The 57,671-nt window shown below is 46.1% G+C and carries 47 protein-coding genes, 4 tRNA genes and 1 pseudogene (1 of these 52 running past the window's edge); 18 read left to right on the top strand and 34 right to left on the bottom strand.

The features are described 5' to 3' along the window. Positions 1–179: 179 nt before the first annotated feature. Positions 180–603: pseudogene (tnpA, locus tag ABUE20_RS15900) on the top strand (IS200/IS605 family transposase). Here tnpA and ABUE20_RS15905 read toward each other — a convergent pair. From ABUE20_RS15905 to ABUE20_RS15950, 10 genes are all read right to left on the bottom strand, one after another. Further along, positions 586–1,188, bottom strand: coding sequence for a 4Fe-4S single cluster domain-containing protein (locus ABUE20_RS15905; RefSeq protein ID WP_408620939.1), 603 nt, complete (start codon positions 1,186–1,188; stop codon positions 586–588). The pseudogene tnpA and the gene ABUE20_RS15905 sit on opposite strands and share 18 nt — an antisense overlap. Positions 1,189–1,190: 2 nt before the next feature. After that, a complete protein-coding gene (locus ABUE20_RS15910) occupies positions 1,191–1,697 on the bottom strand; it encodes a hypothetical protein (RefSeq protein WP_408620940.1) in 507 nt (168 codons plus the stop codon). Then, on the bottom strand, positions 1,697–1,906 hold the full coding sequence (locus tag ABUE20_RS15915; RefSeq protein ID WP_408620941.1) for a DUF2997 domain-containing protein: 210 nt from the start codon (positions 1,904–1,906) through the stop codon (positions 1,697–1,699). The genes ABUE20_RS15910 and ABUE20_RS15915 overlap by 1 nt, the downstream gene beginning before the upstream one ends. Beyond that, positions 1,899–4,250 (bottom strand): hypothetical protein, encoded by a 2,352-nt coding sequence (locus tag ABUE20_RS15920; RefSeq protein ID WP_408620942.1) that lies wholly within the window; start codon positions 4,248–4,250, stop codon positions 1,899–1,901. The genes ABUE20_RS15915 and ABUE20_RS15920 overlap by 8 nt, the downstream gene beginning before the upstream one ends. Beyond that, entirely contained in the window at positions 4,250–5,959 is a 1,710-nt protein-coding gene (locus ABUE20_RS15925) for a hypothetical protein (RefSeq protein ID WP_408620943.1), read from the bottom strand. Before ABUE20_RS15925 ends, ABUE20_RS15920 begins: the two co-directional genes overlap by 1 nt. Next, complete coding sequence (locus ABUE20_RS15930; RefSeq protein WP_408620944.1) at positions 5,956–9,411, bottom strand: AAA domain-containing protein; 3,456 nt, start codon at positions 9,409–9,411, stop codon at positions 5,956–5,958. Before ABUE20_RS15930 ends, ABUE20_RS15925 begins: the two co-directional genes overlap by 4 nt. A 15-nt stretch (positions 9,412–9,426) precedes the next feature. Next, the gene (locus ABUE20_RS15935) at positions 9,427–11,022 is read right to left on the bottom strand and encodes an AAA family ATPase (RefSeq protein WP_408620945.1); all 1,596 of its coding nucleotides are present in this window, start codon (positions 11,020–11,022) and stop codon (positions 9,427–9,429) included. Between the two features lie 37 nt (positions 11,023–11,059). Continuing rightward, positions 11,060–11,233: a hypothetical protein gene (locus ABUE20_RS15940; RefSeq protein ID WP_408620946.1), complete on the bottom strand. Its 174-nt coding sequence runs from the start codon at positions 11,231–11,233 to the stop codon at positions 11,060–11,062. A 44-nt stretch (positions 11,234–11,277) separates the two neighbouring features. Next, positions 11,278–11,409 carry a hypothetical protein gene (locus tag ABUE20_RS15945; RefSeq protein ID WP_408620947.1) on the bottom strand — a complete coding sequence of 44 codons (132 nt, stop codon included), beginning with the start codon at positions 11,407–11,409 and terminating at the stop codon, positions 11,278–11,280. A gap of 394 nt (positions 11,410–11,803) precedes the next feature. Further along, positions 11,804–13,267: an MFS transporter gene (locus ABUE20_RS15950; RefSeq protein ID WP_408620948.1), complete on the bottom strand. Its 1,464-nt coding sequence runs from the start codon at positions 13,265–13,267 to the stop codon at positions 11,804–11,806. A gap of 106 nt (positions 13,268–13,373) precedes the next feature. Here ABUE20_RS15950 and ABUE20_RS15955 point away from each other — a divergent pair, with 106 nt between their 5' ends. Then, positions 13,374–14,165 carry a helix-turn-helix transcriptional regulator gene (locus ABUE20_RS15955; RefSeq protein ID WP_408621011.1) on the top strand — a complete coding sequence of 264 codons (792 nt, stop codon included), beginning with the start codon at positions 13,374–13,376 and terminating at the stop codon, positions 14,163–14,165. A gap of 149 nt (positions 14,166–14,314) precedes the next feature. Here the strand turns inward: ABUE20_RS15955 and guaA are convergent, their stop codons facing one another. Both guaA and guaB read right to left on the bottom strand, forming a co-directional pair. Beyond that, entirely contained in the window at positions 14,315–15,895 is a 1,581-nt protein-coding gene (guaA, locus tag ABUE20_RS15960; RefSeq protein WP_408620949.1) for a glutamine-hydrolyzing GMP synthase, read from the bottom strand. 72 nt (positions 15,896–15,967) lie between these two features. Continuing rightward, complete coding sequence (guaB, locus tag ABUE20_RS15965; protein ID WP_408620950.1) at positions 15,968–17,431, bottom strand: IMP dehydrogenase; 1,464 nt, start codon at positions 17,429–17,431, stop codon at positions 15,968–15,970. Positions 17,432–17,563: 132 nt separating this feature from the next. Between guaB and xseA the strand changes: the two genes are divergently transcribed. Both xseA and ABUE20_RS15975 read left to right on the top strand, forming a co-directional pair. Further along, positions 17,564–18,910 carry an exodeoxyribonuclease VII large subunit gene (xseA, locus tag ABUE20_RS15970; RefSeq protein WP_408620951.1) on the top strand — a complete coding sequence of 449 codons (1,347 nt, stop codon included), beginning with the start codon at positions 17,564–17,566 and terminating at the stop codon, positions 18,908–18,910. A gap of 96 nt (positions 18,911–19,006) precedes the next feature. Further along, positions 19,007–20,830 carry an alpha/beta fold hydrolase gene (locus ABUE20_RS15975; protein ID WP_408620952.1) on the top strand — a complete coding sequence of 608 codons (1,824 nt, stop codon included), beginning with the start codon at positions 19,007–19,009 and terminating at the stop codon, positions 20,828–20,830. A gap of 50 nt (positions 20,831–20,880) precedes the next feature. Here ABUE20_RS15975 and ABUE20_RS15980 read toward each other — a convergent pair whose 3' ends face one another. The 9 genes from ABUE20_RS15980 to rlmN form a co-directional block, all read right to left on the bottom strand. Then, entirely contained in the window at positions 20,881–21,114 is a 234-nt protein-coding gene (locus tag ABUE20_RS15980) for a zinc ribbon domain-containing protein (protein ID WP_408620953.1), read from the bottom strand. A 9-nt stretch (positions 21,115–21,123) separates the two neighbouring features. Then, positions 21,124–22,593, bottom strand: a complete 1,470-nt coding sequence (gene der, locus ABUE20_RS15985) for a ribosome biogenesis GTPase Der (protein ID WP_408621012.1) — start codon at positions 22,591–22,593, stop codon at positions 21,124–21,126. 79 nt (positions 22,594–22,672) lie between these two features. Beyond that, entirely contained in the window at positions 22,673–23,851 is a 1,179-nt protein-coding gene (bamB, locus tag ABUE20_RS15990) for an outer membrane protein assembly factor BamB (protein ID WP_408620954.1), read from the bottom strand. A gap of 5 nt (positions 23,852–23,856) precedes the next feature. After that, positions 23,857–24,486, bottom strand: coding sequence for a YfgM family protein (locus ABUE20_RS15995; RefSeq protein ID WP_408620955.1), 630 nt, complete (start codon positions 24,484–24,486; stop codon positions 23,857–23,859). Positions 24,487–24,545: 59 nt separating this feature from the next. Continuing rightward, the gene (hisS, locus tag ABUE20_RS16000) at positions 24,546–25,823 is read right to left on the bottom strand and encodes a histidine--tRNA ligase (protein WP_408620956.1); all 1,278 of its coding nucleotides are present in this window, start codon (positions 25,821–25,823) and stop codon (positions 24,546–24,548) included. Between the two features lie 90 nt (positions 25,824–25,913). Then, positions 25,914–27,014: a flavodoxin-dependent (E)-4-hydroxy-3-methylbut-2-enyl-diphosphate synthase gene (gene ispG / locus ABUE20_RS16005; RefSeq protein ID WP_408620957.1), complete on the bottom strand. Its 1,101-nt coding sequence runs from the start codon at positions 27,012–27,014 to the stop codon at positions 25,914–25,916. Positions 27,015–27,022: 8 nt separating this feature from the next. Continuing rightward, entirely contained in the window at positions 27,023–28,120 is a 1,098-nt protein-coding gene (locus ABUE20_RS16010; RefSeq protein ID WP_408620958.1) for a RodZ domain-containing protein, read from the bottom strand. Further along, entirely contained in the window at positions 28,110–28,886 is a 777-nt protein-coding gene (gene pilW / locus ABUE20_RS16015) for a type IV pilus biogenesis/stability protein PilW (RefSeq protein ID WP_408620959.1), read from the bottom strand. The genes ABUE20_RS16010 and pilW overlap by 11 nt, the downstream gene beginning before the upstream one ends. 33 nt (positions 28,887–28,919) lie before the next feature. Then, positions 28,920–30,050: a dual-specificity RNA methyltransferase RlmN gene (rlmN, locus tag ABUE20_RS16020; protein ID WP_408620960.1), complete on the bottom strand. Its 1,131-nt coding sequence runs from the start codon at positions 30,048–30,050 to the stop codon at positions 28,920–28,922. A 167-nt stretch (positions 30,051–30,217) separates the two neighbouring features. Between rlmN and ABUE20_RS16025 the strand changes: the two genes are divergently transcribed. Beyond that, complete coding sequence (locus ABUE20_RS16025; protein WP_408620961.1) at positions 30,218–30,787, top strand: VC2662 family protein; 570 nt, start codon at positions 30,218–30,220, stop codon at positions 30,785–30,787. Positions 30,788–30,929: 142 nt separating this feature from the next. On the opposite strand, the gene gltX is transcribed toward ABUE20_RS16025, so the two are convergent. Next, a complete protein-coding gene (gene gltX, locus ABUE20_RS16030) occupies positions 30,930–32,411 on the bottom strand; it encodes a glutamate--tRNA ligase (protein WP_408620962.1) in 1,482 nt (493 codons plus the stop codon). Positions 32,412–32,641: 230 nt separating this feature from the next. Here gltX and ABUE20_RS16035 point away from each other — a divergent pair. The 4 genes from ABUE20_RS16035 (at position 32,642) to ABUE20_RS16050 (ending at position 32,956) form a co-directional block, all read left to right on the top strand. After that, a tRNA-Val gene (locus tag ABUE20_RS16035) sits at positions 32,642–32,717 on the top strand. 3 nt (positions 32,718–32,720) lie between these two features. After that, positions 32,721–32,796, top strand: a tRNA-Val gene (locus ABUE20_RS16040). A 5-nt stretch (positions 32,797–32,801) separates the two neighbouring features. Further along, positions 32,802–32,877 (top strand) — tRNA-Val (locus ABUE20_RS16045). A 3-nt stretch (positions 32,878–32,880) separates the two neighbouring features. After that, positions 32,881–32,956, top strand: a tRNA-Val gene (locus ABUE20_RS16050). A gap of 52 nt (positions 32,957–33,008) precedes the next feature. Here the strand turns inward: ABUE20_RS16050 and ABUE20_RS16055 are convergent. Then, a complete protein-coding gene (locus ABUE20_RS16055) occupies positions 33,009–33,524 on the bottom strand; it encodes a chalcone isomerase family protein (protein WP_408620963.1) in 516 nt (171 codons plus the stop codon). A 596-nt stretch (positions 33,525–34,120) separates the two neighbouring features. Here ABUE20_RS16055 and ABUE20_RS16060 point away from each other — a divergent pair. From ABUE20_RS16060 to gfa, 3 genes are all read left to right on the top strand, one after another. Continuing rightward, positions 34,121–34,381: a metal/formaldehyde-sensitive transcriptional repressor gene (locus ABUE20_RS16060; RefSeq protein WP_408620964.1), complete on the top strand. Its 261-nt coding sequence runs from the start codon at positions 34,121–34,123 to the stop codon at positions 34,379–34,381. 59 nt (positions 34,382–34,440) lie between these two features. Continuing rightward, the gene (locus ABUE20_RS16065; protein ID WP_408620965.1) at positions 34,441–35,550 is read left to right on the top strand and encodes an S-(hydroxymethyl)glutathione dehydrogenase/class III alcohol dehydrogenase; all 1,110 of its coding nucleotides are present in this window, start codon (positions 34,441–34,443) and stop codon (positions 35,548–35,550) included. A 67-nt stretch (positions 35,551–35,617) separates the two neighbouring features. Next, complete coding sequence (gfa, locus tag ABUE20_RS16070; RefSeq protein ID WP_408620966.1) at positions 35,618–36,190, top strand: S-(hydroxymethyl)glutathione synthase; 573 nt, start codon at positions 35,618–35,620, stop codon at positions 36,188–36,190. A gap of 356 nt (positions 36,191–36,546) precedes the next feature. Here the strand turns inward: gfa and ABUE20_RS16075 are convergent, their stop codons facing one another. The 4 genes from ABUE20_RS16075 to ABUE20_RS16090 all read right to left on the bottom strand — a co-directional run bounded on the left by ABUE20_RS16075 (position 36,547) and on the right by ABUE20_RS16090 (position 44,788). Continuing rightward, positions 36,547–37,977: a radical SAM protein gene (locus ABUE20_RS16075; protein WP_408620967.1), complete on the bottom strand. Its 1,431-nt coding sequence runs from the start codon at positions 37,975–37,977 to the stop codon at positions 36,547–36,549. Positions 37,978–38,406: 429 nt separating this feature from the next. Next, positions 38,407–40,419, bottom strand: a complete 2,013-nt coding sequence (gene ligA / locus ABUE20_RS16080) for an NAD-dependent DNA ligase LigA (RefSeq protein WP_408621013.1) — start codon at positions 40,417–40,419, stop codon at positions 38,407–38,409. Between the two features lie 72 nt (positions 40,420–40,491). Beyond that, positions 40,492–41,364, bottom strand: a complete 873-nt coding sequence (gene zipA / locus ABUE20_RS16085) for a cell division protein ZipA (RefSeq protein ID WP_408620968.1) — start codon at positions 41,362–41,364, stop codon at positions 40,492–40,494. A gap of 16 nt (positions 41,365–41,380) precedes the next feature. Continuing rightward, positions 41,381–44,788 carry an AAA family ATPase gene (locus tag ABUE20_RS16090; RefSeq protein ID WP_408620969.1) on the bottom strand — a complete coding sequence of 1,136 codons (3,408 nt, stop codon included), beginning with the start codon at positions 44,786–44,788 and terminating at the stop codon, positions 41,381–41,383. 101 nt (positions 44,789–44,889) lie between these two features. On the opposite strand from ABUE20_RS16090, the gene cysZ reads away from it, so the two are divergent. The 5 genes from cysZ (at position 44,890) to crr (ending at position 49,867) form a co-directional block, all read left to right on the top strand. Then, on the top strand, positions 44,890–45,669 hold the full coding sequence (gene cysZ, locus ABUE20_RS16095) for a sulfate transporter CysZ (protein WP_408620970.1): 780 nt from the start codon (positions 44,890–44,892) through the stop codon (positions 45,667–45,669). A 215-nt stretch (positions 45,670–45,884) separates the two neighbouring features. Then, a complete protein-coding gene (cysK, locus tag ABUE20_RS16100) occupies positions 45,885–46,850 on the top strand; it encodes a cysteine synthase A (protein WP_408620971.1) in 966 nt (321 codons plus the stop codon). Between the two features lie 434 nt (positions 46,851–47,284). After that, complete coding sequence (locus ABUE20_RS16105; protein ID WP_408620972.1) at positions 47,285–47,542, top strand: HPr family phosphocarrier protein; 258 nt, start codon at positions 47,285–47,287, stop codon at positions 47,540–47,542. A gap of 46 nt (positions 47,543–47,588) precedes the next feature. Next, entirely contained in the window at positions 47,589–49,316 is a 1,728-nt protein-coding gene (ptsI, locus tag ABUE20_RS16110) for a phosphoenolpyruvate-protein phosphotransferase PtsI (protein ID WP_408620973.1), read from the top strand. A 41-nt stretch (positions 49,317–49,357) separates the two neighbouring features. After that, complete coding sequence (gene crr, locus ABUE20_RS16115; RefSeq protein WP_408620974.1) at positions 49,358–49,867, top strand: PTS glucose transporter subunit IIA; 510 nt, start codon at positions 49,358–49,360, stop codon at positions 49,865–49,867. Positions 49,868–50,026: 159 nt separating this feature from the next. Here crr and ABUE20_RS16120 read toward each other — a convergent pair whose 3' ends face one another. Continuing rightward, on the bottom strand, positions 50,027–51,313 hold the full coding sequence (locus ABUE20_RS16120; RefSeq protein ID WP_408620975.1) for a hypothetical protein: 1,287 nt from the start codon (positions 51,311–51,313) through the stop codon (positions 50,027–50,029). Between the two features lie 473 nt (positions 51,314–51,786). Between ABUE20_RS16120 and ABUE20_RS16125 the strand changes: the two genes are divergently transcribed. Further along, on the top strand, positions 51,787–52,041 hold the full coding sequence (locus ABUE20_RS16125; protein WP_408620976.1) for an Lpp/OprI family alanine-zipper lipoprotein: 255 nt from the start codon (positions 51,787–51,789) through the stop codon (positions 52,039–52,041). Positions 52,042–52,069: 28 nt separating this feature from the next. On the opposite strand, the gene ABUE20_RS16130 is transcribed toward ABUE20_RS16125, so the two are convergent. The 6 genes from ABUE20_RS16130 to infB form a co-directional block, all read right to left on the bottom strand. Next, positions 52,070–52,987, bottom strand: coding sequence for a L,D-transpeptidase family protein (locus ABUE20_RS16130; RefSeq protein WP_408620977.1), 918 nt, complete (start codon positions 52,985–52,987; stop codon positions 52,070–52,072). Between the two features lie 105 nt (positions 52,988–53,092). Continuing rightward, the gene (gene pnp, locus ABUE20_RS16135) at positions 53,093–55,249 is read right to left on the bottom strand and encodes a polyribonucleotide nucleotidyltransferase (protein WP_408620978.1); all 2,157 of its coding nucleotides are present in this window, start codon (positions 55,247–55,249) and stop codon (positions 53,093–53,095) included. A 258-nt stretch (positions 55,250–55,507) separates the two neighbouring features. After that, the gene (gene rpsO, locus ABUE20_RS16140) at positions 55,508–55,777 is read right to left on the bottom strand and encodes a 30S ribosomal protein S15 (RefSeq protein ID WP_408620979.1); all 270 of its coding nucleotides are present in this window, start codon (positions 55,775–55,777) and stop codon (positions 55,508–55,510) included. Between the two features lie 94 nt (positions 55,778–55,871). Further along, the gene (gene truB, locus ABUE20_RS16145) at positions 55,872–56,828 is read right to left on the bottom strand and encodes a tRNA pseudouridine(55) synthase TruB (RefSeq protein WP_408620980.1); all 957 of its coding nucleotides are present in this window, start codon (positions 56,826–56,828) and stop codon (positions 55,872–55,874) included. Next, positions 56,828–57,226 carry a 30S ribosome-binding factor RbfA gene (gene rbfA, locus ABUE20_RS16150; RefSeq protein ID WP_408620981.1) on the bottom strand — a complete coding sequence of 133 codons (399 nt, stop codon included), beginning with the start codon at positions 57,224–57,226 and terminating at the stop codon, positions 56,828–56,830. The genes truB and rbfA overlap by 1 nt, the downstream gene beginning before the upstream one ends. 61 nt (positions 57,227–57,287) lie before the next feature. After that, on the bottom strand, positions 57,288–57,671 hold the 3' end of the coding sequence (gene infB, locus ABUE20_RS16155) for a translation initiation factor IF-2 (RefSeq protein WP_408620982.1). Its footprint extends 2,355 nt past the window's final position; the window shows 384 of its 2,739 coding nt (coding positions 2,356–2,739); the start codon falls outside the window, past its right edge; the stop codon is at positions 57,288–57,290.

Consider the following 57,671-nt stretch of genomic DNA (forward strand, 5'->3'; position numbering starts at 1 on the left):
GGCTCAAACTACAAGCCATCCTTGAAGGCTATGAACTCGCTTTGTCTCTTGAACAGGACTTGTGATCAAGAGACAGCCGCCTTTGGCGGTGGTGATTGAACCTTGGGGCTATTTCCCGAAGGAGCGCCCATGTTAGAAGTAATCCTCTTAATCACCACAAGTAAGAGGAAACAAAGAACATGGGCGACTATAGAAGTTCATCACATGTATATTGGCGTTGTAAATACCATATCGTATGGACGCCGAAGTATAGGTTTAAGATCTTGAAAGGTAATATAGGCAAAGAGCTTTATCGCTCTATCTACATTTTGTGCAATATGAAAGATTGTGAGGTCTTGGAGCTAAATGTTCAGCCAGATCATGTTCATCTAGTTGTGATAGTACCGCCCAAAGTGTCTATCTCCACATTGATGGGGGGATTGAAAGGGCATTCAGCAATTCGGTTGTTTAACAAATTTTCGCATAATAAGAAAGAAATTATGGGGAAATCATTTTTGGTCACGAGGGTACTTTGTCGATACGGTTGGTGTAAATGATGCCGACCGCAACACCCAGGGGCTGGAAGTCTGGCTGGACAAATCCAAGTCACTCGGAATCTATTAAAGTCCCGAAAAAGCTGCTGTCCGGGTAACCAAGAACTCTGATAGCAGCATTTTCATCAATAATGACTTCGACCTCGTTAGCGTCTTCTGGCGGCTCCAGAGGAATTCTGCCCCCCGCCAAGTAAATTAATTCCTGATTTGACGAGCCCCTCCAACGAAGATTCGTATTCCTTAAAGAAGAAGAGTAGCGACCTGTTATCATCAAGTCACAATGTTCTCTGAGCAACGCCCAATCCTTGCGTTTTACTAGCTCACTATACGTAAAACCGGTATATAAAACCGTCGAGTAGCCCGAGTAGCGCCTGACGGACCTTAATAACCAACGTGTGTTTGGTGCCTGTTGTAGAGGCTCACCTCCAAGTAGGGTTATGCCATCAATATCCCTGTATTGAAGAATTTCATCCAATAATTGCTCCCGATGTATCAATTGTTTAGGCTTAAATGACCACATCTGCTGATTCCAGCATCCTTCACAAGCTAACGAACACCCCTGGAGCCAAATAACGTAACGTTTACCAGGGCCATATATATGGCTTTCTGGTTCAATATGAGCAACATTGAAGTATTCGCCGTAATCTTTGGCCACGGCTACACCATCCGAGTCAGGACCAGTTGGATCTGGCCTTTACTGTTGGTAGTTTCCTTAATGGAGTACCCTTGGGCTTTAGCCTTGGCAATAGCCTGCTGGCGCGTTGCTTCAACACGGGCTTTACGTTCTTCTTCGAGACGAATTCGTTCCTGCTCGACCAGTTTTTCCAGATGCTTTTCATAAGCAGATTCGTAAGCACCACTCACATCAGTCAGAAATCTGGAAACCTTGATATAACCCTTTTCTGAAAAGCGATCGACGGTACGACCTGCGTACTCATCTGAATCATGCATCATTACCCAACGATCTCGCTCAAACCGAAATAGCTGGCGGCCGTTATAATCGCTGCGATTCGTTAGAATATCCCCAATATGAAGTCGATTGCGCTGAACAAGATCAACATCACTTGAAGTGACTCTTTGTGGTTCAGCCCCAACCGCTGTCAGAGCCTCCATCAGCACTTCTTCAATCACAAATGGCGTAGTTGTTTTAATTACGGCACTCATCAAGATTTCCCCTTGAGTGACAGCACTCGATTAGTCTGTTGGGTTTGCTGTTGATGATATTCATCGGTCTTCTTGACGTTGCTGACGACACCTTCCAGATTCAGCAACTCGTCCAGCGCCTCCAGACAGCTTTCCCCTTTAAAGCCACTGGTCTTGGCGGTAATAGCACCTTCTTCATCAATCGTCAGGGTGATTTTCTGTTCAGGCATTGGCTGACTCCTTGTCACACACAAGTTGAGCTCTCAGGCGTTCTGCATCTCGACTGGCTTGCTCGATCTGATCGGTATCAAATACCACCAGATATCGATTCTGCTGATACTTACGTAACTCCGTACCATTGGCAGGCAGTTCTTCTGATGGCCACTGGAATTTGTTTTCAGCAGCTATATTACCTTTCAGACCGAGCTGTTTGGCAAAGGCATCGGATGCTTGTTTCGGCTGATACACAAACGATGAACCATGTTCATTCAGTGCCTTTTCTGCTCGTTCCTTGTCAGATCTGCTGTTATCCAGTGCTTTTTGAGCCTCTTGAATATCACGTTCGATTTTCTTCAGCCCTTGTTCGTGGTCTGCGAGGCAGCGTTCAAAAGCGCTGTAATGCTTTTTCCAGACCTTCCCCTTGGTGGATGTTTTCCAGTTGTTAGCCTGACCCACATCCATCGACCGCAGAGCCTCTCGCCTGGCTTTTATACAAGCCTGACGAGCCTGTTGTATTAATTCTTCACGCCTGGATTTCGCTTGTCGAATCGCTTCCTGTCGAGCCTGCTTTTCTGGCTCATTAGCATCTTTGGGGGCCGCCTGCGGAATCTCAGGCAAGATTTCTGTAAGAAACTGCTCAGACTGGATGCCGTTGATTTCGGTATCACTTAACTGTTGATCCGTCAGTTTTTCGGCAGCCTCTACCCAGCTATTCCTGAATTTTTGCTCAACCTGAGAGATGGCCCCTGCCTTGTTGTTTTGCAGCTGATCAAGGACCAATGACGTCTGCTTCAATAACTCGCTCGTCTTCAACTGATCAGCCTTAAATTCGTCTCGTCGGTGCTCCCAACGCAGATTTTGCTCGGCCTGGTTCATCTCCTGCTCGGTATCGGTACCACGCTTGTAAATTTTATCATGCAAGGACTCTAATCGCTGGCGATGTTGCACTCGCTCTGCCGGTGTAGCCTTGGTGACAGACCAATTCTTAAGGGTGTCTATTTCCAGATTTAGGGGTTTCACCAATTGTCCCTGCCCGAGTAAGAACCCTTTGATAAAACCTCTTAACTTATCAGCGATACTTGCTTGCTGTTGGTCGATTTTGGACTGGGCACTAGTGAGCACTTCAAGGCGTTGCAGCCAATCCTGTTCTGTGTCCCGCCAAGCCTGATACAAGGCATCCGGCTTCGCAGAGTCAGGGCCGTAGGGCGGGTGCACCACCACATCATAGTCAATAAAGTGAGCTAGTCGGCTACGTTGCCAACCAGTCACTCCGGATGCAAGCTGTTCGGCTTCATCATTCAGGAAGCTGTCAATGTCCTGAGTATTGATATCCTCAAGTTCAATTTTACGAACCTCCTCAACCACACATTCCAGACCCGGTTGGTCGGCGAAACGAAGTAGCTGTTGATCAGTACATTCGCGAATCAAAGTTGCATTTTTATATTGCCATGCAGCCTCTTCAAAGGCACGGTCGTAGGCCTGCTCAAGTTTCTGGCTTTGTTGTGCGGATAATTTCAGACACCAATTGGCCGCCGAAAAATCCGTTTGGTCTGGCAGCAACCAGTTCCCTTCCCTTGATATCAATAACGATGGAATCAGATTCTCGGTCAGGGCTACGCCGGTACGGGCCTGCTTTGCTACTTCACCGGAGTGAGTACCCAGCAGCAAACGCCAGCCATCACCGGAAGCATTAAAGCCGGAATGAGTGGCTGCTTGCAGATGTTCCAGCGTATCGCCCAGACAATCTTTCAAGGTGCCACATAGCTGATGGGAGTGATTGGTAACAACCATGCCATCCGGATGTTGCACACTGGATTGCTGCTGGTTCTGTTGCAGGTATTCCTCGTTGCTATTTTCCCAGAACAGTTTGCAGAAGCTACGAAAACTGTCATCGGTCTGTTGCGGCTCCAGCTGGATTCCCCAAGCAGATTGATCAGCAGACACCAGAGGCTGCCCTGACATTAACAGCAGCCCTTGAGCCTGAGTGGTAGTGTGATCGACCAGCACCATAGCACCTTGCTGGCTCACGCCAGTACGGATCAGGCAACGACCAGACAGGGTATCAATTGCCGCCTTGTTGGCGTTTTTGTCGCCCAGCAGCAGATAAATACGAACGCCTTGTTCGGCCTGTTCTTTGATGGTCTGAATCAGCGATTCGTCTTTCAGGTTTTCACAGGCAATCAGCAGAGTAAGACGAGAACCACTGACGTATTCAACAATGAGTTTGCCAGGATCAAACGAATCCAATGAGTTACTGAAGTCTGCATCAGACTCCTGTTTGCTGAACAAAGCCGGTAAATGCTCGTTCTGGTAATCGATTCGAAATTGTTCCTGACGAGGTACGATCCGTGTCATCAGAGAGCCTCCGCTACGGTGTTATTAATCTGGTCTTGCAAGTATCGAGGCAGCTCAGCCACTTCTTTCGGAGTGAAGGTTGGTGAGCCATCAACTGTGAATTGCCCACTATTTTCACGAATAAAATCCAATCCACTACTGCACTCCCAGCACCAAGTATGCTGAGTACCGACCAAAATCCAGTAGCGACCGTGGTTATCATTTTGCTTTTGGAGGATTTCGCGTGACCAGTTGTCTGGCAGTTCTGCTTCTCTTACGTGCTGCTTATCCAGCGTCAGCAGCAAACCTTCAGCATCAGCAAGACAATCAGCCACATGCTTCAGGTTGCGGATCTGACGTGAGGTATGAACATAACGATCTGAATAGATGATGTGTTCAATGTATTCGCCGCCTGACAACTGTTGGATCAGCTCATCGAGCTCCAATACATCACCGTTTACCAGACTGATCGGCATCCGCAATTTTTTGCTTTTGGATGGAGTCAGATCTGCCATGGCCGCAATATGCCAGTAGGCTTGTGGCTGGCTTTCGCGTGAAAGCTCAGACAACAAGGATTGCTGTTCTTTAAGTGGTAACTCAAAGCCATTCAAGGCGATATGATCCAGCCATTCTGACTGCTGCTTACGCGCCTCTGTCGATGAGTGGTATTTTCTGCTGTAGAAGTCTTCCAGCCAGCAGCGCTGCCACTCTTCAGCATCAGCCTGGTTCGTTGGCTGAATGGGAATGCATTTGGCCTGAACCGACTGAAACTCCCCCATATTGGTTTGTAGACCCGAGCGATTAAAACTTCCAATCTGGAATTTCTGCACCGCTGAGGGATAACGCTGAACCTGTTCCAATTGAGTATCTACACGCCGTTCTTCGGGTAGCCAGTGGCCGTAGAACTCTCCAGCGATAGCAGTCATCACATCGTTCAGGCGATCACCAAAATCATCAATGGAGAGTTCCAAAGTTTCTGGGCGGGAGCTGGGTTTGTTCTGATTGAATTGCAACATATCCAGCAAGCCTGTCAGACTGAGCTTCGATGCTAAAAAATCCAGTGTCCATTCAAGCTGAATCTCTGCTGATTTATCGGGCGAGCAAATCACTTCGGGTTCGAACGATGCCAGCTGCAGGCTAATATTCTTCAGTTCAGACTTGCTACGATCGACGAAAGACTCTTCCAGAACATTCAGCTTTAAAAGCTGCTCTACCCGAAATTCTGATCGGGCTGCGTCCGCCCCTTTTTTCCAGCTTCTCACGTCAGAATTTTTCAGGTCGGGTTCAAAGAATGCTGTATCCCGCTGCATCATGACTGGTCGAGTTTCCAGCAAAGGATCATTATCTGTGTACCAGATATGGTAAAGACCACGCTCTTTGGCTTCGAACAAGCCGCTATCGACGACTTGCTGGCCTTTATCTGTAATGCCTGCTTCATCCCACAGCGCTTCCCGCGTGAGATACTGCTTCAATCGAGGTGGCATATTGGCCGGATTGTTTTGCATACCCTTTAACAAGGACACCAGATCGGGGCGCTGCCGCAAAAACGTAACCCTTGCGATGATGGGATAACGTTTCAACTGAACGGTTCTGCTGAGCGTTAAGGCCAGCGAGCCTTTTTTGCCATCAGCCTGCTTCTTATCCCCACTGGATTGATTCGCAGCATCTGCTGGAGTATTCGCATTGTGTTCCGCTAACGGCTTCATTCTGTTTTTCTGATTGCCACTCATTGATGAGACTTCCCTTTCTTAACTACATGATAGTGTGTCTGTTTTTGGCTACTCACAGTAGAAACACTGCAGGATTTTGCGAGTTTTTTTAACTCCAGCGTGCGAGAACGCTGGGAAAAATATTCATGATGCCCCACAATCACCAACTGATAGCGGGCACGGGTAATGGAGACATTCAGGCGGTTAGGTGAGTCCATAAAACCATCACGATGGGTATTCACCATCGACAAGAACACCACATCCGCTTCCTGCCCCTGGAAGTAATCCACCGTCGCCAACTTGATCGATATGCCTTTGTAATTAAACCGTGCATAGCGATTGGCATTACCCGGAAGCTTTTGAAGTACTTCCCGCAGGGCTTTTTCCTGACCTTTGTAGAAGGTCAAAATTGCAACGTCGAAAGCTTCGTCTTTTTTGTTTTTACTTTTGCCTTCTGCCCAATCACAAAACGCTTTCAGCTCAGTTATCAAAACCTGCGTTTCTTGCTTGTTGCTATTGCCCCGCAAAGTTGTTCCCCGAACATCTAACCAGATATTACGAGACTTATACCTTGTGTATTGCCATGCCCGGTCAGAAGCCGTTTTACCACCATCCGCCAAAACACCTTTAGGGTAAAATTGCTGCCGAGGGAATGCCGATATATCAGGGTGCATGCGGTGCTGATAATTCAAAGTAGTATAACGCTGGGACTTTTCAGGGACATAAAACCCTTGATTCAAAGTGGTTGGTTCATCGTTCTTACGCTTTACCAGTCCATCCCTTGATAGCGCTTCAAGAATAGACGGAAACGCGATATTTTTGAGCACATGAATACGGCCATCAACCGATACTGATTTAGGAAATAGCCGCTCCAGAGTGTCCTCTAGATAGCCGGTTTTTCGCTTCTGGTTGGCCGATAATCGCAACCAGTACTCGCGTTCCAGACGCCAGCACACCTCCTCCGACCATTTGGTGCTATCGATACGATCAAGCAATTCCGTATGAACCTGCACGGTATCTGTGTAACCGGTAGTTTTTACCTTAAAGGACTTACAGTCAGTTCCCGAAACCTTATGCTGCGCTGCTTGGGAGGTTCGACACCAGTCGGGATGCAGTATCAACATATCGTCCGGGACACATCGAGAAAGACCTTCCAAACAGCCTTCTTCGACAAAACATAAATTGTGGCGATACAGCTGTTCAGGATTCCGCTGAATCTGTTTAAAGCCAACCATGTGTCTATCTGCATCACGTCCCGTGTTTGCCATTACGACCAACAGGTTATCCAGGCCCTTAGCAAGTTTTGGCAGCGAAGTACGTGTTCGAATTTCTGCAACCAATGCACTTGCAACGTCCCGGGTAACAGGCACTAGCATTGGATGGGAATAGGGATTGTGATGATCACCTCGCAACTCCTCCAAAAGGAAACAGGCTTGTTGAACTGCTGCAGAAAGGTTCTGACCCAGTGTTTTGCCTTTGGGTGGAACCAGCATCAGATTATCGAGGTTGGCAACGATCTGCTCACGATCGGTAAACGGCGATAGCTGACGCACATCGCCCACTAACATCCAACGTTTGGCAAAACGCGCGGGGACCAAAAATTCTTGGAAGGTGGTTTTACTGCACTCGTCAATGATCATCACATCAAACAGCGGCTCTCCGGTATCCAGCGACACCTCACGGTCATTGAAAAGTCTTAAAATACCGATAGTAGTACCGCAAACAAGATTGGAAGAATCCACTATTAACTGCTTGCTGAGGTTTGCGCATCCATTCGTTCTTTTTAAGTCATCAAACAGTCGATCAAACTGAAATTCTTCAACACCGATGGCATTATTTTCATCACCGATACGCAAGGGAAAGATCTGTGCCAACAGCACTGGATTTTCCTTGATACGTTCCAGCACGTTGTTGATCGCTGCATGGGTCGAAGCTGATAACAGAATACGCTTGCCCTGTAACACCAGCTGCATGATCAGTTCAAGAATGGTGGTGGTTTTACCTGTCCCTGGCGGGCCATCCAAAATGGTGAAATCTTCGTTAGCCAGGGCTTTAGTAACAAACTCACGCTGACGCTCACAACCATCGAAGTTCGGGTCTGTCAGTACTGTCCAGCCGGACTCGGGGATTTGCACTACAGGTACGTCTGGCCAACTCGTCTGCCCACGTTTTTGCAACATCTGAACCAGCGGCCAATGTCCCCGTGCAGGCCGGCTCATCAATTGGTTGATGGCATCTTTCTGGCGTTTGAGCTGACTGGTATCCACACTCACGCGGATCTCGCAGGACTTCCCTTGTTGGGATGGATAGTCGCTGCTCCAGTTTTTCTTGCCTTTGATATTTCTGGCCAAGAGGATCTGGCGCTCGTCCTGACGGGCCTTGAGTACGCGGAAGCCGTCATCAAATTTGCGTTGAGTAGAGTCCAGAATTTTAATGTTCTGGTTATCGCCAAAGAAGTGATCCAGATCAGACTTGCCTGTATCGTCGCCACCTTCATTTTCGGTTAGCTGTATCCACTTTTCTTCGACGCGCGCTTTTTCCAGTTGCCAGGCGAGAGCTGGAAATACGGAGCAAGTGAGAGAATCGGAATCATTGAATTCCTGATTAGTACGACTTTCCAATATTAGGCTTTGCGCTTGTTTGCTATCTTCTACTCGCAGTTCCCAGTGATCACTTTGCAGGGATTGATCTTGACATTGAAAGTGACCGCAACTCAGCTTAGCCAGCTGCTTACTGGTAACATCTTCAAGCTTATGCCCGTCGACCTGCGGCGGGGAGTCTGCAAACAGTAGCCAACCATTACCTTCTGATTTGGCTTGCCATTGTTTAAGCTGGGATTCATCCAGCCCCTTGATCAAGGTGAAAGGCGTGTCTTGCCCGTCAACGGACAGCGTGCTGCTGGCTTTCACATGGCCTTGCAGAACCAGACGAGCGTCAGTTTGCTTCGTCACCTTACATGGCTGGCCGTCGATATAAACCGACTCAAGCTGATCAAGCTGAACAGCCAAGGGGCGCAGTTTCAGCCGATAGCCACTCCATGAAATCTGGTCATCATCTAATTCAAGCTCGGGTAAATACAACTGATGCTCCGAGGCGTTATACCCATCATCTGGAATATCCGTCTCTCGCCGCCCTTTGCCCTTACCCTGCTGAATTGGATCATTTTCATCCGGGTCAAAATCGGCATCGGGTAACTCACCATCGACGGTGAGAATCTCGAACCAACCTTGCTTGCCAGCCACCACTTCTATTTCGCTCACCGGCAACAGCTGCCAGATCCGTTTGTCCGGCTTGAGCTGATAACGCTTGTTAGCGACAGGTTTCCATTCGCAGCTGACTTCCTTGTTCTCCAGTGCCTTGATGCTGTTATTCAGGTAATGCATAAACGGCATCAGGACATTATTTGTCTGGCTGGCCAGTGCTTCAGCCTTGAAGCCTTGTTGTTCAAGGGCCGTAAAAAACGGGTTTTCCATAACAAGTTATCCTGATTATTTTCTGACGAACGGGTTTTCGCCTTCCTGTTTTAGACGGGGCTTTTTACTGTTGGAAGTATCCAGAAGTTCTGGCTCTGCCGAGCTGGCAGGAACTGCGCGCCCCTTCGCCCAAGCACGGGTATCTTGAATCATTTCCGCCATAGTAAAAGAGAGTGGAGAGGTGGCCTGAATGGCCTTGAGAATATCGTCCTTGTTTAACTGGTGGCCTTCGTCAAAAGCCAGAAACATGGCCTCCTTGACGGCTTCTTCCAGTTCAGCTCCGGTAAAGCCCTTGCTGGCGAGCGCCAGCTCATCCAGTTCGTCTTGCGTAAAATCATCGAGACGATTACGGCGCTTCAGATGAATAGAGATAATGTCCTGGCGATCCTGCTGTACCGGCAGGTCCACAAAGAAGATTTCATCGACACGGCCTTTACGCAGCAGCTCGGGTGGTAATTGGGCGATATGGTTAGCGGTCGCTACCACAAACACCGGTTTCTCTTTTTCCTGCATCCAGGTCAGAAAAGTACCTAATACGCGGGATGTCGTACCGCCATCTGTGGCACCAGAACTTTGCATGCCCGACAGACCTTTTTCGATTTCATCCACCCAGAGAATACTGGGTGCCAGCGCTTCAGCAGTTTGTAGTGCCGAACGGATATTAGCCTCAGACTGACCCACAATACCGCCATAGATTTTACCCATATCCAGACGCAACAGAGGCAGTTGCCAGGCATTCGCCACTGCTTTGGCGGCCAGGCTTTTACCTGTGCCCGGCAAACCGAGCAGCAACACACCTCTGGGGGTTTCCAGACCAAAATCACGGGCGTCTTTGGTGAACGACTGACGACGGCGATTCAGCCAAGATTTGAGGTTATCGAGGCCGCCGATATCGTCGAGCGTGGCTTTCGGATGAAAGTATTCCAGATGTCCGCTCTTACGAATCACCTGCTCTTTTTCTTTAACGATAAAAGGGATTTCAGATTCGGTGAGACGTCTGAACTGGCAAGCAGCCTTTGAGAAAGCCAGTTGGGCTTCGCTCGTTGAGAGGCCAAGTGCAGACTCGATCAGAGCGGATGACTCTTGATAGTCCCTCTCGTCCAGATCATAACGATCGCATGCCTGCCGCATCAGGGTTTTGAGGTCATCGGCATCCGGTAATGGCATCTCCATCACCTGCACTTCTTTCTCCAATTCTGGAGGCAGTAAAGGAGCAGGCTGAGAGAGCACAACAGTGACGTTATTTATTTCACGGCTGGCAACGGCGATCGCAAATGCACGCAAGCGGCTGATCAGGGTGTGCTCGTTAAGGAAATGATGGAAGTCTTCCAGCAGCAGGATGAAGTCAGGCTCTTCATCGCCTGCACTGATATCCACTAACCACTCGAGAACTTCTTGAGGCTGTTCCCCCTCATCTGCCGGCTCCCAGCAATTGTCTTCGAAATCGTATTTCCTCAAGCCCTGGGGCATGTTCCATATGTAGAGGTCTCGGTTCAGGTCTGTGCCTGCCTGAATGCAACAGGCGCGAATCCGCAGGGTTTCGTGACTGATGATTTGAATAACCGGTGCCGCAGCTTTCGTATTTAGACTGAACAAATCCCCAAATGTCACTGTCTAATCTCCATGTTAAATTGCCAGTAACTATAACTCATGGCAGATGTATATAAGCATTAGAAATATCAAGACTCCGCCAACACCCAAGCGGAGCTTCTGGCCCTAACCCGCTGTAAATAATCGCACAGACTGATCCCGCTGCAATAATCGGCTCCTGTTCATCCAGCACTGAGATATCCTCCAGATGATTGAGAAATGGCGTCAGCATACTGTCAGCATGCAGTAATTTTCACCGGCCAGCCACTGGCTCAGCTACTGTTCAACAATCACAATAAAGCTACGAGCCGAAATTTGATAAAGGAGGGTACGTTCCGGGCAATGGAGCACATGCAGCGGTGCGCCGATACTCGGGCTGGCTTCCCTGCCAACCGGCAACGGCAACATGTTTGCATCCTTGCGAAGTTATTACAGGCTCAGGTTAACACATTGAGCAGGGCCCCCTGAATTCCATCTACCAGGCGGCATAGAGCCTGCCGTTGCCAGCCACTCCCACTCAAATATCAATTATAACCACAAATAATTATAAATAAGAACTAGTTAGAAAGGATATCTTTATCGATACCATTATCTATACCATACGCAGATTTTTTAATTTTTTTGCTGCTCGTCGACACTTTAATTTGGCTTTGACCTAAGCCGAGGATTATGCTATATCATGACGAAGTACTTATTTCTCTTCAACACTCAACCATCGCGATGCCGATGTATTCTATCCATCTTGTGTCTCCAAGTTATCGCTGTATATTTAGAGAGTGTATTAATTCTTCCCCTTAGCTTATTACGGTCTCAGACAACCTAAGTGCTTCGCCTTCACCAATTTGATAAGCAGAAAACACACAATAACCGCTGCTGCAAAGTTATAGAGCATTCCTGCCACAAACGCAGACGAATACTGACTTGCCAACTCTACAGACTCATTATTCGTTGATAATGCTGTATTAAATAAAATACCTATCACTGCAACCCCAAACGCCGCACCAAGTTGTTGGACGGTAGAAACGACACCAGAAGCCATTCCTGCCTGTTTTTCTTCAACAAAACCTAATACCAAATTGAGTAGAGGTGTCATGATGGAACCCTGACCGAACCCAACAATAAACAAGGCGGGAATCAACAGTACCGCGTTGAGTCCGGCACCAGCCTCATAGACTTGTAAAATCAATAAGCCCATCGACACAGCATAGATTGACGCGCCTACCACAATCACCTTTTCACCCCATCTTGTAACGAGTTTTGGTGTAACTAATGAGGCCACGACAAAACCCACACTACACGGTGCAAAGATACTCCCTGCAACAAAGGGGTCAATTTCTAAACCCGTTTGCACCAGTAATGCAAAACTTAAGAAAAATGAGCTGGATGTAGAATAAACAAGCAGCACCAATACCGTTCCTAAAGCAAATCGCTTTTGGGATAAAAGCTGCATATCCACCAAGGGTAACTTTGCTGCCAGTCTGCTGTTTTCCTGCTGTCGATAAAAGAGTACCAGCATCATTGCAGCCCCGGCCAATGAGAGCAAAGTCCACGAGGGCCAATCGGCTTCAGGCCCATTAATCAGAGGGATCAATAGTAGCGACAAACCAACACTGATCAAAAACACCCCAACCCAATCTAAGCTGGGTCGTTCTTCAGATCTAGATTCGGGAATCAGACGGGCGCTAAAAATGGCAAACAGTCCGACAGGAAGATTAATCAAAAAAAGACTACGCCAACCCAGTTCAAAAAAGTCGCCATGCACAATCCACCCGCCTAACACCTGAGCGGCAATCGCTGCAAGACCAAGCGTCATACCTAACAGCCCGAAAGCACGTCGGCTGTCATCCCCCGTAAAGTTGACCCGAATGGAAGCATAAACTTGCGGAAACAACAGTGCAGCGGAGAATCCTTGTAACACTCTCGCCCCGATCAAGATATTAGCCGTGGGCGCAACAGCACAAACAAATGAACTGAAAGTAAACCCCAGCATGCCGATGATGAACAACCGGCGGCGACCGAACATATCACCTAACCGTCCTCCGGTGATAAGAAGTACTCCAAACGCCAGCTCATAGCCTGCGACAATCAAGCCTATCTGAGAAAAACTGGCATTCAATCCAGCCTGCATACTAGGAATGGCTACGTTGACCACAAATAAATCAAAAATAGTAACGAACCCTGCCAGTAACAATACATATAAACCACGCCATGGAGCCGATTTAGAGGGAATATGACTAGTGGTTAAAAGATGAGAACGTGTGCTCATACTGTATCTCCAAAGTGACAAAGAGCTGATTTTATAACTTTGTTAGACAGTTACAATTTAACCATTTATGCTATTACTAATAGTGATACGGTCAATGAGAACTACAATGCGAACCATGAAACGAACACGGGACGAGCTTGCCACTTTTTTACGATCTCGTCGTGAACGCCTCTCACCCAATGAGGTAGGCTTACCAAGCGGAGGGAGACGGCGCACACCAGGGTTACGCCGCGAAGAAGTCGCAGCTCTAGCCGGTGTCGGACTGACATGGTATACATGGTTGGAACAAGGACGTGATATAGGCGTGTCAACAGCCTTCTTAGAGAACCTATCAAGAGTTCTTAAGCTTGATGCCGCCGAGCGCCGACATCTATTTTTACTGGCTCATGAACGCCCACCGACCGATCAGGGCAAAACGTGGTGTGTGGTACCTGCTTTGATTCGTCGACTCATGGATGATATCGCTCAGCATCCTGCCTATGTATTAAATCTGCGCTGGGATGTGCTTGCTTATAACGATGCCGCGAACCGTCTATTCTGTTTCGAGCATCAACCTTCCGAGAGGCGGAATTTATTATGGATGCTTTTTACCGATCCAGTCCTGCTGGAACTTTTTCCCCACTGGGAAGAAGAAGCACCACGCATATTGTCCAGTTTTCGTCGTGACTATGCTAATGCAAGTCACGACTGTGATATCAAAGCGTTGGTAGATGAATTGAAGAAAGTGTCACCTGAGTTTCATCAGTTTTGGAAAGAACATGATGTTCATGCACCATGTAATGGTAGTCGAGAGCTCAAAGTAGACGGCGAGACTATCACGTTTGAACACACTTCTTTAATCATTGATGCAGACCGCCATTTGCGCTTGGTGGTTTATGCGAAGAGTGAACAAGATTAAATAAAGGCCCAGATATTATCACTAGGTAATTAAGGAGTGACCTAGTCGACTATCAAAGAGAAAATCTCACCATAAAAAATGCCAATCAGTAATACTGACTGGCATTTCATTTATTTTCTAAAGACTAGGCTAGTTGTTTACAACTAATCTTATTCCCACTCAATCGTAGCCGGTGGTTTTCCTGAGATATCGTAAACCACGCGAGAGATACCATCGATTTCATTAATGATCCGACTGGATACACGGCCTAAGAAGTCATATGGCAAATGCGCCCAGTGAGCGGTCATAAAGTCAATAGTTTCAACAGCACGCAGGCTGACCACCCAGTCGTACTTACGCCCATCCCCCATGACACCAACTGAACGTACAGGTAGGAACACTGTAAAGGCCTGGCTGACTTTATTATATAAGTCTGCTTTATGCAGCTCTTCAATGAAGATAGCATCGGCACGACGCAGTAAGTCACAATATTCTTTTTTCACTTCTCCCAACACCCGAACCCCAAGACCTGGTCCAGGGAATGGATGACGGAATAACATTTCGTAAGGTAGACCTAACTCTAAACCAATCTTACGGACTTCATCTTTAAATAGCTCTTTTAAAGGCTCGACTAAGCCCATCTGCATGTCTTCTGGCAAGCCACCCACATTGTGATGTGATTTAATCACATGTGCTTTACCGGTTTTAGCGCCTGCCGATTCGATCACGTCCGGATAAATTGTTCCCTGAGCCAACCACTTGGCATTTTGCAGTTTAGAGGCTTCTTCATCGAAGACTTCCACAAAAACGCGACCAATAGTTTTACGTTTGGCCTCTGGATCGTCAATGCCTTTCAACGCCGATAAGAAGCGATCTTCCGCATCAACCCGGATAATATTCAACCCAAATTTGTCACCAAACATTTCCATGACCTGATCGCCTTCATGAAGACGTAACAGACCATTATCGACAAAGACACAAGTCAGTTGTTTACCGACTGCGCGATGGAGCAGCATCGCAACCACGGAGGAGTCAACCCCGCCGGACAATCCCAAAATGACTTCATCATCGCCGACCTGTTCACGGATCTGCGACACAGCATTATCGATGATCGAACTAGATGTCCACAATGCTTCACAGCCACAGATATTCAGCACGAAATGCTCAAGCATCCGTTTGCCTTGACGGGTATGAGTCACTTCCGGATGGAACTGAACACCATAATAGTGTTTTTCTTCATTGGCCATAGCAGCAAACTGGCAGGTTTCGGTACGGGCCAATGTGGTAAAACCATCTGGAATGGCTGACACTTTATCGCCATGACTCATCCAAACATCCAGCAATGGTTTGCCATCTTCGCTAATCGCATCTTGGATTTGGCTAAAAAATGGAGATTCGTGCAGGACTTCAACCTGAGCATATCCAAATTCGCCTTCACCAATCCCTTTGATCACCTCACCACCCAGCTGAGCTGACATGGTCTGCATCCCATAGCAGATCCCTAATAATGGGACATTCAGATCAAACACCGCTTGAGGTGCTCGAGGTGATCCGGCTTCAGTCACACTTTCTGGGCCACCAGCCAGAATAATGCCATCCGGAGCAAACTCTCGGATCTGCGCATCATTAACATCCCAACCCCACAATTCACAGTAAACGCCAATTTCCCGGATCCGCCGTGCAATCAATTGTGTATATTGAGATCCAAAATCTAGGATCAAAATTCGATGGTCATGAATATCTTTGCTCATAGCCTGCTATTATCTCTGTTTAGGGGGCAAATAAATGGGCGAGACTTTCGCCTCGCCTGCTGCTTCAAAAGTTTAGCTGCCTAACCGATAGTTCGGTGATTCTTTGGTGATTGTAACATCATGCACATGACTTTCACCCATACCCGCACTGGTAATTTTCACAAACTCAGCTTTGGTATTCAGCTCTTCGATAGTCGCACATCCAGTCAGGCCCATGCATGAACGCAGCCCGCCCATCTGTTGATGGATGATCTCTTTCAACCGGCCTTTATAAGCAATACGACCTTCAATCCCTTCAGGAACCAATTTATCGGCGGCATTATCACTTTGGAAATAACGATCAGATGACCCCTGAGCCATCGCACCCAGTGATCCCATGCCTCGATAGGCTTTAAATGAACGGCCTTGATACAGTTCAATTTCACCGGGAGATTCTTCTGTGCCGGCAAACATACTTCCGACCATCACACAGCTAGCGCCAGCCGCTAAGGCTTTTGCGATATCACCGGAGAAGCGGATCCCACCATCGGCAATCACAGGAATACCTGTTCCTTGCAATGCTTCCACCGCATCAGAAACAGCGGTAATCTGTGGTACACCAACGCCAGTGACGATACGAGTGGTACAAATAGAACCTGGGCCAATCCCAACTTTAACGGCGCTAACCCCAGCTTCCACCAGAGCTTTTGCACCAGCAGCTGTCGCAACGTTCCCCCCGATAATTTGCAGGTCAGGATACGCTTGACGAGTGGCTCGAATACGGTCTAAAACGCCCTGTGAGTGACCATGTGATGAATCGATCAGCAGCACATCGACCCCAGCTTCCACCAACGCAGCAACCCGAGCTTCATTGCCGGCACTCGCCCCAACGGCAGCACCTACTCGTAACCGACCCAGTTCATCTTTACAGGCGTTAGGTTTACGTTCTGCTTTTTTAAAGTCTTTAGCTGTAATCAAACCCCGTAGTTTAAATTCGTCATCCACCAGCAACATTTTTTCAATACGGTTGCTGTGCATCAGCTGTTCAACATGTTCACGGGTTGTTTCAGTGGTAGTAATCAACCGTTCTTTAGGTGTCATCACATCACGAACTAATACGGCCGGGTTGTTTTCAAAGCGGACATCACGCCCAGTGATAATCCCAACCAGATCATTATCACCAACTACAACTGGATAACTGGCGAAACCGTGTTGTCTGGAAAGTTCAATGATTTCACCTAATGTCATATCAGGTGAAACAGTCACAGGATTTAAAACCACGCCGTTTTCAAATTTTTTCACTTTGCGAACTTCATTCGCCTGTGCTTCAATCGACATGTTTTTATGGATAAAGCCAATGCCACCTTCTTGAGCCAAGGCAATGGCCAAACGGGCTTCAGTCACCGTATCCATTGCGGCAGAAATCATTGGAATATTCAGCTTAATTTTGGCAGTTAACCGTGTGGCCAACTCTGCTGTATTAGGGAGGACCTCTGAATGTGCAGGAACTAACAGCACATCATCAAAAGTTAGAGCTTCTTTTTGGATTCGTAACATTGCAACATCTCACCGTCAAAAGATATACAAGGGGTTAAAATATTGCGAACGGATTATATTCTTTTTGCTGGCCAAGGTAAAATAAAAAGTGCTATTTTGGACGATTAATTTTTGACGATTGGAAAAATCGGAATGCCCGCCTCTGCTGCCCCCAAACAAACTATTTTATCAGTAAGTCAGCTGAACGAAAAAGTCCGCCAGCATCTGGAAATGCATATTGGGGAGATATGGCTGCAAGGTGAGATATCCAATTTAGCTCGCCCTTATTCCGGCCACTGGTATTTCAGCCTTAAAGATAACCGCGCTCAGGTCCGCTGTGCGATGTTCAAGGGACAAAACCGCAAAGTGCTATTTGATGTTCAAGATGGACAACAGGTATTAGTTCGGGCTCGAATCAGTGTCTATGAGCCACGGGGGGAATATCAACTCATTGTACAGTCGATGCAACCCGACGGGCTGGGAGCCATGCAACTAGCCTATGAACAACTGCGCTGTAAATTGGCCGCAGAAGGGTTATTCCAAGAATCACGAAAAGTCGCACTACCGGAAATCGTAAATCGCGTGGGCGTGATCACCTCCGCCAGCGGCGCTGCATTTCATGATATTACAGCTGTACTCAAACGGCTGGCCCCACAAATTGACATCGTATTATACCCAAGTCCAGTTCAGGGCCATGAAGCACCTGAGTCGCTCTGTCAGGCCTTAAAGATTGCGAATTTACGTGCGGAAGTCGATGTGCTCATTATTGGTCGAGGAGGCGGATCATTAGAAGATTTATGGGCTTTTAATTATGAGCCACTCGCCCGACAGGTTGCCGCCAGCCAACTTCCAATCATTTCAGCCGTCGGCCATGAAATTGACTTTACTCTCACCGATTTTGTCGCTGACTGGCGAGCCCCCACCCCTTCGGCGGCAGCCGAACGGATTGCCTATGGGCAGCACCAGTTATATCAAAAGCAAACTCAACTCTATCAACAACTCCAAAAACTTATAACCCGAATGCTCAGCATTCACGAGCAACATTTCAGACAGTTACAGCAGCGGCTATCCAATCAGTCACCCCTTCGGCAACTTCGCGTACAACAGCAGCATTGTGATGAGCTACATTTGCGTTTGCATCGGGCTTTAAATCGATATCTGTCCCAAAAACAACAGCATCAGGAACAACTGCAAAAACGCCTGCTACGCGTTTCACCTCAATATCATCTGCGTACGGCACATCGGCAATTACTGCAATTAAATGCCCGTTTAAGCTATAGTTATCAACAATATATAAAAACTAAGCAGCATCAGTTTTCAGGAACTATCCAGCAGTTACAGGCATTAAGTCCTCTGGCAACTCTGGCCCGTGGATATAGTGCTATTCAATCAGAATCAGGGCAGTGGCTCACCCACACCACTCAGTTTAAGCCTGGGATGATGATTGACATACAACTCTGTGATGGTCAAGTTCGGGCAAAAGTCGATAGTATTGATTAAATTATCATCTAAAATCTATATCTATAGACTCATCCTCGCTAAATCACTAAAATAGCGAGAAATGTTACCTGGATGATGCATACATAGGATGTTGATATGCCCCTGGACATAGCCGATAACGGTGAAGAAAAGTTAATTGAATTACTCTACCAAGCCGCGGCCACACCTGAAATTTGGCCCGAGTTATTACAACAGTTACATTGGTTTATTTTTGAACATTATCATATTGCCGACGGTCAGTGTTTAACTGACGAGTTATTTCAGTCCGTTTATTCACATCTAAACGATACGACCAAGCCTCCCTCTATGGAGCATACGCCACTCAACCGCCTTTGCCGTCATATGGCTCAAGCCCTGCAGATTACTAAACGTCTTTATCTTCTTGAAGAAAATCAACGTATTACCGAAGAAATTTTAAATCGAATCCCCGTTGCACTACTGCTGGTTGATGAATTGGCCTCGATAAAAATGAAAAACCAACAGGCCGAATCATTACTGGAACAGTCCGGTTTTATTCAGCAAAAAGGGCAAAAGCTACAACTAGCGGATCCTGTCCAACATCGCAAACTGCTAGAACTTATCAAGGAGCAATCTAAACCACGAGTTTTTCAACCCCAGAGTCGAGGCATATCACTCCAACGGCAGACTCCAGATGACCACCAGTTAATCGCCATTGTCATGCCATTATCCCAAAGCGCCATATCGATCTTTGAACATGCAGCTACGGCCGCAGTGCTCATTTCCGACCGACGACATGAAGCCGATATAGAGTTGTCAGCGATGGCTGATATTTATCAGCTAACCCCTAAAGAGATGCGAATTGTTAAGCATATCTCTCAGGGTAAATCTCCCCGAGATATCGCGAAATCGTTACATGTCAGTTATAACACCGTCCGCAGCCAACTGAAGTCGATCTTTGTTAAAACGAATGTTTCCAGCCAAAGCGAACTAGTCAATCTGGTTCTCGCCGGTACCGGAGCCATGCTGTTCCAAACCGCTGTATCGCAAAAGTGTCCTTTAGCTGATATCGCTCATGCTAATGAACAATTTTTAACACTCAAAGATGGTCGAACACTTTGCTTTCAAGAATATGGTGATCCTAAGGGGACCCCGCTCTTGGTCTGCCATAGTATTCTGGGGTCCAGACTAGAACATTTTATTCACCATAAAGATTGGTCCAGAGAATATGGATTTCGGCTAATCATTCCAGATCGTCCAGGTTATGGCTTTTCCGATCCAAATCCTTTGCTCAGTTATACCCAGTGGACCGATGATATATCACAGCTTCTCACCTATTTAAAAATCAACGAGATCGCTGTCACCGGTTATGCGACCGGAGGTATTTATGCAACAGCGTTAGCGGCTTGCCTGCCACAGCGAGTACGGCATCTCGTTCTCATCTGTTCCGGTTCATCGATAGAAAAAGAAGAAGACTTTAAACAAGCGGGGCCCTTGTACATCATGCATCTGCATCTGGCGAGGCACTTTCCATCCCTATATCGATTATTTCTGGCCATTCTAGAGCGAGGGCTTACATCGACCCCACAATTGTATTGCGACCTTTTGGCTCGAAATCTGTCAGACATTGATTTAAAAACATTTAAAAAGGCGGATGTGCTAGAGCAATATCACATGAATGTGAAAGAAGTGAATCGGCAAGGGGTTAAATCGTTCTCTGACGAGCTACTGCGCATGTTTCATCCCTGGGAATTCAATGTGAAAGATATTACATGCCCAACAACCTTATGGCACGGTACTGAAAATCAATACATCCCACTATCAACCGTCCAGAGGACTGGCAAAGCCATTAAACACTCAACACTCCACCTGATCCAAGGACAAGGCCATTTGATGATTTATCAACAATGGCCAGCTATTTTAAAACAGCTGCGCCATGATCTAGACCAAGCAGACGAGTAACTCCCCATTTGGGCCGTTAACTCGTGGAGCACTCCATGACGGCACGGCCACTACATGGGATGGAAACGATAAATCGAAGTTCGCTTAGATTTAAGCTCATTGCAGTGATTACAAAAATAATTCACGGCCCCACAAGCTTGCAAGACTTGCAGAGGCTGCTGACAAACACTGCAATAAGCCTCTTTTTTAAAATTTTGATGACAGTGATCACAGCGCCATTGCCCCGGAGCCGGATGGCTCAGGGGCTGTTCACAATCAGGACAGCAAAAAACAGTTTCGGTCATAACAACACCTTATTTAGATTTAGGGGATGACTGCCGTTGTTTTTCAATGCGCTTACGAGCCCGTTGCTGACTGAGGGTCAACTTGCCGGTTTTACCCGCATACGGGTTTTCACCCTCTTTAAACTCAATACGGATCGGAGTTCCGGTCATTTCAAGCGCTTTACGATAGTAGTTCATCAGATAACGCTTATAAGAATCAGGCAATGAGTTCACCTGATTACCGTGAATCACAATCCGAGGAGGATTATAACCACCAGCATGCGCATAACGCAGTTTTACCCGCCGCCCCCGAACTAAAGGAGGCTGATGATCTTCCCGAGCCATCTCCAAAATACGAGTTAACATCGACGTCGAAATACGTTTTGTAGCACACTGATAGGCCGCTTCAACCGACTCATATAGATGCCCAACCCCTGTACCATGCAGGGCTGAAATAAAGTGAACATTGGCAAAATCGATAAATCCTAAACGGCGATCCAATTCACGCTTCAGTTCATCTTTCACATCCTGCGTCAGACCATCCCATTTATTGACCGCCAGTACTAATGCTCGCCCGGCATTTAAAATGAAGCCCAACAAACTGAGATCTTGATCGGAGATCCCTTCCCGTGCATCAATGAGCAACAAGCACACATTGGCATCTTCAATGGCTTTTAAGGTTTGGATCACCGAGAATTTTTCGACTTTATCGGTAACTTTCCCTCGGCGGCGAACCCCTGCTGTATCAATAAGAATATAATCACGTTCATTGCGCTGCATCGGGATATACACACTATCCCGTGTTGTACCGGGCATGTCGTAAACAACAACTCGTTCTTCACCTAAAATTCGGTTAGTCAGCGTGGATTTTCCCACATTGGGTCGCCCGATAATCGCCAATTTAATCGGTAATTCTTCAAGTGATTGAGCCTGAGCTTCAGCTTCTTCTTCGGTTAATATTTCAGCCTCAGCAGATTCCGCTAATTCATCCTCAGCTTCAGGCCAGTCTTCAATCAATGGCTTCAGTGCTTTTTCAAGCAACTGACTCACCCCACGCCCATGAGCCGCAGCAATCGGATAAACTTCACCTAACCCTAAGCTGAAAAAATCACTGCTGGCCACTACCGCATCAATCCCGTCAGTTTTATTGGCCACCAAAAAAACCGGCTTGTGCTGACGCCGCAGATGTTCTGCGATCATTTCATCCCCAACAGTCGTTCCATCCCGGGCATCGACTAAAAATAAAACCACGTCAGCTTCTTCAATAGCCGCCATTGATTGACGGGCCATTTCCAGATCAATCCCCTGCTCATTGCCTTCGATACCACCTGTATCGATCACAATATACTGTTGTCCCGCTAACTGGGCCTGACCATACTTACGATCTCGGGTTAAACCGGGATAATCAGCAACCAACGCATCCCGGGTCCGAGTAAGCCGGTTAAATAGTGTTGATTTGCCTACATTTGGGCGCCCTACCAGGGCCACTACAGGAAGCACCATGTAATTTGTTTCCTAACAAAAAGAAAAAGCTCACAGTCAGATGACTATGAGCTTTATTGTAACGGATTAATGAACGTTACGCGCGTTTAAAGGCAATCAGTTTGCCGCTACGAGTCTGAATAATAATTTCATTCTCGGTCACCAGCGGCGCAATGTACAGGCCATCGCTGTCAAGTTCAAGTTTAGAGACAAAAGTTCCGGTATCCCGATTAATCCAGTACAGATACCCCTTTTGATCTCCCACCAACACATAATCACCATCAACGGCCGGAGCGGTGACATTACGGTACTGTAAAGCTGACAGCTGCCATTTCGGCTGACCACTAAATCGATCCACATCGATCACATGGCTACGGCTATCAGTCATGAATATTTCGCCTCCGGAAACGGCAATATCCTGATACGCCGAATAAGTACGCCGCCATACCCGCTGACCATCTTGTAAATTAATCGCGACCAAAGAACCATTATAGGCCACAGCGTAGAGTTCACTGCCCACCACGACCGGCTGGCTATCGGCATCCACTAGCTGTTCTAATTGGGTCGTTCCCCCCGATATGGCTAATTGGCTGGAGAACAACTGCTGGCCACTTTCCTGGGAAAAGATACTGACACTACCATTACTGCGCCCTAAAATAATAATCCCATTCGTTACTACCGGAACAGCCTTACCTCGCAAGGTTAATGCTGGCTGATCCAAACTAATATTCCATTGGATACGACCAGTCGTAGCATCCATTGACAGTAAATGCCCACTATTAGTGATCACATACAAGTTACCACTACTAAACGTCGGCGCAGCAATGACTTCTCCCGGCATAGACTGATGCCATTTTAACTTTCCGGTTGCGGCATCCAGTGCAAAAAAATCCGCATTTTCAGTGCCCAGATAAATCATCTGATTAGCCGCTAACAAACCTCCAGAAATTCGCAAGGATGAATCTTTGGTGTACTGTTTGCTATCCGGGAGATCAGTCAGATCATTCCGCCAAATTCGTTTTCCCTGAAGATCAAAAGCCGCGACAGTTCCAGCTCGATCCGCAGCATACACATGCTGATCATCGACAACCGGACGCAGCTGAGAATAATAGTTCCCCACACCATCCCCAATAGAAACTTCCCAAAGTTTCTGCGGATGAAACTGATTTTTAAACTCAGGCGTGGGGGCTGGCGTGTGTACGGGTTTATCTGAGCTACAGGCCACTAGCCCCAGCAATAAACCAACCGCCACGATAACTTGATACATCTTCTTCATACGGATCATTCACCTGCTAGATTATCAAGCTTCAGTTGCACGGTCGGGTCGATCCCCTGGCCATCAGCGATTGCATCCTGATAGGAATCACGAGCCGCCTTGATAGAATCTGGAGTTCCCTGAGCCACATAAATATCACCATTCAAAGCGGCAACAATTCCTTTAAAAGCTTTCCCTTTTAACTGTCTGAGTGTCGCCAGTGCATTGTCATATTGCTTCAACTGTATCAACACGCGAGCCAAACGAATCACGGCCAGACCTTGAACGGGCTGCTCAGAGCGAGCAATCACTCGCTGTAAGGTTACAGAAGCCTCTTTATATTGTTTCTGAGCCACCTGTTTATTAGCCAGAATCAGTTGGGCGAGCTGTGCATAATTTCCCGCGCCCTGATAAGTGCTGATAAACTGTTCTAGCGCTTCAGCCGTTACATCATTCCCCTTAGCACTCTCTAATAACAAGTGTTGATAAGCCTGTGAAGCCAGCACTGTCTTTTGGCTCTGATGGCTTTGGTAAATACTCCAGCCTATAGCAGCCGCAATCACTACAACAATCGCCACAGCGATTGCAATCCAATAGCGTTGCAGAATTCCCTTTACTGCCTGCAACTGTTGTTCTTCGGTGGAATAGATCTCCACAGATCCCCCTATAAACTCAAAGCCTGAAACTGAACCGGTAATGTACCCTGTTCAACCCATTAAACAAAGTACTCGCGCAAATGATCGATCAATTGTGCCTGACTAATCGTAACCTGATCGGCTCCTGTTCTCAGGTATTTAATCGTTACCTGTGAATGCGCCATCTCATCTTCGCCAATAATCAGGGCAACTTGTGCACCTGATTTATCCGCACGCTTAAACTGTTTCTTAAAGTTGCCTCCACCACGATGATTTAATACTCGCAATTTAGGCATCGCTTCACGAACCGCTTCAGCTAACTGGTTCGCAACCGCAGTACTGGAATCACCACTGCCGAGGACATAAACATCAGCGGTCGATGCGGCCTGATGTAACTGCCCTAGTGTATCCAGCAATAAAATCAGCCGTTCCATACCCATTGCAAAACCAACCGCAGTCGTATGACGTCCGCCAAGCTGCTCAACCAAGCCATCATAACGGCCACCGGCACAAACTGTACCCTGAGCACCTAGACTATCCGTCACCCATTCAAAAACAGTCCGGTTATAATAATCCAGTCCACGTACCAAACAATGATTGATCTCGTAACTAATACCGGCTGCATCTAACAGCTGACACAGTCCATCTAGATGCGCTTTACTTTCATCATCTAAATGATCGATCAATTTGGGAGCATCAGCTACAACCGCTTGAACCTTCGGATCTTTGCTATCAAGGACCCGCAACGGATTTGTCTGCATCCGGCGACGAGAGTCTTCATCAAGTTGGTCTTCATGAGCTGCCAGATAAGACACTAATTTTTCACGATAGTTCGCCCGGGCTTCATTAGATCCCAGTGAATTCAGTTGTAACTTCACCTGATCACGGATCCCGAATGCTTTCCAGAATCGAGCCGTCATCAGAATCAACTCGGCGTCAATATCTGGGCCATCCAACCCAAAGACTTCTACGCCAAACTGATGAAACTGACGATAACGCCCTTTTTGCGGACGTTCATAGCGAAACATCGGCCCCATATACCATAACCGTTGTTCCTGGTTATACAGCAGGCCATGCTCATTACCTGCTCGAACACACGCGGCGGTTCCTTCAGGACGCAGGGTTAAACTTTCGTCATTCCGGTCACTAAAGGTATACATTTCTTTTTCAACGATATCAGTTACTTCACCAATAGAACGTTTAAACAGTGCAGTATTTTCAACGATGGGAGTTCGGATTTCACTGTAACCATAAGCTGCAACAACCTGTCTTAACGTATTTTCGACCTGTTGCCATTTAAAACTTTCTTCAGGCAGACAATCGTTCATGCCTCGAATTGCTTGAATTTGAGTTGCCACGTTATTCTCTATCTATATAAGTTAATTTTTTTGTATAACAAATGATTATAAATTAGTTTGAGGGCTCGGGGTAAAAATTCCCAAGCTTATTTAATCAATCTGTTTCACATCGATTTGAGCGATCCGGGAACGAATTTTCGCTTCAAGTGCATCGACCAATTTATCATTATCAAACCGCTCTTTTTGCCGGACACCATCCACATAAAACCCACTTTTCCGGGCACTCCCCGTGATCCCCATGTCTGAAAGCAAAGCTTCCCCCGGACCATTGACTACACACCCAATAATGGAAACATCCATTGGTGTCGCCACATCTTCCAGCCGCTGCTCCAACTCATTGACCGTTTTGATCACATCGAATTCTTGCCGAGAACAACTCGGGCAGGCAATAAAATTAATGCCCCGGTTACGAATGCGCAGTGATTTTAGAATATCAAAGCCGACTTTCACCTCTTCAACTGGATCCGCGGCTAGTGAAACGCGCAACGTATCGCCAATCCCTTCACTAAGCAACATCCCTAGTCCAATGGCTGATTTGACGGCTCCAGCCCGTTGTCCTCCGGCTTCAGTAATCCCTAAATGCAAAGGCTGTTCAATTTGCTTGGCCAATAATCGGTAAGCATCAACTGCTAAAAACACGTCCGAAGCCTTCACACTGACTTTAAATTGATCAAAATTAAGCCGATCTAGGATTTCGACATGCCGCAAAGCTGATTCAACCAAGGCCTTTGCCGTCGGTTCCCCATATTTTTCCTGAATATCTTTTTCCAACGATCCGCCATTTACACCGATTCGAATCGGAATATTATGGTCCCGAGCTGAATCGACTACAGAACGAATTCGTCCTTCATGCCCAATATTCCCCGGATTAATCCGCAAGCAATCCGCCCCATATTCCGCCACTTTTAGTGCAATCCGATAATCGAAGTGAATATCAGCAACTAACGGAATAGAGATCTGCCGTTTGATCTCCCGAAACGCTTCAGCCGCTTCCATAGTAGGAACCGAAACCCGCACAATATCCGCACCGGCCTTTTCAATACGCTGGATCTGGCTCACAGTGGCCGCAACATCCGTGGTACGAGTATTCGTCATCGATTGAACCGAAATAGGGGCATCCCCACCCACAGCAACTGACCCAACATGGATCTGTTTGGAAAGGCGCCGTTTAATCGGTACGTTAGAACTCATTTATAACCTCATGAATTAGGAATCGTCAGGCGGACCGTACGCCCTTCTACGCTAGAATGATTAAAAGCAAACGGCTGACCGCCATACTCTATCGTGACCCCATCGGGAACGCCCAAAGTCACCTTGTAAGGCGGTTGGCCATTTAACACGATCACTTGCCCAACCTGTTTCACCCCTATGGCCAACCGATTATCGGAAGCATCCCGCACTTCAATCCAGCAGGCTTTTGAAAACCGGAGCTGTAACTGTGAAATCGCCGGGGAGGAACTGGAACTGTTCACCGAAGCCGCCATAGTTTTATCAGTAGCCGTCGGCTCATCAGCCTGAACCGGGGCATCGACCGAGGTAGCGACGCTGGCAATATTGGGATCAGCACGGTTAACGGATGGCGTCGGTACCGCTGAAGTCTGGGTCTGCGATGAAGATTGACTCAGTTGCTCGGCCACATGCAGTGCCGTTTGAGCGGCATTAGCTGGAGGGCTTGGCATAGCAGGCGCTGGAGTGGTTGCATCCGGATGGGCTGGTTCCGCGGTTGGCGTGGCATTGTCATCTGGTTTTTCAGTCACGACGGGAATATCCGTTGCCGGATCGGATGGCTGGGAAAGTGGTATGGTATTGCTCTGAGTCGGGTTACTTTCAGAACCATTCATAGAACTGGGTAAAATATCGGAAAACGAATGATTCTGCCACCACCAAATACCCAGAGAAATTAACAGAATTAAAATGATGATAATCGACAACCATTTTAACCGACTATCATTGGAACGATCATCCAGCCGCTGTGAAAAAGTATGCATCTGTGCCGGCTGAATCGGCTCATGCGTTGCTTCATAGCTGGCTAAAACCACCGACTCGGGAATATTTAACAGCTTGGCATAGCTGCGGATATAGCCTTTGAAAAAAGTGGCTGAAATATGGTGTTCCGCATTGTCATTTTCGATGTCAACAACCACCTGTCGACGTAAATTCAGCCGAGTAGCAACCTCTTGCACAGACAACCCGGCCGCTTCCCGTGCCGCTTTGAGTTGCAACCCTGGATTTTGTTGAATGACCTCAGTGCGATCATCTGCTGAGGCTTCTGGCTCATTTTTTGGTTCAGTAGTCATCGGCTAAATATTGTTTTGTTTCAGGTGCATCCGGGAACCGAGTCATCAGCTCTTTGCCCCATAACACCTGTTGTGTCAAGTTACCCTCTCCTCGCGTCAGCCGAATCCACGCTAACAAACTGCTTGGCGTCGTCGATGTAACTTGGCCATACCGTCGCAGATAGATGCGCGCATCCTGATAATGATGCTGCCTAATCAGCACATTAGCCAATCCCAACAGGGATCTCGGACGCTGCGCATTATAAGCCAGCGCAGAGAGGAAATAAGATTTTGCTTTATCATACTCGCCTGATCGATAGGCACACAACCCGGCATTTTCATTGGTGCTATCGAGCGCACTATAACCGGGGCTATTCAGCGCCTTTCGAAAAAGAGCTTCGGCGGCACTGTACTGATTTTCCCGGCATTGGATCACGCCCAGATTATTGAGTGCATCTCCATTTGCGGGTTGCCGCTTTAAAACTCGCTGATAAGCGGCAACCGCTTTATCTGGTTGTTTTACATAAGAATAAAAATAACCACGCGTAAGATCAACATCTATTAAGTCAGGAGCATCTTTAGCGGCCTGCTCAATATTCTGCAGTGCCAACTGGCTATCCCCGGCACGTAAGTAGTTAATCGCTAATGCTAGGCGGTTTTGGGCCGCATGTATTTTGTTCTTCGGCTTATGCTGCGACTGATCAACCGGAACCCCATCCACCAAAGTCTGAGTCACACAACCACTCAACAACATAAGTGATAGCGTTATGGTGATCAATAATCTCATTCGTCTCATCCCAATTGTTACGATGCCGATTTGTTACGATGCCGATTTTTGAACGGACACCGAAATAGGTTGCCCATATTGGCGTTTTTTCAAAGTCCGTTTAGTTCGATCAATCACGTCTCCAGCCAACTGACCACAAGCAGCATCAATGTCATCACCTCGAGTTTTACGAACAACTACCGTTAAGCCATATGACATTAATACCTTACTAAAGCGATCAATACGACTATTGGAGGGTTTATCAAATGGCGATTCAGGATAAGGGTTAAATGGGATCAAATTAATTTTACACGGAGTATCTTTTAGCAATGCCGCCAATTCATGGGCATGTTCCATCTCATCGTTAACATGATCCAACATGACATATTCGACCGTTACTCGACCCTGATTCGCATTGGATTTTTGCAGATATCGCTGCACGGCCTCCAAAAAGGAACGAATATTATATTTATCATTAATCGGCATAATTTCACTCCGCAGCTTATCATTCGGAGCATGCAATGAAATAGCTAACGCCACATCGATCCGATCACCAAGTAAATCCAGCGCCGGAACCACACCTGAAGTACTGATCGTCACCCGCCGTTTACTCAACCCGAAGCCAAAATCATCCATCATGATCTCCATCGCCGGGATCACATTATTCAGATTCAGTAACGGTTCACCCATTCCCATCATCACGACATTAGTCACCGGACGCTGGCCGCTCTGTTTGCTAAAACCAATAACCTGAGCCGCCCGCCAGACTTGACCAATAATGTCAGAAACACGTAGATTCCGGTTAAATCCTTGCTGCGCTGTTGAACAGAATTTACAGTCCAATGCACATCCGACCTGAGAGGACACGCACAGGGTCGCCCGATCTTTTTCCGGAATATAAACCGTTTCGATCTCCTGACCATGCACCAGCATCGCCCATTTGATCGTACCATCTGCTGAACGCTGTTCTTTGGAAATTTCGGGAGCCTGGATTTCAGCGCAAGCCTGCAATTTGCCTCGCAACACTTTATTGACATTAGTCATCTGTTCAAAATCGCTGACACCATAGTGATAAATCCATTTCATCACCTGATCCGCCCGAAATGGCTTCTCTCCCATTTCGGCGAAGAACTCTCGCATAGCCTGCCGGTTCAGATCTAAAAGGTTAATTTTTGACTCACTCATGAATGTCTCACAATCTTGAAATAAAAAGCGCTGGATTCTACAAATTTTAACGCGTTTTGAACAGTATGGGATCCTCTAATGGATCATACCCGTAATCCACAACTAGTCGCCAGACCATTTGCCGCGTAGCTTATTTTAACAAATCTCAACCCATTACAGGAGATCAAATGCAACGAAAGAATATCATCGCCATGCTAACGGGTTCGCTACTGCTCAGTGCTTATGCCCATGCAGCCCCAGCTCCGGTACAGCTTTCTTTGCCTGGCGTTAACTTTCCCGCTAATGATGAAGTCAAAGGCGCTCGCTTTTCGTTTTTATATGGCCGAACAAAAAACGTCACCGGATTAGATATTCCCATACTTTCTCTCTCAGACATAGACAACTTTACCGGTGTTCAGTTCGCACCTTTTTTAGGGGTTGGTTATGTCCGTAATCAATTTAAAGGGGTCGGTATTGGTCTGGTTAACTGGCATGATGGTCACGACTTGGGGGCTAATATTGGTCTGGTGAATGTAACCCGTAATGTCCAAGGGTTAAACCTAGGAGCCGTCAATATTTCCAGAGACCAATCACTGGTGGATCTGGGGTTTGTCAATTATGCCCCCAAAACCACGTTCCAACTCGGTTTGGTCAACGCGACTCAAAATTTACAAGGGATCCAAATCGGTTTGGTGAACTATGCGGCCAACGGCGTACTGCCGGTCATGCCGATTGTCAACTTTAATAAGAGCTTTTAGATGTAATGGCGATCGAAGGCCAACCTGACCTGAATCAAACCAATAGGGTAAGGTTTGCCTACACGCACGCTCCAAAAGATGCAGCCCCAAAATCAGGGGCTGCTCGCTTTGGATGATGGCTTGGCTGTAATCTGCTACTGATTTAGGCCGCTTTATAATCGCGGTAACTTTTCTCTAATTTTTTAGCCGCTTTTTTGCTGACACCCACATGGGCCAAAGCGACACGTAACCGAGCTCGAGACATATCCGGTCCAAGGATCTCCATCGCATCAACCACTGATGTAGAACTAGTTTTACCGGTAATCGCCACAAACACCGGCTCCAGAAAATCTTTGACTTTAATTTCAAAATAATCAGCAAGTGTTTTAGCTATTCCAAAAATAACATCTTTATCCCACTGCCGCAGGTTATCCAATTCCCAGATAAAAAATTGCATACTATCGCGGAATTTTTCTTCACCCAATTTCTGAGTGAGCAATGCCGGATCATATTCCGGGATCCCACTGACAAAATGAGCCGCGAGAGGTGCTAAATCACTGAAAACTTCCAAGCGAGTTTTAGCCTGCGGCAAAATACTCATGAGAGTCTCCCGATTATAGGCCCAATCGACCAACCGCTGAGCCAATTCTTCATCGCTCAATTCTTCGCGGATCCATAATCCGTTCAGCCATTTCAGTTTATCCACATCAAAAACCGGACCGCCGAGCGACACTCGTTTAATATCGAAGTTATCAATCATATCGGCTAGCGTGAATTTTTCCCGGCCATCCGGCATCGACCAGCCCATCCGCCCCAGATAGTTCAGCAAGGCTTCCGGCATGAACCCCATTTTTTGATAATAGAGAATACTGGTCGGATTTTTCCGTTTACTCAATTTCGATTTATCCGGATTTCGCAGCAATGGCATATGCCCCAATTCTGGAATATCCCAGCCAAAATCCTGATAGAGTTTCAACAGTTTAGGCGCAGAATTCAACCATTCTTCCCCTCGGAAGACATGGGTAATCCCCATCAGGTGATCGTCCACCACATTCGCCAGAAAATAAGTCGGGAAACCATCGGCTTTCAACAATACCTGCATGTCGACCTGTTCCCAGGGGATCTCGACTTCACCACGCAGATAGTCATTAAATTTAAAGCTGCCTTCTTCCGGGATTTTCATACGGATAACATAGGGATCACCCGCATCCAAATGCGCTTTAATTTCAGTTTCACTTAAACGCAATCCACGACCGTCGTACTTAGGCTGCAATCCCTGAGCCGATTGTTCAGCACGCATTTGAGCTAATTCATCGGCCGTTGCAAAACAATAAAAGGCTTTACCTTCTTCGACCAGCTGATGGGCGTATTTCTGATAAATATCTAATCGGTCACTCTGCCGATATGGACCTTTATCCCCTCCGACATCCGGACCTTCATCCCATGACAAACCCAGCCATTGCAGGCTGTCCAAAATTGCCTGTTCAGACTCCCGGCTACTGCGTGTTTGATCCGTATCTTCAATCCGCAGAATAAACTCACCGCCATGCGATTTAGCGAACGCATAGTTAAATAGCGCAATGTAGGCAGTACCGACATGGGGATCGCCTGTCGGGGACGGAGCAACTCGGGTTCGAACAGTCATGAAATCTCTCTTTATATCAGACGTAAACAGTAAAATAAGTGGCGTGATTTTATCACAGCCATTTGCGGCTGACAGCTGTAAAGCCAATTCAACGAATATCTTTCCTCTAGGGAACCTTATTTTTTGTTTAATTAAGCATCAAATGATGGGAAAATCATCAAACTATCTGATTTAATCAAATTTAGCGTTGACAGAAATCGACGCGCCCCTATAATACGCCTCCACAAGATGGTTGCTTAGCTCAGTTGGGAGAGCATCGCCCTTACAAGGCGAGGGTCACTGGTTCGAACCCAGTAGCAACCACCACGTGGTCGTTTAGCTCAGTTGGGAGAGCATCGCCCTTACAAGGCGAGGGTCGCTGGTTCGAACCCAGCAACGACCACCACAAAAGGTTGCTTAGCTCAGTTGGGAGAGCATCGCCCTTACAAGGCGAGGGTCACTGGTTCGAACCCAGTAGCAACCACCATATGGTCGTTTAGCTCAGTTGGGAGAGCATCGCCCTTACAAGGCGAGGGTCGCTGGTTCGAACCCAGCAACGACCACCAACCTGTTTCACCCATGATTTTCTCTTAGTGTATAAAACCAGCAATGTTGAGATTACCGGGTTAGTTTTCCCAGCAATTCATGCCTCATTTTGGGATAATGATTCTCATCGCTGAGCCAAATTGAGAGAAAGACTCGACTGAACTGAGGATCGGTGATAGCTCCGATTTTTTGCTCACCATAATAAAACTGAGCACTGTGATCTGACGCCACCCGCATCTCCATGCAATCTCCGGTTTTCACATCAGGCCACATATTCGTTAATTTATTGAGCCACTGTTCCACCGGAAATTTATTGCCGACGGCCAATTTTTGCCATTCTTTACGCGTTTGTTTAATCAAATCCTGATGCTTAATGTCCCTAAAATAAGTCATCTGCATTCGAGTTCCCGGCCGGGCCTGCTGTGCTGCTTGAGGACCATTGGATTGATACAGACGCGCCTGATAAATATCCACCCACCAGCGTTTAATCGTCACTTTGCCTAAAAGTTGCTGATCCATTGGTTTTACACAAGTGTGTTCAAGAGTACTACTGGCCGTCGCCATTGCTAACCATATTGCCGCTATCATAAAAAACCTTCATTCTATGACAACTCTCATTTGAGAGTTTTCCCTGCTGAACGCCTATTATTTAAGCAATCTCTGGACCAATCTATATACAAACAAATCACACCGGATCTCATTCACAATAACAATCCGCTATTGATGCACATCCCACAATTAAATTGGCATTCTCAAATCAACAAAATACCCACGCAGGAATGTATGTATTGACTTTTTGTGTTTGAATTTCGTCCAAATTAAACGCATTTTGAACAGCGTGCTCTGTGAGGACTTAATGAGTTAAGCGTCCCGCAAAAAATAAGAATTCCATTCCTTCCATAGTCTTTAGTCCTTCACCCCCCAAAATAGTTTCCCAAATAAAATAGAAAATGATAAAGACATAATTAAAAGCCATGAAACATTCATGGTTTAATTTGGCTCACATTCAATACCTTTGACTAGGCCCGACCCAGATCAAGAGGCCTTATTTACCTTGCATTAAATAAATATAATCATTTAGATCATATAGTTGCATTTAAAAAACCACTTAATGAATCATGTGGATTGCAATGATCATTCTTTGAGTCATATACTATACCCCAGTATAGGATTGAGAATGAACGATGCCAAATAGCCCCGAAGAGAAGAAACGAGTTTTAACCCGAGTACGTCGGATCAAGGGACAATGTGAAGCGTTAGAACGAGCGCTGGAATCAGGTGCTAGTTGCGCTTCCGTGTTACAGCAAATTGCCGCTACCCGAGGAGCCATTAACGGATTAATGGCTGAAGTACTGGAATCTCACATTCGAGAGGAATTCAGCACTTCAGAGGATGGAGAAAAAATTAAAGAGTTGCTTGTCCTTGTGCGTAGCTATCTGAAATAGCACAGCGATTTGCACAATATTTTGTTTGTTAAAGCAGTCTAACAATGAGGAAGTCATTTATGAAATCACGCGCAGCTGTGGCCTTTGCTCCCGGCAAACCATTGGAAATCGTTGAAATCGATGTAGCTCCACCCAAAAAAGGTGAAGTGCTCATCAAAATCACGGATACAGGCGTATGCCACACCGATGCCTTCACCTTGTCAGGTGATGATCCTGAAGGGGTGTTCCCAGTCGTGCTTGGTCATGAAGGTGCCGGTGTTGTGGTAGAAGTAGGCGAAGGTGTGACCTCAGTAAAACCGGGCGACCACGTTATTCCCCTGTATACCGCTGAATGTGGTGAATGCGAATTCTGTAAATCAGGCAAAACCAACCTTTGTGTCGCTGTTCGCGCAACCCAAGGGAAAGGTTTGATGCCTGATGGTACAACCCGCTTTTCATACAACGGTCAACCCTTGTATCACTACATGGGATGTTCAACCTTTTCTGAATATACGGTGGTTGCCGAAGTATCTCTAGCCAAAATTAACCCTAAAGCCAACCACGAACAGGTGTGCTTATTAGGTTGTGGTGTGACCACCGGGATCGGTGCTGTCCATAATACAGCCAAAGTACAAGAAGGTGATTCTGTGGCCGTATTCGGTTTAGGCGGTATTGGTCTGGCGGTTATTCAAGGGGCACGGCAGGCTAAAGCAGGTCGAATCATTGCGATCGACACTAACCCAGCCAAATTTGAGCTGGCAAAACAGTTCGGAGCCACTGACTGCGTTAACCCGAAGGATCACGAAAAACCTATCCAAGAAGTCATTATTGACATGACTGGTTGGGGAGTAGACCACTCGTTTGAATGTATCGGCAACGTCAATGTGATGCGTTCAGCATTAGAATGTGCGCATCGTGGCTGGGGCCAATCGGTCATCATCGGTGTTGCAGGTGCCGGTAAAGAGATCTCTACTCGCCCATTCCAATTGGTTACAGGTCGTCGCTGGTTAGGCTCTGCCTTTGGGGGTGTTAAAGGACGTAGTCAACTCCCCGGCATGGTGGAAGATGCCATGAGAGGTGATATCGACTTAGCTCCATTTGTAACCCATACCATGAAACTTGAACAAATTAATGATGCCTTCGATTTAATGCATGAAGGTAAATCCATTCGCTCAGTCATCAAATTTTAATGTAACACAGACTCGCGTGGCTACAATCTGCCACGCGCCTTCTCCGTAATCAGTAAGGAAGTTATTCATGAGTGACGTATTTTTACATCCTGCCATTGAAGGCGGTATTAAGAAAGGTGTAACAGGCTTCGCCGGTGGTACTTTGAAATGCCAATGTGAAGTTGATCCTGTCGAAGTTAAAGTTGACTCCAACGTAGCGCATAATCACGCTTGTGGTTGTACTAAATGCTGGAAGCCAAGCGGTGCAGCATTTTCCGTCGTGGGTGTTGTTCCCCGGGATAAAGTCACTGTCGTAGCCCACGGTGAAAAATTAACCATTGTCGATGAAACAGCAGCCATCCAGCGTCATGCCTGCAAAGTCTGCGGTACCCACCTGTTTGGTCGTATCGAAAACACTGAACACCCTTTTTATGGACTGGACTTTATTCACACCGAATTGTCTGCTGAAGAAGGTTGGGAAGAACCCCGCTTTGCTGCATTCGTCTCTTCAATCATCGAAGGTGGCGCTGCACGTCCGGAACAGATGGACGGTGTACGCGCGAAACTGACCCAACTCGGTCTGCCCCCTTATGATTCATTAAACCCCACATTAATGGATGCCATCTCTACGCATATCGCGAAACAGAAAGGTATTCTTTAACCATACGGAGGAAGCGGTCACTTCCGCTTCCTTTTCGCTCCGCTTATCGCCCTCTTGAAGCGACAACCGTCGTCCCATTTAACAGCGATCATTTTAAGAAAATTATCCAGTATAGAGAACAATAAAAGAAGTTATCAATATATGTAACAAGCTAAATATTAACTATAGGAATACGTGTCTATCTAATAAATTAGAAAATATACCGACCCAGCTATGAATAAAATAACTGTTAATTTAAAAGATCCAATAAATACAACACTATAATAGCTTGCCAATCGTAATCATAAAAACTTTTATAATGTTGTATTTTATAAAATACCATTTATACCTAATATTTTTAGAATATATAGATTAACTTACTTAATGGTATCTAAATATACTTCTTCATCATGCGTTGATTCTTTAACAGATTCACGCGCGATGACATATTGTTGTGGCTCAGCATGATACTCAGCACCATACCCCTCCTCATCCCAAATTTTAATCGCGTATTTTTTCCAATCTTGGGCTAATGAATCTAACTCTGTTGAATATTTAAAATAACTATCTGAACCTTCATGTTGCGGAATTGCACCACAAGCCTGAATATGTTCTCGAAATTTACTAGGATTATCGATAATTGGACAGGGCTGCATCAAATTAGGGCTAAATGGGATCTGACGTTTATACCCCTCGAAAAATGGACTTTTGAGAATTTCAATAATTGTTTTATCCCGGACATTATCAACTGCATACTGCTGGAAGACACACGGTTCTGCTCCCCCTTTGGCATTGATATGTAAATAATTGGCGCCACCGGACATACAGCCATTCACCAAAAAGCCATGGTTCCAGAAATCTGCTATAAATGCCAATCGTCCCGATTTACGCAATTTTTCCAACGCATGAAATCGTTCATAGCGCTGCTGCGAAGTTGGAACCAGATCAAAAGTCGCTTCCCGACCAATCGGCATATACTGAAATACCCATGAGTACTTAATTCCAAACTGGTCAATCAAGGTATCCCAAAATGCCTCACTTGTGATCTCTTCATGGTTGGTCCGGGTCGCCATCACGGAGGCTCCACTCAACACCCCCATACGATTTAAACGTTCATAAGCCACTTTAATTTTTTGATAGGTCCCTTCCCCTCGGCGCCAATCGGTCATTTCTTCAAACCCTTCTACCGAAATAGTCACCGCAACATTCCCCAGTTTAGCCAGCTTCGCCACTCGGCTTTCCGTCAGCAGAGTTCCATTGGTAAAGACCATAAAATAGCAGTCATTAAAGTGCTCAAAAATTTTCATGATGGGTTTATAAACAAACGGTTCCCCTCCGGTAAAGGTGAAAAACCGAACGCCTAAATCATAAAACTGCTGCAACATCCCCATCATTTCATCTTCCGTAAAATGATAGCGATCCCCATATAATGCTGAATAGCAGCCTTTACACTGCAAATTGCACTGATAAGTCGGAGAGATCAACACCAAAAATGGAATATGGGTTCCATATTTTTCTCCCATCTGATCTCGAATCGTCACCCCATGAATGACATGATTAAAGACCAAATTATTCAGTACTTTTTTACGGCAGTTCAGATTCATGCTCCGCAGCGCATTTAGCCATCCAAGCACCATCGGATCTTTATCCCGGCACATGTCTGCCAATGTCTGTAAACTATCTTGACTTGTTGAGGCAAACTTCGCCCCTACTCGGAACAATCTTTCTAAGCCAGATTCATCGATGTGGTTAACAACCGACATTAAAGCGGGAGTTAATGCTTTTATTGCAATATCACCTATACTCATATTGTCTAAACTCCTAACATGTGAACCATAACTAAATAAGATTTAAGTCCCAAATCTTTATTTTAGAATTGATAATTATCAAACCTAATATAAGTTTAAAATTAAACTTATCAAAATCGTTTGACATAATTTAATTACGTGTTCTAATGAATAAGTCTAGATAATGAACCCTGCCTATTTAATAAACTCTAACTCTATACTGATAATAACTTCCTATTAAATTGATAGGCTTAATCAAAGTTAATTCTTGTTACTTTATTAACACTTTATATATATTTTATTTCGCTAAATAAAATAATGCTATTTTGATTAAATTTTGAAAAATTCCCAGCCCCAACGTAAACAGATATTAAATATTCCATTCCAACGATGATATGAATATAAACAATGAAGAGCGCGGACATAGCCGCGCTTGATGAGAAGTAACAACTATAATGAATAATCCGTAAACAATGCTTGCAGCTGCTGTTCATCCCAAACGGTAATTCCTAACTGCTCCGCCTTCGCTAATTTGGATCCGGCGGCTTCCCCCGCCACGACAACATCAGTATTTTTAGACACGCTACCCGCGACCTTGGCTCCCAGGATCTGCAACTTCGCTTTGGCATCAGAACGCGATAATTGACTCAATGTTCCAGTTAACACAAATGTTTGTCCGGCTAATGGTTGACCTTGCTGATTTGCTGGAGCCATCTCCGGCCAGGACAATTCAGCCCGCAATGCCTGGACGACATTCAGGTTATCCGCTTGACGGAAAAAGTAATAGACATGTTTGGCCACCACTTCACCCACATCAGGAACTGCCTGCAACTTCTCAACATCAGCCTGCATCAGGCTATCCAGATCATTAAAATACTGAGCCAGATTCAATGCCGTTGATTCACCGACTTCTCGGATACCCAATGCATACAAAAAGCGAGGCAGTGTCGTTTGCCGTGATCGCTCAATCGAGTCCAGGAGTTTCTCCAGAGAACGCTCTCCCATCCGTTCTAGATTCATTAATCGATTCACATGCTGGTGAAGCTGGTACAAATCCGCCGGGGTCGTAATCAGTGTGGCATCCACCAGCTGCTCAACCAGTTTAGTGCCCAGTCCATCAATATCCATTGCCTTACGTGAAACATAATGTCGCAGCGATTCTTTACGCTGAGCCTCACAGCTTAAACCTCCGGCGCAGCGGGCTACTGCTTCCCCTTCGATCCGTTCGATCTGACTACCACAAACCGGACAACGACTGGGAAAAACAACCGCAGTCGCATCCTCAGGACGCCGTTCTAAAATCACACCTGTGATCTGAGGGATCACATCACCCGCTCGGCGCACCGAAACCGTATCGCCAATTCGAACACCTAACCGTTCAATTTCGTCGGCATTATGCAGTGTGGCATTACTCACCATCACCCCACCGACCGCCACTGGTTCCAGACGAGCAACCGGTGTAATGGCCCCGGTTCGACCAACCTGAAACTCGACATCACGCAGCAGGGTTAACTGTTCCTGTGCCGGAAACTTATGCGCAATCGCCCAGCGCGGAGCTCGAGCGACAAAGCCAAGTTGCTGCTGGGATGCTATCGCATTCACTTTATACACCACCCCATCAATATCATAAGGCAACGCATCACGCCGAGTACCGATATCTCGATAAAAAGCCAAACATCCGGATTCATCATTCACTAATTTTACTTCCGGACTGACGGCACATCCCCATTCTCGTAATTGCATCAACCGCTGATAATGCGTCTCGGGCAACGTACTCTCACACACCCCAATCGCATACGCGAAGAAGATGAGTGGTCGCTGTGCTGTAATTCGTGGATCTAATTGCCGCAGGCTTCCTGCGGCTGCATTTCTGGGGTTAGCAAACGGTTTTTCATGTTTAGCCCGGCGCGTTTCATTTAAACGTTCAAATCCTGCATTCGGCATCAATACTTCCCCTCGAACTTCAATCCGAGAAGGATAATTACCGCGCAATTTAAGCGGGACATTGCGAATGGTTTTTACATTTTCAGTGATCTCTTCCCCGGTTTGTCCATCGCCCCGAGTGGCCGCTCTGACCAGCTGACCATCAACATATAAAATACTAACGGCCAACCCATCCAGTTTCGGCTCTGCACAATATTCAATAGACGATACAGCCAGTCGTTCACTGGTTCGCTTCGCAAATGCCGCCAGATCTTCATCACTGAACACATTATCCAGAGACAACATTGGGATCTCATGCTGTACTGAAGCAAACTCTGTCAGTGGTCGCCCTCCGACACGTTGTGTCGGTGAGTCAGCAGTCACTAACTCCGGATGAGCAGCTTCTAATTGCTTTAACTCCTGAATAAGTCGGTCATACTCACTATCAGGCACAGATGGATCATCTAACACATAATACCGGTAGGCATAGTCATTTAACTGTTCACGCAGCTGCTCAATCTGTTGCTCAATAGCACTCATCTCATCGGTTCCTAACATAAAAAAGCCTCTGTAAAGAGGCTTCTAAAAAGATTCTCTTATCTAAAACGCAGCTTATGACTGCTGCAAAAGTTGCTGGCGTTCATACTCTCGAATACGCTGCTGATAATGTCGCAATGTCTGCTCGGTGAAGGGGTTCCGATGCCCATCCAGCAATACACCACCTAACTCATTCACAACACGTTGTGCGGCATTATACATAACATTAAAATTACGAGATGGCTCACCGTGACAAGGGACTGTCATAAAAAACGAAACGCCATGCGTGCGAAACGCATCCATATGCGCCGGATCAAACGTTCCCGGTTTCACCATATTGGCCACACTAAATAGAAGAGCCCCCTGCCCATTCGCCTGTTGATGGCGGTGATAAATCGACATTTCACCAAAAGTCAGGCCCAGACTGGTTAAACACGGGGCTAATTGAGCCCCTTCAAATTCCAACCCTTCACCAGCGATCACATTCAGCACGTAGACATCATCCGGCTCAATCGCCTCAGCAGGTTCATCAACAGCCAAAGACGCAGATTCAGGTTCTGCTTCAGCAGGCAAAGGTTGCTCCAATACGGATTCCTCAGTAGCAGATGGGGTCACTTCCGCGACCAAGTGCTCTTCCTCGGATTCATCGGATGCAGCCTCAAAATTAATAGCCGGTTCCTGTCGCTGATTCGCAGTCGAACTTCCGATAACCCGAACCTGGCTCACCCCAAGCTCATCGAATGCCTCATCCGAATCATCAAATTCAGATTTTGTCGCAAGCGGAACTTCCGGCTCCGGCTCCACAGTTTTCTTTTTCGCTTTTCGCTTGGGAGCGCGCGTCACCAGTTTTTCAGGCTGATTACGCCGGTTACTCCAAAATCCATGTGCTAATAACCCTGCAATGACAATAATCCCAACAATAATTAAAACAATGCGCAATTCCTGCATATCTCTACTCTGCTTGTTATTCAGCCAGTGCGATCGCCTGAGCTATATTGACCGCAACCAAACGGGAAACACCAGGCTCTTGCATGGTTACCCCTGCCAATTGATCGGCTTTCTCCATTGTCACCCGATTATGGCTAATAAAAATAAATTGAACTGTCTCAGACATTCTGGCAATTAAATCTGCAAAACGCCCGACATTTACTTCATCTAACGGTGCATCCACTTCATCTAGCATACAAAATGGTGCCGGATTCAAACGAAAGATTGCAAATACTAAGGATAAAGCAGTTAGTGCTTTTTCTCCTCCGGATAACAGACTAATGGTCGAATTTTTTTTACCCGGAGGCCGAGCCATAATCGTCACCCCAGTCTCGAGTAAATCATGTTCTTCCGTCAGCTCCAGCCAAGCCGTTCCCCCTCCAAAAACTTGGGGAAACAAATGTTGTAAATCCTGATTCACTTTATCAAAAGTCTCACGGAATTTACTGCGAGTCTGACGATCAATCTGACTGATGGCACTATTTAACATCTCCAGAGCTTCCCGGAGATCGACCATCTGCGCAGATAACTCGCTTAACCGACCCTGTTGCTCCTCATATTCACTTTCTGCAGCCAAATTGACTGCACCTAACCGTTTTAGCTGTCGCTCAATTTTCTCAAGTTCAGCCACATAATCAACTGTTAGATCGATTTCTTCTAATTCAGTTCCCGAAAGTGTTACCCCCATCTGCGCTAATTTTTCAGCCAGCAAACCTCGCCGGGTTAATAACTCCTGCCGGGCCAACAGATGTTGCTGTTGTTGCTGTTGAACGGCTTCTTTCTCTTTCTGGCCAACCTTTAACTCAGTTCCCAATTGTGCCAACTGTTGCTGAAACTGACTACGCTGCGCCTCCAATGATTCTCGTTGCTGTTGACGTTGCAGCTGTAATTGTCGAAATCGATCAATCTGCAGCTGCAACTGCTCAAGGTGATCGACCGAATATTCTGCTTCAGATAACGCGGCTAACTGCACATGAATTTCTGCCATCTGCTGCTGGCGATCACTGAGCCAAGCAGACAACTGAGCCAGTTCACTGGCTAATTGCTGACGTTTAAGCTGCCATTGATGTAACTGATTTTCCAGTTGATGTAACTGCCCACTTCGCTGCTTAGATGCTTGCTGACACTGCTGCGCATAAGATTCATACTCCAACAGCTGTTCCTGTTTCTGTTCGGCTTGTAGCTGCTGTTGTTCGACTTGTTCCGCTAACAGACTTTCCTCATTCTGAGCACTTTCCAATTGGGCCTGTGCTTGCTGCAACTGCTGCTGCAACTGGTGTAACTGGTGTTGATAATGCTGTTGCTGTTGCTTGGCCAATGCCAGCTGTTGCTGTAGCTGGCTCATCCGCTGCTGCTGATCACGGGATTGAAGCTGCAGCTGTTTCATTTGCTGTTCGTGCATATCCCGCTGCTGTTGTAAAAATTGTTGCTGATCCTCTAAATCAGCTTGAATCTGCTCTTGTTGGGGTAATTGAATTTCCAGTTGTTCCAACCGGGCTTGCACAGCCAATACCGAAGGCCGCTGCGATTCACTAAAGGTATGCTGCCACGATGGTCCTAACCATTCACCAGCTTGCGTGATCACCGATTCATTTTGTTTCAGTGTCGCCCGCATCTGCTCCGCCTCCGCTCGGGAAGTTGCAATTTTGATATGCTGGATCAAAAAAGCGGGAGCCCCTTGAATGTAATACGCGAACTGGGTTGGATCATCACACTGCTGAATAAAATCGCCAAAAACAGCCAGCGAAGCCTCTAATGCAGCGGTATCAGCTGTTTCAGCAAACAACCAAGGCCCCAGAACTTTCTCCGCTGCAATCTCCCAACCAGTCTGGATCACCAACTGCGATTTCAACGGCTGCTGAGATGGGTACTGATGTTCAGTCAAGGATTTTAATAGCTGCTGCTGCGATTGATACTGGGTTGATAACTCAAAAGCATGTTGCTTCGCCTGCTGAAGCTGCTGCTCGATATCGGCCAGAGCTTGTTGGCTTGCGAGACGACGCTGTTCACCGGCACTAAGCTGTTCATCTAACTGAGCGATCACTTCGGCAAGCTGTTCTAACTGCAGTTCAGCGTCCGCCACTGTTTTAGGATCCATCGCTTCCGGTTGTTGCTGCTGCAACTCCTGAATACGTTGTACCGCCTGCTGACTACGTAAACCAGCACTGCGATGTTGTTCGGTATAGGTAATAAGCTGTCGCTGGACTTGCTGGAATTGCTGCTGGGAGAAACGCCATTTTTCATCGGCCTGTTGCCGCTGCAAATCCACTTCTTCCATCTGCTCAGAAAGTTCCTGCAATTGCTGCTCGGTCATCTCAATCTGCAGGTCCAACTGTTCAAGCTGTTGTTGTTGCTGTGGCTGATGCTGCTGACGCTGTTCACATTCATTCTGCCACTGAGTAAGGCGCTCTTTGAGTTGTTGCTGTTGGGACTGACGCTGCTTTTCATTTTGCGAATAGTGCAGCAACTGCTGCTCATGGCGGGCCAATTCGGCGGCGGTCTCAGCTTCCTGCTGACGCAGTTGATCCAGTTGCTCCGTCAATTCATGCTGTTGTTCCGTCACTAACAGCTGATGATCTTCCAGTTCAGTAAGTCGAGCCTCAGCCAATGCCAATTGCTGGTGATCCGTTTGCTGCGCCTGCCCTTTTTGATCTAAGGCTTGATCCAACTGCCGTAACTGCAACAGGGACTGCTGACGCTCCATATGTCGCTGTTGATCACGCAACTGGCGAAATTTCAAAGCAGCCTGAGCTTGGATCCGTAACTTCTGAACTCGTTCCGTCAGCTCCGACTCAATATCTGAAAGCCGCAGTAGATTTTCTTCAGTATGACGGATCCGGTTTTCCGTTTCTCGGCGCCGCTCTTTATATTTAGAAACCCCGGCGGCTTCATCGATAAAAACCCGCAATTCCTGAGGTTTCGATTCAATCAGCCGACTGATCATTCCCTGTTCAATAATGGCATAACTGCGAGGCCCGAGTCCTGTCCCCAGAAACAGATCGGTAATATCTTTTTTCCGACATTTAGTGCCATTTAGAAAATAGAGATTCTGTCCATCTCGCGTTACTTCCCGGCGCACAGAAACTTCAGTATAAGCTCCAAATTCTCCGGTTAAACGACCGCTTTGGTTATCAAATTCAAGCTCAACCGATGCTTTTGAAGCGGGAGCCCGCCGAGTAGAACCATTAAAAATTACATCGGTCATGGCATCACCCCGAAGATTTCGGGCGGAACTCTCACCAAGGACCCAACGAACAGCATCGATCACATTTGATTTTCCACACCCATTGGGGCCGACGACACCGGTCAGCTGCTGCGGAAATGGAATTTTTGTCGGCTCAACAAAGGATTTGAAACCCGCCAAACGAATCGATTTTAAACGCATTCTTCCCTAAATTTACTGAAACCCTTAAAAAGGTGACTTTACCAAAGCTAGAAATGGTTTGTAATATACTACCTTATTTTAACATTAGGGACACTTGAGTCATGCAGAACCTTGCTGATACGCAACTTTCTGGCGCACATTACTTTTTTCGAGGCTGGCAACTCATCACCAAACCGGGATTACGGCTATTTGTCATTGTTCCGTTACTGGTCAATAGTGTGTTGTTTGCAGGAGCCTTTTACTGGCTATTCCAGCAACTCTCCATTTGGATCCCCCACTGGCTCAGCTATCTGCCCAGTTTTTTACATTGGCTGGAATGGCTCATCTGGCCCACAGCAGTATTAAGTATCATCTTTATTTTTTCGTTTCTATTCGCCAGTATCGGAAACTGGATCGCGGCCCCATTCAATGGGCTGTTATCAGAGCGAACCGAATTACTACTCACCGGGCAACCACTTCCCGATGGTCAACTCATCGAATTAATCACCGATCTGCCTCGCGTCCTACGCCGGGAATGGCAAAAGCTCTGTTACTGGCTGCCCCGAGCGATCATTCTATTATGTGCTTTCTGGCTACCACTGGTCGGACAAACCATCGTACCGCTGTTATGGTTTGTCTTCAGCGCCTGGATGATGGCTATTCAATATATTGACTATCCATTTGATAATCACAAAATTGCTTTTCGTCCAATGCGAGAACAACTTTCCCGAGGACGGGGCCGAAACTGGACCTTCGGTGCGTTAGTGACCATTGTAACCGGTATTCCGTTCATCAATTGGCTAGTGATGCCAGCGGCTATTTGTGGCGCGACGGCTTTATGGGTAGATCACTATCGAAAAGACTACCTTCAAAATTCAGCGCCCCATCTGGAACATCATTAATTAAGCGCCTAGTGACACAAAGACGCTATGCTTGAGAGGATTGAGTATCGATGCTTATTCAGGCTTACTAACAAAGCCTAATATCAACATGTTAATAGATTGATATCTCTTAATTACATATGGTTATAACAAAAGCTTCCTTCATTTATACAATGGAGGCTTTATTATTTCCTCACTGACTTCATTATTGACTAATTTAAGAAAGGTATTTCCACATGAGCAAAATTTATGATGACAATACGCTCACCATTGGCCACACACCACTGGTACGACTAAACCGTGTAACAAAAGGTAAAGTACTGGCTAAAGTTGAATCTCGTAACCCTAGTTTCAGTGTGAAATGCCGAATCGGTGCCAACATGGTTTGGGATGCTGAGAAAAAAGGGATCTTAAAACCAGGAAAAGAAATTGTTGAACCAACCAGTGGTAACACCGGTATTGCCCTGGCTTTCGTCGCAGCATCTCGCGGCTACCCAATTACACTGACCATGCCAGCCAGCATGAGCTTAGAACGCCGCAAACTGTTAAAAGCTCTAGGAGCCAATCTGGTTCTGACCGAAGGACCTAAAGGGATGAATGGCGCTGTTGCTAAAGCACAAGAAATTGCAGCCAGCGATGACAAATATGTGTTATTGCAACAATTTGATAATCCGGCTAACCCTGAAATTCATGAAAAAACTACGGGTCCTGAAATCTGGGAAGATACCGATGGTGACGTTGATGTATTTGTCGCCGGTGTAGGCACTGGCGGTACATTGACCGGGGTCAGCCGTTATCTGAAAAATACCCAAGGCAAAAATGTAATTTCAGTAGCGGTTGAACCCGAATCATCCCCTGTCATTACTCAAGCTAAAGCCGGTGAAGAACTTAAACCGGGCCCACATAAAATTCAGGGGATCGGTGCTGGTTTTATCCCTGGGAACTTAGATTTGGACTTAGTTGATCGCGTTGAACAAGTCAGCAACGAAGATGCCTTTGCCATGGCTCACCGACTGATGGAAGAAGAAGGCATTCTGGCTGGGATTTCATCTGGTGCTGCGGTTGTAGCCGCCGCTCGTCTGGCAGAATTACCAGAATTTGCGGACAAAACGATCGTCGTTATTCTGCCAAGTTCAGCAGAACGTTACCTGAGTACCCCGCTGTTTGAAAACATGTTTACCGACGCAGAAAACGTTCAGTAATGGCTTGATACAGCTTCTCGAAATAAGGCCAGCCTCTTGCTGGCCTTATTTTTTAGCAATGTCAATTTTAATTCTTTATATGGCAATAAGTTTAGCTGTGAATGCGATCCGGAGCACAATACTGTTTGTGATCGCTACCAAGAACCACTATACTCTTCGCCCATCTATGGAGTGGGAATTTACTTCCAAATGTAGCTTTGCAGGAGGTTCTCCCCTCTGAAACAACGCCCAGAACTCAGAATTTTGTGCAGTCAAGTCAATTTTTAATCGAGTTCAAGGCTTGTTACACGAAAAGTTTGATGTAGATTAAGCTAAGACGAACAAAAGATCGTTATTTTACTACAAATTTTTCTTACAATATCGATTCTAACCAGCTGGTTGGTTTTTATTAGATAAAAAATATAAATAATATTAGATACTAATGAGGTACAACTATGTTTGAGAAAAGCGTTGTTATTACCGCCGAAAACGGCCTTCACACTCGCCCAGCAGCACAGTTTGTGAAAGAAGCTAAATCGTTCAGTAGTGATATTACTGTTGTCAGTAACGGCAAATCGGCTAGTGCAAAAAGCTTGTTCAAATTGCAAACTTTAGGACTGACTAAAGGGACAGAAATCATTATTCGTGCCGAAGGCGCCGACGAGAAAGACGCGGTTGCTAAATTGGTTGCGCTGATGGATGTATTAGAATAATTCTTACAATCTGTCTTTTGTCGTTCAGTTTATAAAGGTTTAGGTTATGATATCTGGAATTCCCGCTTCACCCGGCATTGCTTTTGGTAAAGCGCTGCTGCTTAGTGAAGAAAAAGTAGTTATAAATACACATCCGATCAAACCCAGCGAAATTGATAATGAAATCAAACATTTCCTGGATGCTCGAGATAAGACAGCTGCCCAGCTTACAGAAATTAAAGCGATGGCCGGTGCCACATTCGGTGAAGAAAAAGAGGCTATTTTCGAAGGGCACATTATGTTGCTCGAAGATGAAGAGCTTGAAGAAGATATCAAAGCTTTCATCAAGGATAATATGGCTTCAGCTGATCATGCGATCAATTCCGTGATTGAGCAAAACGCAGAAATGTTAGCCAGCCTTGATGATCCTTACCTGCGCGAACGTGCAACAGACTTCCGTGATATCGGTTCCCGCTTAGTGAAAAACGTGCTCGGAATCGATATCATTTCTTTGAGTTCAATCAAAGATGAAGTGATCCTGGTCGCCGGTGATTTAACGCCTTCAGAAACAGCACAAATCAATCTGGATAAAGTTCTGGGCTTTGTGACCGATCTGGGTGGACGTACTTCACATACCTCTATTATGGCTCGTTCTCTGGAAATTCCAGCCATTGTAGGGACAAACAACATAAGCACTCAGGTTAAAAATGGTGATATTGTGGTATTGGATGCAATCCACAATGAAGTATTGATTAACCCAAGTGAAGAACAGCTAGATCTTTACAAACAGCGCAAAGAAGAATTTTTGGCTGAAAAAGAAGAACTGGCTAAATTGAAAGATCTGCCAGCTATTACCTTAGATGGTCACGAAGTTGAAGTCTGTTCAAACATCGGGACTATCAAAGATGTAGACGGTGCTCTGCGTAATGGTGCTGAAGGGATTGGCCTGTACCGGACTGAATTCTTATTCATGGACCGTGACAGTCTTCCAACCGAAGAAGAACAGTTCCAAGCTTATAAAGCCGTTGTAGAAAGCATGCCTAATCGTTCGATTATCATTCGGACCATGGACATTGGTGGTGATAAGGATCTGCCTTATCTGGATCTGCCTAAAGAAATGAACCCATTCTTAGGTTGGCGTGCCGTTCGTATTTTCTTTGATCGTAAAGAAATTATGCACACCCAATTGCGTGCTTTATTACGTGCATCAGCTTTCGGCAAAGTGCGTATCATGTTCCCAATGATTATTGCCGTTGAAGAGATCCGTTTCTTGAAATCGGAACTGGAAATGCTTAAAGCACAGCTTCGCAGTGAAGGTAAATCGTTTGACGAGTCAGTGGAAGTGGGTATCATGGTGGAAACACCTGCTGCGGCGGTCATTGCTCATCACTTAATTAAAGAAGTTGACTTCTTTAGTATTGGCACGAACGATTTGACTCAGTACACATTGGCAGTTGACCGTGGTAATGAGCTAATCTCATCAATGTATAACCCATTATCACCTTCAGTATTGAACTTAATTAAGCAAGTCATCGATGCCTCTCACAGTGCTGGCAAATGGACTGGTATGTGTGGTGAATTGGCTGGCGACGAACGCGCAACTATCTTGCTAATGGGTATGGGTCTGGACGAGTTCTCAATGAGTGCTATTTCAGTTCCACGGATTAAGAAATTAATTCGCAATACTAATTATGCAGATGCCAAACAATTAGCAGAACAGGCGCTCTCATCGGCAACAGCAGCCGAAATTGAAAACCTGATGAATGAATTTATTAAACAAAAAGCGGTTTGCTAAGTCGCCATTGATAAATCGCAATGACTTGAGGAGCTTATAGCATGGGGCTGTTCGATAAACTAAAAAAATTAGTTTCAGATGATAATTCCAGTGAATCTGGTATTGAAATTTTTGCACCTTTATCAGGTGAAATTGTACCAATCGAAGAAGTACCGGATGTTGTATTTGCTGAAAAAATTGTTGGTGACGGGATCGCCATTAAACCAGCAGGAAACAAAATGGTTGCGCCTTGTGACGGAACTATCGGTAAAATTTTCGAAACCAACCACGCTTTCTCTTTAGAATCAGACTCAGGAATTGAACTCTTTGTTCACTTCGGAGTTGATACTGTTGAGCTGAAAGGCGAAGGTTTCACTCGCATCGCCTCTGAAGGCCAGCAAGTGAAAAAAGGGGATACCATCATTGAGTTTGATTTGGCTGTTTTGGAAGAAAAAGCAAAATCAGTTTTGACCCCTGTCGTCATCTCTAATATGGATGAAGTGAAAGAACTTCAGAAAATGTCAGGGGCAGTAACTCTCGCTGAAACTCCTGTATTAAAAATTATCAAATAGTTAATTTTTAATGCCATTTAAAAAACCGTCTTCACAGACGGTTTTTTTATACCTAAAACGAGTTCAATTCAAAATTTCAGAAGGCCGAATTTCTCAACGTAAGCTTTATAGAAACGAAAAGTAAGATTACGCCAGCTTATTGCCACTTTGCTCCATTGATTAAGCATATAATGCCCAATTTACGGCACCAGCTAAAAACCACATCACCAACATATAATGCCATTGTCCTCGCAATATACTGCGACTACTCGCCTGATAGCGGCTAATCATCGCTAAACCAACCCCAGACAGCGGGCTGACTGCTGTAGCGGTTCCCCAGACAGATAGATACAAAAAAGCGAGTTGATCATAGTTTTGGGTTAATGGCTGCAAAAATGGACTCACCAATGAAACACTAACCACCGGATGCACCCCTACTAACCCAATTAGAATCATCAAGGCACTCACAATCCAAAACAGCATGGGTGTAAAACTACTGGCATGAAATGCAAAAATAGTCGGATAAGACTGGATCAAAACACTAATCCCGGTCGAAAAAACCCCAGCGGCTAAAAATAATGAAAATTGACTGGAAACATTGGATAACCGATTTTCAATGTAATGCAGTATCACTTTGCGTCGAGGACGCTGCTTCATAAAAATAACCGCACCAATCGGGGCTCCCATACTAATCAGGGTCAAAATGCTGATGGTAGGATATAGGGTATGAATACCTAATACAGCAACGGCCATAATAATCGGCATCACTAAACTATCTTTACGCAACGGATAACCGGTAAATTGCTCAAGCCCCTGCCGACTCAGTTCCCAATAACTAAACAATAACATAGGCAGCACTAAGATTAGCCCGGCAATGACCGTATGCTGCCACTGAGCTCCCGGTGCATAAGTCATAGCCACCCCGGAAGCAATAAAAAAGGGCGACCAATAGGCCCCGGAGCAAAATCCCCGCATCAGCACCTGAACCTGCCGTTCAGTCAGTTTATCATTACGAGCTAGTCGATCACCGACCACAAAAATAATCGAGAGATTAATCACAGCACCCAAGACATGGCAGGATAAAATCGTCGACCAAAACCCTTTTTTCCCCTGCGGTTGATCCAAATCGGCTTCCGTCGGGTTAGTCAACGATAAAAAAGAGACCGCAACAAACATCATCAATAAAGGCAGATTCCGAGTCAATGCCACCATCAAGTCCACTGAACAGCCCTTTAACGCTCCCCAAGCGAGTAACCCACTCCCAATCAAGAATAAAATTCCCGATTGCTGATGCGCCGAACGCCCAAGAATAGGCCAACAAAAAACAACAGCCCCCCAAGCCGCAATAGATCCCAACCAAGGACTAACCCCAGGAATTAAAATTGAAAGCAGATAAAGCACTGCACTCAATAAAATAAGCCAGCCCGCGAGGCGACTTCGATAACGAGTTAATTTTGAAATTTGCATACCAGAATAATTTTTGGATAAATCAGACACAGTTAGCGAAACAAATAAGACCAAATGTCGATATCATCTGTTTCAAATCTGAAGATAGCTCTATTGATGGAAATATCTTCGCCAATTTTTCAAAGGGTTGCAATCTAAGCTTGAATTAAAATGTTCAAATCCACTATCTCGCAAAAATATTTAAGACAACCGCCGAAAAAATGTTAGTAAACGCATTAAATTTACTTGAAACACCAATGTAAAATTGACATTAAGCCAGAGAGCTATCATCATCTTACAAGGATTGGTCGCTCAGATGTGAATTCCTACAGCAAGATCAAGCTGCAGGGTCAATTTTCCAGAAGCGGTGCCGCAAGGTTGTGTGCTATGGTTAATCTAAATGAGCCATTATCTATAGCCGGGAGACTGTTTGCCGTTAACATGTTTCACTACGAATGGCTCATACTATTTATAATTGATAAGGACGGAATACGATGAAAAAAACTTTATTGATCGCTGGAGCTTTAGCTGCACCACTATTGTTCGCTGGTTGTTCTAACCAACAAGCTCATAGTGCTTTAAGCGACAAAATTGATTCACTGTCAGATCAGGTTTCAGCATTGCAGGCTGAACAAAGCACTCTGTCCAGCGATGTCAATGCTGCTAAAGCTGCTGCACAGCAAGCTCAATCTGAAGCTGCACGTGCTAACCAGCGTATTGACCACATCGCTAAGTCTTACACTAAATAAATTCCGAATTCATCAGCATAAAGGCGCCTCAAGGCGCCTTTTTAGTCACTCCAACCCTTACCGGGATCCCTTCTCGTTTCTGCAATACTGACAACAACTGCGCAGAGACAATACCTGGCTGAGTAATAAACGATAATGTCGTCCGGTTGGTCGGGAAATCCACGCTTCCAGACTGATCTTCTTCACTCTTACTTAAAGGTCGAGTCACTTCCAGATAAAGGCTTCCATCTGGCTCTTGGCTATACTGGATCGGTTGATTAATAATTCGAACACTTTCCCCAATACTTGCCTGCGAAAATAAATATTCAATATCCCGAGGAAATAACCGAATACATCCCGAGCTAACCCGTAATCCAACGCCAAAATCTTTATTCGTGCCGTGGATTAAATAATCCCCCGCACCATAGGCTAAACGCATCGCATAATCCCCCAAAGGATTCTCCGGTCCAGCGGGAACGACATCCGGGAGAATGATCCCTTTTTCGGCGTATTCCTTACGGATATTGGCTGTGGGTGTCCAGGTTGGATGTGGAATTTTCTGAGAAATATGCGTTGTAGTTACAGGTGTATCCCAGCCGATACGACCAATGCCGATTGGAAACACATCCACCTTATGCTGCTGAGGATGGTAAAAAAACAACCGTAACTGGGCCAAATTGACCACAATCCCCTGCCGAGGACCTTCAGGCAATAGCATTTGCAATGGAATAGAGAGTTGAGTTCCGGGTTTCGGTAAAAAGGGATCGACTCCTGGATTCACCGATTTAAGCGCCAGGAAGCCAATATCAAAATGATTTGCAATAGAGGCCAGCGTATCCCCATGTCGAACGGTATACGTCGTATTCTGGCCGATTAGACGGCTATTATCCGCAGGAATAGAATAAGAACGGGCCCATAAACTGGATGTGAACAGCAAGGCGCCCCAAACCAACACTATTTTCAGCATAAACTTAGCTCATTTATTATTTAACACTATAAAATTATTCTAATTTATCGCTCTATGATCAAAAAAGCCCGTTAGGTAACGGGCTTATCTTTTGATTCAACCAGATTATGCGTTATCGTTCTGAGGAGCTTGATCCTCATCCGCAGTCGGTTCTTCAACTTTAGTTTCCTCTGGCTGAGGTTTTGGTAATGCTTCTTTCATGCTCAAACGTACCCGTCCCTGGCGGTCTACTTCAAGCACTTTGACTTTCACTTCATCACCAACACTCAGGTAATCGGCTACTTTATTGACACGTTCATGAGCAATTTGTGAAATATGTACCAGACCATCTTTACCCGGCAAAATCTGCACAAAAGCACCGAAATCAGCCAACCGAACCACTTTACCTTGATAGAACTGACCCACTTCAACTTCCGCAGTTAACTGTTCAATTCGAGCAATAGCTGCTTTTGCCTGATCACCATCAGTTGCCGCAATTTTCACGGTTCCATCATCTTCAATTTCAATAGTGGTTCCGGTTTCTTCGGTCAAACTACGAATGGTTGCGCCACCTTTACCAATCACGTCTTTAATTTTATCCGGATTGATTTTCAGCGTATGGATCCGTGGAGCGAATTCAGAAATCTCTTCACGAGCGCCATTAATAGCTTGGTTCATCACACCCAGAATATGCATCCGCGCACCGCGCGCTTGATTCAATGCAATCTGCATGATTTCTTTAGTGATCCCTTCGATTTTAATATCCATCTGCAGGGCAGTCACACCATCGGTGGTTCCGGCTACTTTAAAGTCCATATCACCTAAATGGTCTTCATCACCTAAGATATCGGAAAGCACGACAAACTGTTCACCTTCTTTAACCAACCCCATGGCAATCCCGGCGACAGAAGATTTAATCGGTACCCCGGCATCCATCAGCGCTAATGATGAACCACACACAGACGCCATTGAACTAGAACCGTTGGATTCAGTAATTTCAGAAACCACACGTACGGTATAAGGGAACTCATCGATGGAAGGCATCACTGCCGCAACGCCACGTTTAGCCAAACGACCATGACCAATTTCGCGACGTTTAGGAGAGCCCATCATGCCGGTTTCACCCACGCAATATGGAGGGAAGTTATAGTGCAATAAGAAATAATCGGTACGAGTTCCGGTCAGCTCATCAATCATCTGAGCATCACGCTGGGTCCCTAATGTACAAGTCACCAACGCCTGAGTTTCACCACGGGTGAAAATCGCACTACCGTGAGTACGCGGTAACACGCCAGTTGCGACATCCAAGGCACGAACCATATCAGGTTCACGACCATCGATACGAGGTTCACCGGCAAGAATTCGGCTACGAACGACCAATTTTTCTAGTTTAACCAGCTCATCACCGATTTCTAACTCATCTAAAGTTTCATCTTCAGTGGTTAAAGTTTCAATCACTGATTTTTTGATTTCAGCAACCGATTCATAACGAGCTGCTTTTTCAGTAATACGATACGCTTCACCCAGTTTGACTTCGGCCAATGCTTTTACTTTTTCAGATAAAGCAACGTTTTTCTCCGGAGCTTGCCAGTCCCATGCTGGTTTAGCAGCTTCAGCCGCCAACTCATTAATGGCATTGATGACGGTCTGCATCTGTTCATGACCATACATCACCGCGCCCAGCATGACATCTTCAGGTAATTCCTGAGCTTCGGATTCAACCATCAATACTGCATTTGAAGTACCAGCAACAACCAAATCTAACTGGCTCTGCGGCAGTTCATCCGTAGTAGGGTTCAAGACGTAGTTACCATTGATAAACCCGACACGAGCAGCCCCAATAGGACCGTGGAATGGGATCCCCGAAAGCGCCAGCGCAGCGGATGCACCAATCAGTGCTGGAATATCCGGCTGAACCTGAGGATTGACAGACATAACGGTTGCAACAACCTGAACTTCGTTGACGAAGCCATCAGGGAACAGCGGGCGGATCGGACGGTCAATTAAGCGCGCAATCAGTGTTTCACCTTCACTCGGGCGACCTTCACGTTTAAAAAAGCCACCAGGAATTCGTCCGGCTGCGTAAGTACGTTCTTGATAGTTTACAGTTAATGGGAAGAAGTCTTGTCCAGGCTTCGCTTCTCTTTTACCAACAACGGTAACAAATACAGCTGTATCATCGACAGTAACCATGACTGCAGAATCAGCTTGACGGGCAATGGCACCCGTTTCCAGTGTTACTGTGTGTTGGCCATATTGGAATTTTTTAACAATAGGATTCACGTGAATTTCCTTCGTTTGCGCTTTTCATGTCTTTTATGTCGCGGCTAAGTATAAAGCATCTATTGGGTAAAAGATAATCTTTAACCAATTCAACTTCGTTAAACTATTCATTCGCTAAAATGCTAACCTAACCTGCGATCAAAATCTGCGTTCAAAAGACCATTTAGAGCCAGTTCATCGGCAATTTTTATTAAATACGATCAAAAAAGAGGAGCCATAGCTCCTCTTTCAATATGCTTTTCCCAAAAGGGGCATCGCTTAGCGACGCAGACCTAAACGTTCGATCAGAGTCTGATAACGAGCAGCGTCTTTACCTTTGAGGTAGTCAAGCAAGTTACGGCGCTGGCTAACCATGCGCAGCAAACCGCGACGGCTGTGGTGATCGTGGATGTGAGTTTTGAAATGATCCTGCAGATGGTCAATCTGAGCAGACAACAGAGCGACCTGAACTTCTGAAGAACCTGTATCACCTTCACCACGGCCAAATTCAGCAACGATTTTTGCTTTTTCTTCTGTACTTAGTGACATGGAATTACTCCTAACTAATATGAAACGAAGTTAGCGCCAATCACTAATTCAGCGCTAACAAGGCGCGTTATTCTATTCAGAATAACAGGCTTATTCAAGGGGTTTCTTCTGGATTATTTGATTCTTGGATCAAACGCTTCGGAGCGACCATGCCAGCGTCGTTCACTTCTCCAATTCCCACGAAACGGCGTTGTTCACCGATATACAAGCGCAGTGGTTTTCCTTGTGGAGCCTGCGCGACAAAAACAGCTTGTCCATGGAGCAGATAATCGCCCATTGTTTCATCAATGACAACTTCCTCTAAACAGGCCACCGCACTATCCATCGGCAATAGTAACGGATCTAAGACCGCCGCCGGAACTAAGTCATCCTGCTGAGCTTGCGCTAGTAAACCTTCAAGAGCTTCGATACTAATCACCTGATCGGCCGGATAATCGGCGACATGAGATCGATGCAAAGCCTGAACATGCGCACCACATCCTAAAACTTCACCTAAATCATCCACAATCGTCCGGATATAAGTCCCTTTACTGCAGCAAATATCCAGACGTAACAGATCATCCTCAAAACTAATCAGTTCAATCGAATAGACTTTGATTTTCCGGGATTCGCGGGGGACCTGGATCCCTTCCCGAGCATACCAATACAATGGCCTACCCTGATATTTCAAGGCCGAGTACATCGATGGGACCTGATCGATTTCACCTAGAAACTGAGGTAAGGTCGCCTCAATTTCAGCCAGAGAGACGGTTACCGGACGCGACTCAACCACGTCACCATCCGCATCGGAAGTATTGGTCCGCTCCCCTAATTTAGCCGTCACCTGATAGCGTTTATCGGAATCCAGCAGGTACTGGGAAAATTTGGTCGCCTCTCCCAAACAGATTGGAAGCATGCCAGTTGCCAGCGGATCCAATGCCCCGGTATGTCCGGCTTTTTGCGCAAAATAAATCCGTTTAACCTGCTGCAATGCGGCATTTGATGTCATCCCAGTTGTTTTTTCAAGCAACAGGATCCCATCGACTTTACGACCGCGGGCTCGTCGCGCCATTAACTATCCTCATCCTTGTGATCATGTTCCTGCTGTTTTCTCAGGTCCTCTTTGACCGCTTTGGACGCCAAATTCGATAAGCGGATCCCTTCAGCCAAAGAACGGTCATATGCAAATCGTAATTCAGGTACTGCACGCAGGCGCATAGCCTTACTTAACAATGACCGGATATAAGGTTTGGATTCTTCCAACGCTTCCAATCCCTGCTTAATTCCCTCATCACTGTCATCTAAAAAAGTAACAAAAATTTTGGCATAAGCCAGATCTCGGGTGACGTCAACCGATGATACGGTCACTAATCCCAACCGTGGATCTTTGATTTCGCGCTGTATGATCACAGCGACTTCTTTCTGAATTTGCTGCGCCACGCGTTGCGGGCGACTAAATTCTCTTGCCATAACATGACCTCAGACATAAATGGGGGCACAAGGCCCCCATTTGCTCTCATCAGAGAGATAATTATAAACTACGCTGCACTTCGACTGTTTCGAATACTTCGATGTGATCGCCCACACGCACGTCATTGTAGTTTTTAACCCCGATACCACATTCCATGCCGTTACGAACTTCACTCACATCGTCTTTATAACGGCGTAGTGATTCCAGTTCACCTTCATAAATCACCACGTTTTCACGCAGGACACGAATTGGATTATTACGTTTCACAATCCCTTCAGTCACCATACAACCGGCAATTGCACCAATTTTAGGTGATTTAAAGACATCACGCACTTCAGCCAGACCGATAATTTCCTGACGGAATTCAGGAGATAACAAGCCTGTCATGGCTCGTTTCACTTCATCGATCAAATCGTAAATGACACTGTAGTAGTGTAAATCAAC

The organism is Celerinatantimonas marina (genome assembly GCF_046054165.1).
GTDB lineage: Bacteria > Pseudomonadota > Gammaproteobacteria > Enterobacterales > Celerinatantimonadaceae > Celerinatantimonas.

Bases quoted from the DNA above. Each gene is read 5' to 3' on its own strand.
- ABUE20_RS16075 (WP_408620967.1), bottom strand. From the start codon at position 37,977: ATGAGTATAGGTGATATTGCAATAAAAGCATTAACTCCCGCTTTAATG.
- crr (WP_408620974.1), top strand. From the start codon at position 49,358: ATGGGGCTGTTCGATAAACTAAAAAAATTAGTTTCAGATGATAATTCC.
- guaB (WP_408620950.1), bottom strand. From the start codon at position 17,431: ATGTTACGAATCCAAAAAGAAGCTCTAACTTTTGATGATGTGCTGTTA.
- ABUE20_RS16025 (WP_408620961.1), top strand. From the start codon at position 30,218: ATGCAACGAAAGAATATCATCGCCATGCTAACGGGTTCGCTACTGCTC.
- truB (WP_408620980.1), bottom strand. From the start codon at position 56,828: ATGGCGCGACGAGCCCGCGGTCGTAAAGTCGATGGGATCCTGTTGCTT.
- ABUE20_RS15915 (WP_408620941.1), bottom strand. From the start codon at position 1,906: ATGCCTGAACAGAAAATCACCCTGACGATTGATGAAGAAGGTGCTATT.
- ligA (WP_408621013.1), bottom strand. From the start codon at position 40,419: ATGAGTGCTATTGAGCAACAGATTGAGCAGCTGCGTGAACAGTTAAAT.
- rpsO (WP_408620979.1), bottom strand. From the start codon at position 55,777: ATGTCACTAAGTACAGAAGAAAAAGCAAAAATCGTTGCTGAATTTGGC.
- bamB (WP_408620954.1), bottom strand. From the start codon at position 23,851: ATGAAGAAGATGTATCAAGTTATCGTGGCGGTTGGTTTATTGCTGGGG.
- zipA (WP_408620968.1), bottom strand. From the start codon at position 41,364: ATGCAGGAATTGCGCATTGTTTTAATTATTGTTGGGATTATTGTCATT.
- ptsI (WP_408620973.1), top strand. From the start codon at position 47,589: ATGATATCTGGAATTCCCGCTTCACCCGGCATTGCTTTTGGTAAAGCG.
- ABUE20_RS15980 (WP_408620953.1), bottom strand. From the start codon at position 21,114: ATGACCGAAACTGTTTTTTGCTGTCCTGATTGTGAACAGCCCCTGAGC.
- ABUE20_RS16090 (WP_408620969.1), bottom strand. From the start codon at position 44,788: ATGCGTTTAAAATCGATTCGTTTGGCGGGTTTCAAATCCTTTGTTGAG.
- ABUE20_RS16065 (WP_408620965.1), top strand. From the start codon at position 34,441: ATGAAATCACGCGCAGCTGTGGCCTTTGCTCCCGGCAAACCATTGGAA.
- ABUE20_RS15910 (WP_408620940.1), bottom strand. From the start codon at position 1,697: ATGAGTGCCGTAATTAAAACAACTACGCCATTTGTGATTGAAGAAGTG.
- ABUE20_RS16125 (WP_408620976.1), top strand. From the start codon at position 51,787: ATGAAAAAAACTTTATTGATCGCTGGAGCTTTAGCTGCACCACTATTG.
- gltX (WP_408620962.1), bottom strand. From the start codon at position 32,411: ATGACTGTTCGAACCCGAGTTGCTCCGTCCCCGACAGGCGATCCCCAT.
- cysK (WP_408620971.1), top strand. From the start codon at position 45,885: ATGAGCAAAATTTATGATGACAATACGCTCACCATTGGCCACACACCA.
- rbfA (WP_408620981.1), bottom strand. From the start codon at position 57,226: ATGGCAAGAGAATTTAGTCGCCCGCAACGCGTGGCGCAGCAAATTCAG.
- pilW (WP_408620959.1), bottom strand. From the start codon at position 28,886: ATGAGATTATTGATCACCATAACGCTATCACTTATGTTGTTGAGTGGT.
- ABUE20_RS15975 (WP_408620952.1), top strand. From the start codon at position 19,007: ATGCCCCTGGACATAGCCGATAACGGTGAAGAAAAGTTAATTGAATTA.
- ispG (WP_408620957.1), bottom strand. From the start codon at position 27,014: ATGAGTTCTAACGTACCGATTAAACGGCGCCTTTCCAAACAGATCCAT.
- ABUE20_RS15930 (WP_408620944.1), bottom strand. From the start codon at position 9,411: ATGGAAAACCCGTTTTTTACGGCCCTTGAACAACAAGGCTTCAAGGCT.
- ABUE20_RS16130 (WP_408620977.1), bottom strand. From the start codon at position 52,987: ATGCTGAAAATAGTGTTGGTTTGGGGCGCCTTGCTGTTCACATCCAGT.
- ABUE20_RS16120 (WP_408620975.1), bottom strand. From the start codon at position 51,313: ATGCAAATTTCAAAATTAACTCGTTATCGAAGTCGCCTCGCGGGCTGG.
- ABUE20_RS15950 (WP_408620948.1), bottom strand. From the start codon at position 13,267: ATGAGCACACGTTCTCATCTTTTAACCACTAGTCATATTCCCTCTAAA.
- ABUE20_RS15945 (WP_408620947.1), bottom strand. From the start codon at position 11,409: ATGTTGCCGTTGCCGGTTGGCAGGGAAGCCAGCCCGAGTATCGGCGCA.
- cysZ (WP_408620970.1), top strand. From the start codon at position 44,890: ATGCAGAACCTTGCTGATACGCAACTTTCTGGCGCACATTACTTTTTT.
- ABUE20_RS16105 (WP_408620972.1), top strand. From the start codon at position 47,285: ATGTTTGAGAAAAGCGTTGTTATTACCGCCGAAAACGGCCTTCACACT.
- xseA (WP_408620951.1), top strand. From the start codon at position 17,564: ATGCCCGCCTCTGCTGCCCCCAAACAAACTATTTTATCAGTAAGTCAG.
- ABUE20_RS16055 (WP_408620963.1), bottom strand. From the start codon at position 33,524: ATGATAGCGGCAATATGGTTAGCAATGGCGACGGCCAGTAGTACTCTT.
- ABUE20_RS15920 (WP_408620942.1), bottom strand. From the start codon at position 4,250: ATGACACGGATCGTACCTCGTCAGGAACAATTTCGAATCGATTACCAG.
- ABUE20_RS15940 (WP_408620946.1), bottom strand. From the start codon at position 11,233: ATGCTGACGCCATTTCTCAATCATCTGGAGGATATCTCAGTGCTGGAT.
- guaA (WP_408620949.1), bottom strand. From the start codon at position 15,895: ATGAGCAAAGATATTCATGACCATCGAATTTTGATCCTAGATTTTGGA.
- ABUE20_RS16010 (WP_408620958.1), bottom strand. From the start codon at position 28,120: ATGACTACTGAACCAAAAAATGAGCCAGAAGCCTCAGCAGATGATCGC.
- ABUE20_RS15955 (WP_408621011.1), top strand. From the start codon at position 13,374: ATGCGAACCATGAAACGAACACGGGACGAGCTTGCCACTTTTTTACGA.
- rlmN (WP_408620960.1), bottom strand. From the start codon at position 30,050: ATGAGTGAGTCAAAAATTAACCTTTTAGATCTGAACCGGCAGGCTATG.
- ABUE20_RS15925 (WP_408620943.1), bottom strand. From the start codon at position 5,959: ATGAGTGGCAATCAGAAAAACAGAATGAAGCCGTTAGCGGAACACAAT.
- gfa (WP_408620966.1), top strand. From the start codon at position 35,618: ATGAGTGACGTATTTTTACATCCTGCCATTGAAGGCGGTATTAAGAAA.
- ABUE20_RS16060 (WP_408620964.1), top strand. From the start codon at position 34,121: ATGCCAAATAGCCCCGAAGAGAAGAAACGAGTTTTAACCCGAGTACGT.